Source organism: Acidovorax sp. GW101-11A03 (genome assembly GCF_059424825.1).
This window is the reverse complement of record NZ_JBWKZU010000033.1, coordinates 1-57,352: the sequence shown is the minus strand read 5'-3', so window position 1 is coordinate 57,352 and position 57,352 is coordinate 1. Positions and strand designations below refer to the sequence as shown.

The window sequence follows — 57,352 nt, the reverse complement described above, 5'->3', positions numbered from 1 at the left end:
CGCCCGGCTTCGAGCACGTCCCTGGCCCAGCGGGTGAATTCGGCCAGCGTCATGCGGCGACCCGCGCTGTCGCCCCAGCCGTCCAGCTCGGCCTGCTGGCCGTCTTGCAGGCGCAGGGCGGCCGACACGCGCATGCCCGCCGGGTCGGCCTGCAGGCCTTGCCACTGGCCGGCTTGCTCCAGCACGGCGCGCAGGGCGGGCAGCCACTGCGCCAGCGGGCGCACGGCGCGCAAGGATTCGCGCCAGGCCTCTACCGTAGCCACGGTGCGAGCCAACTGGGGCTGCGCGCTCAGATCCCGCGCGGCGGCGGCGGCCCAGTGCTGCACCACGCCCTTGCGCAGCCATTGCTCCAGCCGATTGACCTCGCCCGGCATCAGCGCAGGGGTGTGCTTGATCCAGTCCAGCACCGCGTTGGACGAGGCGTTCCATGCCGCAGCCTGCAGCGCGGCCATGACCCGTGAAGCGGCGCGTGTGGTCGAGAGAATCCAGCCGCTCTCGTCGCGCACCAGCACGCCGCTGCCGTCCAGGTGGGCCAGCACGCGGCGGATCAGCGCGCGGTCGGTAGCGGCCAGCGCCACGGGCACACGGCCATTGCGCACATGGGCCAGCACGCAGGCGGCGGCGCGGTGGGCTTCGTCTTCGGCATCGGTGGCGGCATGCAGAGCGCGCTTTGGCGGCGCGGGAGCTTCATCGACCAATGCTGGCAGCGCAACGCAAGCCCCCTGCTCGCCCCAATGGGCCAGCAGGGCCTGGGGCAGCGCGTCAGACTGAAAACCTTCGAGCACCACCAGCGCATCCACCGCCGCGCGCACACCGGGCTCGAACAGCACATCGGTGGCGTGGCGCGAGGCCAGCACCCATTCGAGCGCCAGACGCGCCACCAGGGCCTCGTAATGCAGGCTGCTGCCTTCATCGGCGGTGGCCATCAGTTTGCGGGCCTCGTCGCCCCAGGCGGCGCGCTGCGCTGGGGGCACTGCAGCCACGGCGGGGGCCAACTGGGCGGCGGCTTCTTGCAGGGGCGTGGCCAGCATCTCGCGCTGGGCGCCCTGCCCCACGCGGTCGAGCAACGCGCGGGCCGTGAGGGTGTCGCGCGCCACGTCGCCCGCAAAGTCGTCGGCCGAAGGCTCAAACACCTGCAGTTGGCGGGCCCAGTTGCGGGTGGTTTCAAAGCGCGGCGCAAAGCCTTGCGGAAACTGCAACGCCCAGTGGCGCTGGGCCCAGGGCATGAGCTGCGCGTAGGGCACCAGCACCAAGGTGCGTGCCAGGTGAGCGCCCTGGGCGCTGGCATGCGCGGCGACCTGGGCCAATGCGCGCTGCCACAGGCCCATGCTCCAGCCTGCGCACTGATCGCTTTTCGCTATGACAGTCATAGCGTCGCAAGCCCCGGCCATACCGGTGAATGGGGGATTGGTTTCTGTCACAATGCCCTGACTTTAAACGTACACCGGTTCCAACCCGCCCAAGATCAAGGAATTCCGCCATGGCCAGCGAACTCATCAAACATGTCTCTGACGCCAGCTTTGAAGCCGACGTGCTCCAACCCGGCTCCGCCGTGCTGGTGGACTACTGGGCCGAATGGTGCGGCCCCTGCAAGATGATTGCCCCCATCCTGGATGAAGTCGCAGGCACCTACCAGGGCAAGCTGCAGATTGCGAAGATGAATGTGGACGAGAACCGCGAGATCCCCGCCAAGTTCGGCATCCGCGGGATCCCCACCCTGATGCTGTTCAAGGACGGCCAACTGGCCGCCACCAAGGTCGGCGCGATGAGCAAGGCACAACTGACCGCCTTCATCGATCAGCAACTGGCCTGATCCCCCAAGCCCCGCTGGTGCGCTGCCTGCGGGGCATTTTTTTGGGTGCATATGGCATGCATGCAGTGCCAGAGTGGCGCTGCATGCAGCTGCTCATAGCACACCCCTGAAGCACCTGCTTTTTTTCCTGTCATAATTCCCCTCGATCACCGGCCTGCACGCATTGGCAGCCGGACCAAGATCCCCGGCGGGCCGGGCCTGCAAACAGCAGCCCTTCCGGCACCAGCCCCCTCCCCCAAGATTCTTACCAGCTCCGCCAAGGAGTCACTCCATGCACTTAAACGAACTCAAGGCACTGCACGTGTCTGAAGTCCTGAAGCAAGCCGAAGAACTCGAAATCGAAAACACGGGACGGATGCGCAAACAGGAGCTGATGTTTGCCATCATCAAGAAGCGCGCTAAGGCGGGCGAGCAGGTGTTTGCGGATGGCGTGCTGGAAATCCTGCCTGACGGATTTGGCTTCTTGCGCAGCCCCGATACCAGCTTCACGGCGAGCACGGACGACATCTACATCAGCCCCAGCCAGGTGCGCCGCTTCAACCTGCACACCGGCGACATGATCGAAGGCGAGGTGCGCACGCCCAAGGACGGCGAGCGCTACTTTGCCCTGACCAAGCTCGACTCGGTCAATGGCGGACCGCCCGAGCAGAACAAGCACAAGGTGATGTTCGAAAACCTGACGCCTCTGTTCCCCAAGGAGCAGATGCGCCTGGAACGCGAGATCAAGGGCGACGAGAACATCACCGGTCGCATCATCGACATCATTGCCCCCATCGGCCGGGGCCAGCGCGCACTGATCGTGGCGCCACCCAAGAGCGGCAAGACGGTGATGATGCAGCACATTGCCCACGCTATCACCGCCAACAACCCCGATGTGCACCTGATGGTGCTGCTGGTGGACGAGCGTCCGGAAGAAGTGACCGAAATGCAGCGCACGGTCAAGGGCGACATCATTGCATCGACCTTCGATGAGCCCGCCGCGCGCCATGTGCATGTGGCCGAAATGGTGATCGAGCGCGCCAAGCGCCTGGTCGAACTGAAGAAGGATGTGGTAATCCTGCTGGACTCCATCACCCGCCTGGCCCGCGCCTACAACAACGTCGTGCCATCGAGCGGCAAGGTGCTGTCGGGTGGCGTGGACGCTGCTGCACTGCAGCGCCCCAAGCGCTTCTTTGGCGCCGCGCGCAAGGTCGAGGAAGGCGGCTCGCTGACCATCATCGCCACTGCGCTGGTCGATACCGGCAGCCGCATGGACGAAGTGATCTTTGAAGAGTTCAAGGGCACGGGCAACTGCGAAATCCACTTGAACCGCCGCCTGTACGAGAAGCGTGTGTTCCCCGCCATCGAACTGAACAAGAGCGGCACACGCCGCGAAGAGTTGCTGCTGGCGCCCGAGATCCTGCAGAAGACCCGCATCCTGCGCCAGTTCATGTACAACATGGACGAGATCGAGTCCATGGAGCTGATGATCAAGAACATGAAGGCCACCAAGACCAATGTGGACTTCTTCGACATGATGCGAAGAGGCGGGTGACATCCCCCTGAGGCGCTTTGCGCCTTCCCCCGTCTCTCGAATTGCGCTGCAATTCGGGAAGGGGGACACCGCCAGCGGAGCGGGGCGGCCCTTGCGCGGCGGTTCTCGCATGGGCTGCCGTGGCAGTTTCGAACAAACGCTGGAAACCTGAAAATGGAGAAATCGCCGTCTATGCAATAATAGAGGGCTTTTTCTTGCGGAAAGTACATCGGACTGGCCGGTGCGGCTCCCGCAGTTGACTCAAAGGAAGATCATGAAAGAAGGCATTCACCCCAACTACCGCGAAGTTCTGTTCGTGGACCTGTCCAACGGCTTCAAGTTCGTGACCCGCTCGTGCGTGAACACGAAGGAAACCGAAACCTTCGAAGGCAAGGAATACCCGCTGTTCAAGCTGGACACCTCCTCTGAATCGCACCCCTTCTACACCGGCACGCAAAAGTCCGTGGACAACATGGGTGGCCGCGTGGAGCGCTTCCGCAACCGTTTCGGCAAGACCGCAGCGAAGTAATTCGCCTCCTGCGTTCCCGCCAAAAAGGCAGCCCGGGCAACCGGGCTGCCTTTTTCTTTGTTTTTGCCCTTATTCTCGGTGGCTCCTCGCATTGCTGCCCACTGACGCGTGACCCCACCGACCCCCGCCATCGTTACCCAGAACGCCGTGAGCCCGCTTCCACGCTGGGCGTTGCTGCTGCTGTGCATTGCCTATGTGGTGCCGGGCTTTGTGGGGCGTGACCCCTGGAAGAATGCCGACGTCACGGCGTTTGGCTACATGCTGGAGTTGGCCCAGGGCCGCACACCATGGCTCGCTCCCCTGCTGGGCGGCATGCCCCCCGAAACCGAGGGGCTGCTGCCCTACTGGCTGGGTGCCTTCGCCATGCAGATCGCGCCCTCTTGGCTGTCGGCCGAGATGGCCGTGCGCATCCCGTTTGCCGGGCTGCTGGCTCTCACATTCATAGCGACTTGGTACGGCGTGTACTACCTGGCCCGCAGCCCCGGCGCACAGCCCGTGGCGTTTGCGTTTGGCGGCGAGGCCCCTCCGCTCGACTATGCCCGTGCGATTGCAGATGGCGCACTGCTGGCCTTGATCGCCTGCCTGGGACTGGCCCAGCTGTCGCACGAAACCACCAGCTATCTGGTGCAGCTCAGCTGCACCGCACTGCTCTTTTTTGCGGTAGCCGCCATGCCCCATCGCACCGTGGCACCAGCCATTGCGCTGGTGGTAGGCCTGCTCGGGCTGACGCTGGCCGGGGCCCCTGCCCTGGCCGCGATGCTGGGCATTGGCAGCATGGCGCTGGTAGCGCTGGCCCCAGGCAGCAGCACCGACCGCCGGTGGCCCTGGGCGCTGGGCTTGCTGGCCGTCACGCTGCTGGCAGCCTGGGCGGCCTGGGCGCTGGACCTGTGGCGCTGGCGCATTGTGGGCGGCGGTACAGGCGCCAAGGAGTGGCAGAGCCTGGTGCGGCTACTGATATGGTTTGGCTGGCCCGCCTGGCCGCTGGCGCTGTGGACCCTGTGGCGCTGGCGCAAGCAGATCGTGAGCCGCCAGGGCCACCGGCATCTGCTGCTGCCGCTGTGGTTCTTGGTGGTTTCCGTTGCCGCCACCCTCAGCACCCAGCCTGCAGACCGCGCCCTGTTGCTGGGCCTGCCCGCCATGGCGGCGCTGGCAGCGTTTGCACTGCCCACCCTACGCCGCAGCGTGGGGGCCCTGATCGATTGGTTCACGCTGCTGTTCTTCACCGTGTCCGCACTGGCGATCTGGGTGATCTGGATCGCCATGCAGACCGGCGTGCCCGCCAAGCCCGCCGCCAATGTAGCCAAGCTGGCTCCAGGCTTCGAGCCCCAGTTTTCAACCCTGGCCCTGGTGGTGGCCCTGGCCGCCACCGTGGGCTGGTGTGGGCTTGTCTGGTGGCGCGCGTCCCGCAACCGCGCCCCGATCTGGAAAAGCCTGGTGCTGCCCGCTGGCGGTGCCGCCCTGGGCTGGGTGCTGCTGATGACGCTGTGGCTGCCGCTGCTGGACTATGCGCGCAGCTACACCCCGCAGGTGCGCAGTGTGTTGGCGGCAATGGGGCCGGAGCCCGGGTGCATCCAGACGGTGGGACTGAGCCGCGCCCAGGTGGCCGCGCTGCAGTACCACGGCCGGCTCTCGCTGCAGCGGGCGGGCCTGCAGGACGAATGCCAGTGGCTGCTGGCAGACATCGCATCCTGGCCCGCGTCTGAACGCATGGTCAACGCTGCCTTGTGGGAGCTCAAGGCCACCCTGCCCCGCCCGACGGACAAGAACGACCACCTGCTGCTGCTGCGCCGCAAAGGCCCGGCGCGCTGATGTCGGAACGCTCCACCATTACCCGGCATGCCCTGACGGTGCTGGCCGGGCAACTGGCTGTCATGGCGTTTGGCGTGACGGACACCATTGTGGCTGGCCGCTACAGCGAAGCCTCGCTCGCCGCGCTATCCGTGGGCTCGGCCATTTTCATCAGCGTCTATGTGGCGCTGATTGGCGTGCTGCAGGCGCTGCTGCCCGTGTGGGCCGAGCAGCGCGGTGCGCGCGAGACCGAGGGGGTGGGCCGCTCGCTGCGCCAGGCCCTGTATCTGTGTGGCGCTGCCTCGGTGGCGGGCATGGCCATCCTGCTCTCGCCGGGGCCCATCCTGCGCTGGACCGATGTGCCAGCCGCACTGCAACCCGACGTGGAAAACTACCTGGCCGTGCTGGCGCTCGCGCTGCCCCCGGCCCTGCTGTTCCGCATCTACAGCACGCTGAACCAGGCTCTGGGCAAGCCCCAGCTGGTGACCTGGCTGCAGGTGGGCTCGCTGTTCATCAAGCTGCCGCTGTCGGTGTGGTTCACGTTTGGTGGTGCGGGCCTGCCCGCGCAGGGCGTGGTGGGTTGCGCCTGGGCCACCCTGGTCGTCAACTGCAGCATGCTGGCCCTGGCCATCTGGCTGCTGCGCACGCAAGACCTCTACGAACCCCTGGACCTGTGGCGCCGCATGGAACCGCCCCACTGGCCCACCATTGCGGGCTTCGCGCGGCTGGGCATTCCTGCGGGCCTGGCGGTGATGGTCGAGGTGACCTCGTTCACGCTGATGGCTTTGTTCATCGCGCGCCAGGGCACTACGGCATCCGCAGCCCACCAGATTACCGCCAACCTGGCCGCCGTGCTCTACATGGTGCCGCTGTCATTGGCCATCGCCACCAGCGCGCGGGTAAGTTACTGGCTGGGTGCGGGCAACCCGGCGCAGGCGCGCAAGGTTGTTTTCATAGGTTTCAGGCTTTCTGCGCCTGCTGGTATTGCCTTTGCAGCTATGTTATTGATAGCAAAAGACCATATTGGAAGCGTGTACTCGGCCAACGCCAGCGTGGTGGCGATGACCGGGGGCGTGCTGGTGTGGGTTGCCGCCTACCATGTGGCCGATGCGCTGCAAACCCTGTGTGTTTTTGTGCTGCGCTGCTACCGCATCACCCTGGCCCCGCTGGCCGTGTACTGCACCCTGCTCTGGGGTGCGGGCCTGGGCGGAGGCTACTGGCTGGCCTACGCTGGCCACGGCCCCTGGGCGCAGGCCCCTTCGCCCATCCCGTTCTGGGCGGCCAGCGCTGCCGCCCTGGCGGTCACGGCCGCCCTGTTCATAGCCATGCTCTGGCGGGCCATCACCCCGGCAGAGCAAAACCACGCAGCCGGTTTGCAGGGAAGGTGACCGAAAACACCGAGCCCTTGCCCAGGGTGCTGGATATGTCGAGCGTGGCGCCGTGGCGCTGCAGCACATGCTTGACGATGGCCAGCCCCAGGCCCGTGCCGCCCGTTTCGCGCGAGCGGCTGCGGTCCACACGGTAAAAGCGCTCTGTCAGGCGCGGAATGTGCTCGGGCGCGATGCCGGGGCCGGTGTCCTGCACCGAAAACACAGCACAGCCGTCTTCCTTGCGCTCCCACACCACAGCGATGGAGCCGCCAGCGGGCGTGTAGCGCACGGCGTTGTTGACCAGGTTGGACAAGGCGCTTTGCAGCTCGGCGGGCACACCAGCAATCTCGCCCTCGCTGCGCAAGGCCTCGGCTGTCGGGAAGCGGATCTCATGCGTGCGCTGCTGGTTCTGCGTGAGCAGTGCCGACAGCGCCCGGCCCTCCTCCTCGCAGCGCTGCATCAGCGACTGCACGGGCGTCCATTCGGCCATGCCAGGCAGCGGGCTGCCCTCCAGGCGCGACAGGGTGAGCAGATCCTGCACCACGCTTTGCATGCGCTGGGCCTGCTGCGCCATCATGCCCAGGTAGCGGGCGCGCTCATCAGCACTCAGGGGCAGGGTCTGCAGGGTTTCGACAAAACCCGTGAGCACGGTGAGGGGGGTGCGGATCTCGTGCGACACATTGGCCACAAAGTCGCGCCGCATGGCGTCGGCCTGCTCCAGTGCCGTGACATCGCGCGAGAGCAGCAAGGTGCGCCCGTCACCATACGGGTGCAGGTGCACCGAGATGCGCACCGGGCGCGACGACGTGCTCAGGCGCCCCTCCAGCACCACGTCGCTGGAGAAATCCTTGGCTGCGAAGTAGGCCGTGAACTCGGGGTTGCGCAGCAGGTTGCCGATGGACTGCATTACATCGCGCTGGGCATCAAAACCAAACTGGCTCGCCGCCATCTGGTTGCACCACTCGATGCGGCCCTGCGCATCGAGCAGCACCACGCCATTGGGCGAAGCCTGCAGCGCGGCCAGGATCTCCTGTAACCGGTCCTGGCTGTCGCGGACCAGCGCCTCCTGCCGGCGCAGCAGGCGCCGGGCGCGGTCCGCCGCCTCGCCCCAGATGCCACGCATCACGGGCACATTCACCAGATCGCCGGTGCGCAGCCAACGCAGCACCCGCACGCCGCGCAGCAGATCCCACACAAACCAGGCCCAGCCCGCCAGCGCTGCGCCCAAGGCCGCCCCCCAGGGGCCACCCTCCCACCAGCCCAGCCCTCCGCCCGCAATCTGCCAGAGCAGGAAATACGTAATTCGCCACAGCATGCGCTCAGCAAAGCCTTTTCAAAAACACCAGGGGCGCAACGCGTGCGCCCCGTTTACATCACAAGGAGAACCGGCTCAGACGGTATGCAAGGCCCCGGCCCGTCCAGGGCACGGGCACGCCGGGTTCGTCCACGCCGTTTCAGGCCTGCTGCAATTGCACCTGTGGCTGTGCCGTGAGCCGGTAGCCCGCGCCCCGCACGGTTTCCACCATCACCGATGCGCCGCCCAGCGCCTCGCGCAGGCGCTTCACATGCACATCCACCGTGCGCTCTTCAATGAACACATGGTCACCCCATACCTTGTCCAGCAGTTGCGAACGGCTGTGCACACGCTCGGCGTGTTTCATCAGAAAGTGCAGCAGCTTGAATTCGGTGGGCCCCACCTTCAGGGGCTGCGCCTGGTAGGACACGCGGTAGGTCGCAGCATCGAGCACCAGTTCGCCAATCGTCACGCTGTCACTCACTTGTTCAGGAGCGCGGCGGCGCAGCACGGCGCGGATGCGGGCCAGCAGCTCCTGCGTGGAGAACGGCTTCGTGATGTAGTCGTCGGCACCGGCGTCCAAACCCGCCACCTTGTCCGGCTCGTCGCCACGGGCGGTCAGCATGAGGATGGGGATGGGCTTGGTGCGGCTGTCGGCGCGCCATTTGCGGGCCAGCGACAGGCCGCTCTGGCCGGGCAGCATCCAGTCGAGCAGGATGACATCCGGCAGCACGGCATCGAGCTCGCGCTGGGCGGAGTCGCCGTCTTCTGCCCAGAAAGGCTGGAATCCGTTGTGGCGCAGATTGACGGCGATCAGCTCGGCAATCGCGGGTTCGTCCTCGACGATGAGGACGCGTGGGAGCTTTCTCATGGTGTTGCCAAAGCCCTTTCTTCTTACAGCACGGCCGACTCGATCTCGTCGAGGGCAGTGTGGCGCACATCCTTGCCTTTGACCAGATAGATGATCAGCTCGGCCACATTCTTGGAATGGTCTCCGATGCGCTCGATAGCCTTGGCCAGGAACAGCAGGTCCAGGCTGGGCGAGATGGTGCGGGGGTCTTCCATCATGTAGGTGATGAGCTTGCGCACGAAGCCATCGAACTCCTTGTCGATGAGGTCGTCCTCCTTGAGGATGGCAACGGCAGCCTTCACATCCAGGCGCGCAAACGCATCCAGCGTCTTGCGCAGCAGACCCGAGGCCAACTCAGCCGCCGTGCGCAGGTCGCTCGACGGCAGCGAGCGCGGGGCACCGCTCTCGATGATGGAACGCACCATGCGGGCCATCTTGTTGGCCTCGTCACCCATGCGCTCCAGGTTGGCCGTGGCCTTGGAGAAGGCCAGCAGCAGGCGCAGGTCGCGCGCGGTGGGCTGGCGGCGGGCGATGATGGAAGACAGCTCCTGGTCGATCTCGACCTCCATCGCATTGATGCGGGTCTCCATCGAGGCCACGGTGTCCACGGCTTCCAGGCTGAACTGCGAAAGCGCGTAGACCGCCTGGCGGATCTGCGACTCCACGAGGCCGCCCATCTCCATGACGCGGGCAGAGACGCTGTTGAGTTCGCTGTCGAACTGCGAGGAAAGATGTTTATCGGGCATCTCGTTGTCTCCTTAGCCGAAACGGCCGGTGATGTAGTCTTCGGTTTCCTTGCGCTCGGGCTTGAAGAAGATCTGCTCGGTGGCGCCGAACTCGATCATTTCGCCGAGGTACATGTAGGCCGTGTAGTCGCTGCAGCGCGCGGCCTGCTGCATGTTGTGGGTCACGATGGCGATCGTGTAGTCGTGCTTGAGTTCGTCGATCAGCTCTTCGATCTTGGCGGTGGACAGCGGGTCCAGCGCCGAGGTGGGCTCGTCGAGCAACAGCACCGATGGCTTCACCGCCACGCTGCGCGCGATGCACAGGCGCTGCTGCTGGCCGCCGGACAGCGACAGGCCGCTCTGGTGCAGCTTGTCCTTCACTTCGGTCCACAGCGCGGCCTTGGACAGCGCCCATTCCACGCGGTCATCCATCTCGCTCTTGCTCAGGCTTTCATACAGCTTCACGCCAAACGCGATGTTGTCGTAGATGGACATGGGAAACGGCGTGGGCTTCTGGAACACCATGCCGATGCGGGCACGCAGCAGGTTGATGTCCTGCTTGGGGTCCAGGATGTCTTGACCGTAGAAGTTGATGGAGCCCTCAGCGCGCTGGCCGGGGTACAGGCTGTACATGCGGTTCAGCGTGCGCAGCAGCGTGGACTTGCCGCAGCCCGAGGGGCCGATGAAAGCGGTGACCTTGTGTTCTGCGATGTTGAGGCTCACGTTGCGCAGGCCCTGGAACTTGCCGTAGAAAAAGCTCAGGTTGCGCAGCTCCAGCGCGTTCTTGCTGGCAGTGGCGGTAGCAGTGGCGTTCATGTCAATTCCTGAAGATGGAGACTGTCTTGTCAGTGTCTGCAGTGAGGTCTGCGGGCCGGGTCAGACGCGGTTTTTCTCGCGCAGGAACACCCGCGCCACGATGTTGAGAATCAGCACCGAGAGCGTGATCAGCAGCGCGCCGCCCCAGGCCAGGCGCACCCAGTTTTCGTAGGGGCTCAGCGCAAACTGAAAGATCACCACGGGCAGGTTGGCCATGGGCGCATTCATGTTGGTGCTGAAGAACTGGTTGTTCAGCGCCGTGAACAGCAAAGGAGCTGTTTCTCCGCTGATGCGGGCCACGGCCAGCAGCAGGCCGGTCATCACGCCGCTGCGGGCAGCGCGCAGAGTGACCATGGTGGACACCTTCCAGCGCGGAGCGCCCAGGGCAAAGGCGGCTTCGCGCAGGCTGCCGGGCACCAGGCGCAGCATGTTTTCGGTCGTGCGAACGACCACGGGCACAGCGATCAGCGACAGCGCCAGGCTGCCTGCCCAGCCGGAGAAGTTGCCTACTGTGGCCACGGCAATCGCATAGACGAACAGGCCCAACACGATGGATGGTGCCGACAGCATGATGTCGGTCACGAACCGGGTCAGTTCCGCCACCTTGCTCTGCTCACTGTATTCGGCCAGGTACACGCCAGCCAACACGCCGATGGGGGTAGACACCAGCACGGTGAAGCCCACCATCAGCAGGCTGCCCACGATGGCATTGGCCAGACCGCCGCCTTCCGAGCCGGGCGCTGGCGTGGACTGGGTGAACATGTTCCAGTCCAGCGCAGCGAAGCCGTTGGTCAGCAGCACGCTCAGGATCCAGAGCAGCACAAACAGGCCCAGCACCATGGCACCCAGGGACAGGGTCAGACCGATGGCATTGGAGCGCTGGCGCTTTTTGTAGAGTTGTTGGTTGAATTCCATGGAGCTTGTCTCGATAGAGGGTTTCATGGGGGCTCAAAGGCCCTTGGCCTTCTCGGCGCGCAGCAGCATGATCTTGGCGGCCGACAACACCACAAAGGTGATCACGAAGAGCAGAAAGCCCAGGGCAAACAGCGTGGAGAGGTGGAAATCCGCCGCTTCGCCAAACTCGTTGGCCAGTGTCGAAGCGATGGAGGTACCTGGCGAAAACAGCGAGGTCGGCATGCGGTTGGCATTGCCAATCACAAAGGTCACCGCCATGGTCTCACCCAGCGCGCGCCCCAGGCCCAGCATCACGCCACCAATCACGCCCTTCTGCGTGTAGGGCAGCACCACGCGGCGCACCACCTCCCAGGTCGTGCAGCCCAGGCCATAGGCCGATTCGCGCAAGATGGGGGGCACGATCTCGAACACGTCGCGCATCACGGCTGCCACGAAGGGCAAAACCATGAAGGCGAGCACGATGCCCGCTGCCAGGATGCCGAAACCATTGGTGCTGCCACCAAACAGGAAACCCACCAGCGGCATGGAGCCGAGCAGTTTCTGCACAGGCATCTGGAAGTAGTCGGCAAACAGCGGGGCAAACACGAACAGGCCGAACATGCCGTAGATGATGGACGGCACGGCCGCCAGCAGCTCTACCGCTGTGCCCAGCGGGCGGCGCAGCCACACCGGGCAGGTTTCGGTCAGAAACAGGGCGATGCCGAAGGCCAGCGGCACCGCGATCAGCAGCGCAATGCCTGCGCTGGCCAGCGTGCCGACGATGGCAATGGCGGCACCGAATTCTTCATTGACGATGTCCCACTCCACGCGCCAGATGAATTGGACGCCAAACTTGTGAAAAGCTGGCCACGCGTATATGAAGAGCGAGACGATGATGCCGAGCAACGCAGCCAGCACCAGCAAAGAGAGGCTCTGGGTCAGCCGATGGAAAAAAATGTCCTGAAGTCGCTGCCGCTTGGCAATCGACACCATCGACTTAGTGGGGGCGCCCGTCACTTTGACAGACGCGGGTTGTGAACTCATGGTGGTTCCCACGCTCATGTTGACTCCCATCTGGCTTCTGGAGGCCCCACAAACCAGCGCCCATCGGCCAGCCAGGCCGACCGATGGGCGCTATTTTGGAGCAGACTGGTTACTTCTTGATTTGCGACCACACCTTGGAGCGGATCTCGGCGGTCAGGCTGTCGGGCAGGGGCACATAGTCCAGCTCTGCGGCCATGCCCTTGCCGTTCTTGAACGCCCAGTCAAAGAACTTCAGCACTTCGGCCGACTGGGCCTTGTCGGCGGGGTCCTTGTACATCAGGATGAAGGAGGCCGTGCTGACCGGCCAGCTGTTGGCGCCCTTGGCATTCACCATCGAAATACCCATGCCAGGCACGCTGAACCAGTCGGCGCTGGCGGCAGCGGCGGCAAACGTGGCGTCGTCCGGGCTCACATACTTGCCGTCGGCGTTCTGCAGTTGCAGAAAGTTCATGTTGTTCTTCTTGACGTAGGCGTATTCCACATAACCCACGGCACCCTTTACACGGGTCACGTTGGCTGCAACGCCTTCGTTGCCCTTGCCGCCCACCGACGATGCAGCAGGCCACTTGACGGCGGCGCCCTTGCCCACCGTGTCGGCCCACTCCTTGCTGACAGCAGACAGGTAGTCCGTCCAATTGAAGGTGGTGCCGGAACCATCTGCACGATGGACTACGGTGATGTTCTGGTCGGGCAGGGTCTTGCCGGGGTTCAATGCAGCCAGCTTGGCGTCATTCCACTTGGCGATCTTGCCCAGGAAAATTTCGGCCAGCACGGGGCCCGTCACGCGCAGCTCGCCGGGCTTGAAACCGTCCAGGTTGATCACGGGCACCGTGCCGCCGATGACGGCGGGAAACTGCACCATGCCATCCTTGTCGAGGTCTGCGCCAGACACCGGGGCATCCGTGGCACCAAAAACAACGGTCTTGGCACGGATCTGGCGAATGCCACCGGAAGAACCGATGGACTGGTAATTGAGACCTGTCCCTGTTTCCTTCTTGTAGGCTTCCGCCCACTTGGCATACATGGGGAATGGAAAGGTGGCACCCGCACCGGTGATATCCGCCGCGAAAGCACTGCCAACGGCCAGGGAGGCCAAGGCTAGAGCGACGGTTTTGAGAAATGTGCGTTTCATTATTCAGTACCTTTTGGCTAGGGTTGACAGGAACAGGCTGAACTCTAGGGCTCCAAGATGACAATTCAGTGACACAAATGGCCACCCTCAGGCCATTGCCACACAAGTGACGATGAACACCCGGTTGAAGTCACCCATTTGTCATAAATGAGGCACACACTCCAGTGTTCTAAAAAATCCCCCTGCTCCGGCTGACAGGGGATTTGCTGCCCCAGCCCCTCAGAAGCTCGCGGTACGATGCCGCACGACGCTTTCACCAGAATCCCATGCAGAACGGCACACGCCTCGCCGCGGTAGACCTCGGCTCCAACAGCTTTCGCCTTGAAATCGGGCGCTATGAGTTCGGTCACATACAACGGGTGGAATACCTCAAGGAGACCGTGCGCCAGGGCAACGGACTGGATGAGAACCGGAACTTGACACAAGACGCCATGGAGCGGGGCTGGGCCTGTCTGGCGAGATTTGGCGAGCGGCTAGCAGGTTTCCCCCGGGCCCAGGTCCGGGCCGTGGCCACCCAAACCCTGCGGGAAGCCCGCAACCGCGAGGAATTCCTGTCGCGCGGCAGCGAGGTACTGGGCTACCCCATCGACGTGGTGTCCGGCCCCGAAGAAGCCCGCCTGATCTATCAGGGCGTGGCGCGGCTTCTGCCTCAATCGGATGAACGGCGGCTGGTGGTGGATATCGGAGGGCGCTCCACCGAATTCATCCTCGGCCAGCAGTTCACCCCACATGCCGTCGCCTCGTTTCGCGTGGGAAGTGTTGCCTGGTCCCAGCGCTACTTTGCCCATGGCGAGTTCACGACCCAGGCCTTCCTGGCGGCAGAAATTGCGGCCAAGGCGGTGCTGGACGAGGCCCTGGCGACCTTCCGGCCCGACGCCTGGGAGGTCGCCTATGGGTCTTCGGGCACCGCAGGCGCCGTGGGGGATGTGCTGGCTGCCGCAGGTGGGCCCGAAGGCCTGATTACGCGCGACGGCTTGAACTGGCTTCATGACCGCATCTTGCGCGCACAAAGCGCCGACCGCCTGCGCATGGAAGGGCTGAAAGAAGAGCGGCGCGCCGTGATCGGGGGCGGCATCAGTGTGCTGCGCGCCATCTTTGACCTTCTGGAGATCAACGAAATGCAGGTGGCGCAAGGCGCGTTGCGCCAAGGCGCGCTCTACGACCTGCTCGACCGCGAACAACCCGAGACCGATCTTCGAACCACCACCGTGAACGGGCTCATGCACCGCTTTGGCGTGGACCTGGAACATGCGGAGCGGGTGGCACGCACGGCGTGCGCGCTGTTCGACCAGGCAGCCCCGCAGGGCAGTGAGCGCGCATCGCGCAAACTGGACTGGGCAGCCCGCCTGCACGAGATCGGCTGCCTCATCTCGCACAGCGACGCGCACCGCCACGGCGCCTACATCCTCGACAACACCGATGCCGCTGGCTTTGCCGTGCCTGAGTTGCACCGGCTCGGCGTGCTCGTGCAAGGTCAGCGTGGCAAGGTCCGCAAGCTCGGCGTGGACCTGGATGACCCCATCTTCGTGCTTCAACTACTCTGTCTGCGGCTTGCTGTGGCCCTGTGCCACGCGCGCCGCGCCCCAGACACCGCCGGCCTGACGCTGCAGTGCAATGGGCAACGCCTCTTTATCCGCACACGGGTCGGCTGGGCCGCTGCGTACCCGCAGTCCGCACACCTTCTGCGTGAAGAGGCACAGGCCTGGCAAAAAACGCCTTGGGAGCTACTCATTGACCTACCGTAGCAATCGGCAATAAACTATATAAACTGTTTATATCGTTTATTGATTTATTGCCATGACCAACGCGACCTCTACATCCGGTACTACGACCTCTCCGGCAGCCCCCGCCCCTTCGGCACAACCTGCCAAGGCCATCAAGCCCGCCAAAGCAGCCAAACCTGCAGCCAGCGCCGCAACCGAGCCTGCCAAAAAAGCCGAAACCAAGAAGGCGCCTGTCACTAAAAAAACTGTAGCACCCAAGGCACCCAAAGCTGCTGCGACAGTCGTTGCCAAGGACGTCAAGGCCAAGAAGCCCAAACTGGTGCGCGACAGCTTCACCATCCCCAAGGATGAGTATGCAGTGATCGAAACGCTCAAGCAGCGCGCTGCCACCCTGGCGCAGCCAGTCAAGAAGAGCGAATTGCTGCGCGCAGGCCTCAAGGTATTGGCAGGCCTGTCTGACACTGCGCTGCGCGGCGCGCTGCAGGCCGTGCCCTCCATCAAGACGGGGCGCCCCAAGGCAGAGGCCCCAGCCCCCGCCGCCGCACCGGCGACAAAGGCCAACACAAAATCCCGCAAGTAAGACAACGACGGTCGTACAGCCGGCGGACGAGCGAGCGAGAGCGAATAAGCGCTCCGCCCGCCGCTTCCTCTTCTCGCCGCGCGAGCTAGAGGAATTCCGGTGATTGCACCGTCAGCAGCACCGTCTGGCTCTGGTCCAGCCGCTGGCGCTGACGCAGCCACCACACGGCGCCTTTTCGGACTGCACATTCAGAGGCCTGCAGCTCCAGCAACTGAGCAATGGTCTGCCCGAGCACAGGCTGGTGCCCGACAATCAGCACCGCGCCCTTGGCGCGAGGCCACTGGGCCAGCTCCAGCAGATCCTCGACACTTCCGCCGGGAAGCAGCTCCGCCCGCATCTTGAACTTGCGCCCCAGCGCGTTGGCGGTCTGCTCGGTCCGCCGTGCGGGGCTTGCCAGCACGCGCAACCCCTCCGGCAGTTGCCGATCCAGCCATGCCGCCATGCGCGCCGCCTGTTTTTCCCCCCGGGAAGTCAGCACCCGCGCCAGATCATCGCCGCCGTCCAGAGCCTCTTCGGCTTCAGCGTGACGCCACAGAATCAGATCCATCATTCCGCCCTTTGCTCGACCCGGGAAATGGCCGTGGCGGGCCCATAGCGCACCATCAAGGCATTCTGTGCACCCAGTCCATCCGCCGGTCGCGGGGCACGGTCATAGGTGCCACGCGCGTTGAGGGTCCAGGCGTCGCGGTCATCATGCAGATAAGCAACCAGGCATTCGTCCACGATCTGCTGGCGCAAGCCAGGGTCCGTGACGGGCCAGGCCAGCTCCACACGGCGCATCATGTTGCGGTTCATCCAGTCGGCACTGGATAGATACAGGTCTTCCTCCACGCCCGCACGGAAATAGAAGACACGCGTGTGTTCGAGAAAACGACCAATCACGGAGCGCACACGGATGTTGTCCGTGACGCCCGGCACCTGGGCGGCCAGCATGCAGGCACCGCGCACAATGAGGTCAATGCGCGCTCCGCGTTGCCCCGCGAGGATCAGTGCGCGAATCAATGTCTCATCCGTGAGTGCATTCATCTTGGCGACGATCCGCGCGTCCTCGCCCCGGCTTGCTGCCTGCCCGACCTGCTCGATCTTGTCGATCATGCGGCGGTGCAGATGAAAAGGCGCCAGCATGAGCTTGCGCAGCTTGGGCGGGCGATTCTGGCTGGCCAGGTGGTTGAACACCCCGTCCATGTCGGCGGTGGTTTCCTCGTCGGCTGTCAAGTAGCTCAGATCGGTGTAGAGCCGGGCCGTGCGCACGTTGTAGTTGCCGGTGGAGAGATGCCCATAGCGCCGCAGCTGCCGCCCCTCCCTGCGCGTGACCAGCAGCATCTTCGCGTGGGTCTTGAGCCCCACCACGCCGTAAACCACCTGCGCGCCAATCGACTCCAACGCTTCAGCCCAGTTGATGTTGGCCTCTTCGTCAAAACGCGCTTTCAGTTCCACGACCGCCATGACTTCCTTGCCCCGGCGCACCGCCTCGGACAACAGGTCCATGAGCTCCGAATCGGCGCCTGTGCGGTAGATGGTCTGCTTGATGACCAACACCTGCGGATCGTTCACGGCCTCGCGCAAGAAGGCCAGCAGGCCATCGAAGCTCTCAAAGGGCTGGTGGATCAACACGTCCCGCTGGCGCAACTGATCCATGATGGACACACCCGGCTGCAACTGGCGCGGCCACGACGAACTCCAGGCCGGGAACAGCAACGCAGGGTCGTTGACGAGGTCCACCAGTTGCGTCAGCCGCACCAGGTTCACAGGCCCATGCACGCGGTACAGCGCCGCAGCCGGAAGGCCGAACTGCGCCAGCAGAAAATCCGAAAGAAATTTCGAGCACCCCGCCGACACCTCCAGCCGCACAGCCTGCCCGTAGTGGCGGTGCTGCAACCCTTGGCGAAGCGCGGTGCGCAGGTTGCGCACGTCCTCCTCATCCAGTGCCAGATCGGAGTGGCGCGTAACCCGGAACTGTGAGAACTCGGTGACTTCCCGGCCTGGGAAAAGGTCTTCCAGGTGCGCGCGGATGATGCTTGAAAGGCTGACGAACAGTGCCTCGCTGGGCGCCACCTTCGCCGGAATGCGGATCAGGCGTGGCAGCGCGCGCGGCACCTTCACGATGGCAATTTCGTTTTCGCGCCCGAAAGCGTCGTGTCCCTTGAGACGAACGATGAAGTTCAAGGATTTGTTGGCCACCTGCGGAAAGGGGTGCGCTGGGTCCAGCCCCACAGGAATCAACAAAGGACGCACTTCGCGCACAAAGTAGTCATGCACCCAGCGCCTCTGCTCGGGTGATCTGTCACCATGGCCAACGATACGAATGCCATGCTGAGCAAAAGCGGGCACCAGGGCGTCGTTGTACAGGGTGTACTGCCGCTCCACCAGATCGTGGACCTTGATAGAGAGCGCCTCAAAGGAGCCTACGGTGTAGAGCCCCTTGGTTTCGCCCTTTTTGGCAGCGGTGATGTGGGGTGCGGCGCGCACCTCGAAAAACTCGTCCAGATTGGACGACACAATGCACAAATAGCGCAGGCGCTCCAGCAACGGCACGTCCGCGCGCACTGCCCAGTCGAAGACCCGCTCATTGAACGCCAGAATGCTGTGGTCACGGTCGAGGAACATGGCGGGCGGCGCCCCGTCATGTGGCACCTCTGGCGCGCGCCCCTCGCCGGGCAGCGGCGCCCGCAATGCGTCTGCCACAGTATCTAAACGCTCACGCTGCGCGGACACAGCATCATTTGGAAGCAAAGGCAACATGGATACGCAAACGCAACAAATGCAGGATGGCCCCAGTATTTAACGACCAGATGACAGTGATGTGACAGATTTTGTGACAGTCGCACAACCCGTCACAGGCGCACTGCGGGCAGGTACAAGGTATTGCTGGAACAACTGCGCGGCCTGGGTCCAGGTGAAGTCCATGGCACGGCTGCGCGCCTCGGAGCGTGGAATCGCCAGTGCCTGCTGACTGGCCGTCAGCAAGTTGTCATGCAGCACGCCACCACGGGGAACACGCCCCAGGTGAGCCCCCAGCACTTCCATGGGACCGTCCACCGGAAAGGCCGCCACGGGGGTCCCGCAAGCCATGGCCTCCAGCATCACGAGTCCAAAAGTTTCCGAGCGACTCGGAAAAACAAAAACATCGGCCGCTGCATACACCTGCGCCAGAGCCGCACGATCCAGAATACCGAGCCAGCGCACCTGCGGGTACTTTGCCTTGAACCGCGCCTCCAGCGGCCCGACGCCACATACCACCTTGGTGCCTGGCATGTCCAACTGCAAAAAAGCCTCAATGTTCTTTTCGTAGGAGATTCGCCCCACATACAAGGACACAGGGTGGGCCAAAGCCCCGGTCAGCGGGCTGGGACAGGCCGCGCCTTGGAATGGGAAAGCCTGGGTGTCCACGCCATGCGTCCACGGGCGCAGATTGCGAAAGCCCCGCTGCTCCAGCATCTGCAACACCCCATGCGTGGGCACCATCACGCCGCACGAAGGCCGGTGGAAATGCCGGAACAGCGCATACCCCCACGACAGCGGAACCCGCAGCGCCGCATGGAGAATCTCCGGAAACTTGGTATGAAACGCAGTCGTGAACGCCAGCCCGCGCCGCAGGCAATGGCTGCGCCCGGCCCAGCCGAGCGGCCCCTCGGTAGCCAGGTGGATGGCATCGGGCTGCATGTCGTCCAGCATCTTGGCCACCAAGCGACCTGGACGCACCGCCAGATCAATGCCCGCATAGCCAGGGCAAGACCGCGTGGTGAACAGCCCCGGATGCACCACCTGCACTTCGTGCCCCACCCCTTCCAGCTCCCGCACCAGTTCCAGCAAAGTCGTGACCACCCCATTGACCTGTGGCAACCACGCGTCTGTCAGCAGAGCAATTTTCATGCGGAGGCTCCGGCTTTGACAGAGGATGTTGAGCTGTGCGCGGGCACAGCGGGCCACTGCAGCAGTTCAAGCCGACCGTCCAAATGCTCTACCAGTGCGGTGTGGCTTTCCACCCAATCACCGTCGTTGCAGTACAGCGTGCCACCGATCTCCCGCATCTCGGCCCGGTGGATGTGGCCGCATACCACACCATCGTGACCACGGCGGCGCGCCTCTGTGGCCACAGCAACTTCAAAATCCGTCACGTAATTGAGGGCCTTCTTCACCTTGCCTTTGAGGTAGGCCGACAACGACCAGTAAGGCAGCCCCAAGCGCGCACGCAAAGTGTTGAGATGACGATTGAGCTTGAGCGTGAACTCGTACAGGTTGTCACCCAGGTATGCGAGCCACTTGGCGCACTGGATGACACCGTCAAAGTGGTCTCCATGCGTAACCCAGAGGCTGCGTCCATCGGCCGTGGTGTGCACCGCATCCGCCACGACCTCGATGCCGCCAAACGAGTGACCTACAAACGCCCGCGCAAATTCATCATGGTTGCCCGGCACAAACACCACCCGGCACCCCTTGCGTGCCCGACGCAGCAGCTTCTGCACCACATCGTTGTGGGTCTGCGGCCAGAACCACTTACGCCGCAACTGCCAACCGTCCACGATGTCACCCACAAGATAAAGATGATCGCTGGGGTGGTGCTTGAGAAAGTCCAACAGAGCCACGGCCTGGCACCCTGGTGTACCGAGGTGCAAATCGGAAATGAACACGGCGCGGTACCGGTGCGGCCCGCTGGCAGACAAGAGGGTGTCGGGCTCGGTTTCATCCGGCCCCAAGGGCTCATGCAGCCAAGGACCGAGTGCGTCGAACGCGGCGCGCATCAGGCCCCCAGGAAGTGCTTGCGATAGCGGGGATGCAGGTCTGCCAGTCGCATCAGCATGGGCAGGTCTGCGGTGTTGAAATCGGGGTCCCAGGCGGGAGCACCCAGCACGCGCGCCCCCAGGCGCAGATAGCCCTTGATCAGCGCTGGAGGCTCCACGGCGATGGAGCTGTCCAGGTGCTCCACCGGCAAGGGAAGACGCGGGAGCACATGGTATTCAATCGCGGCAAGATGGGTCTTGCGCACCTGCTGCCAGATGCTCGCGGCGGCATCACCACTGACCACGCCGTTGTGCAGCATCGGAATGCTCGCGCAGCCAATCATGGTGTCGAGCTGGTTGCGCACCATGAAATCCGCCAGGGCGCTCCACAAGGCCATGATCACCCCCCCATGGCGGTGGTCGGGATGCACGCAGCTGCGGCCCAGCTCCACCATGCGGGGACGCAGGGTGCGCAAGCGCGTCAGGTCAAATTCGGTATCGCTGTAGGTACCGCCCACCCGCCTGGCCTGTGCGGGCGTGAGCACTCGGTAAGTCCCAATGACTTGCTGGCTCTGGGCATCGCGCACCAAAAGGTGTTCGCAGTAGTCGTCGAACAGATCAACGTCGTGGCCTGCGATGGGGGTCGTCAATCGAGCGCCCATCTCAGCAGCAAAAACGTCGAACCGGAGTCGCTGCGCCGCGCGCACCTCATCCAGATGCCTTGCCCACGTCACCTCAATGGCTCCTCGCTCCTGGCCAGGCTTCGCAGCCCCCGACACAGCTGCAGGGCGATGCGAAGCGCCGGCACCAAGGGCATCGGCAGCGGGCGACAAGGTCAGACGGGACAATTCATTCATGGTGCAGCGTCTCTTTCTTTGAGGACGGGCCGGCTGGAGCCGCCAGCCACTCAGGGAATCCTTTTCCCTGGCCGCGAGTGTGGAATTGGTGCATGACGCCACCGTGTCGACAGCATGTCAGCAACATGACAAAGAGGCCCTTTGCGACGGGTGCCACGCAATCCCTGGGCCTGCATAATCGGTTCAGGAAGCTGCAACATGTCCGCACAGCCCCCGCCCTCATCCCGCCGCGCTCTGACGGCCTTCCTGGCCGTGTTTGCGCTGGCCGCACTCTGTGCGGGCGCGCTGATCTGGACCCTGGAGCAACAGGACAGAGCCCAGCAGCGCACCCAGGCCGCAGACATGGCGGGTGACCATGTGCAGGCGCTGCAACGCGCGATCGAACTGGCGCTGTCGGCCAACAACGCACTCGTAGCGCTGGTCCGGCAAGGGCGGGGCAATGTCACCCAATTTGAGGAAGTGGGCACGCAGATGCTGCCGTTCTACCCCGGCATTGCGGCCATGGGCCTCTCGCCCGGAGGAGTGGTGAAGCAGGTTGTCCCTCGCCAAGGAAATGAAAGCCTGATCGGGTTTGACCAGCTCAACGACCCCAAGCAAAGCGCAGAATCGATACGCGCGCGCGATACGGGTCTGCTCACGCTGGCCGGCCCCATCGAGCTTGTGCAGGGGGGCCTTGGGGTGGTGGGCCGCCAGCCGGTGTACCTGGACGGCGAACAGGGGCAGCGCAGCTTCTGGGGCTTCACCTATGTCACCATTCGCCTGCCCGAGGTACTGGCAGCCACCCGGCTGCCCCAACTCACCGAACGCGGCTACCACTACCGTCTTTGGCGGGTGCGGCCCGACACTGGCGAAGAACAGACCATTGCGGCATCGACTCCGCCCCCCGGAGCCGATGCAGTGGGCCGCGCACTGACTCTGCCCAACGGGCAATGGACGCTGAGCCTAGCGCCTGCCAAGGGCTGGGATACACCAGCCGTACTGGCGCTGCGTTGTGCCCTGGGCCTGCTGTTTGCGCTGCTCATGGCTTTCCTGGCCCGCCTCCTTGTAGCCCTGAAAGCGCATGAGCGCGGGCTGGCCTTTCAAGTGGCCCAGCGCACCTCCGAAATCCAGGCCACTCAGCAGCAGTTGCGGGCCACCATCGACGCCATTCCCGACCCCCTGTTCGAACTTGACATCGATGGCCGCTACTACAGCGTACACAGCCCGCGTACCGAGCTGCTTGTAGCCCCCGCCGAGCAATTGATTGGGCGCAATGTGACCGATGTGCTCCCTGCCCTGGCAGCACTGTCGGTGATGGATGTGTTGAAAGAAGCCCAGGCGCAGGGCTGGTCTGCCGGACGGCAAATTGTGCTGGACCTGCCTGGTCTTGGTGCCACCTGGTTCGAACTGTCGGCTGCGCGCAAATCTGGTTCGCCTGGCGCCATACCCCGCTTCATCCTTTTGTCGCGCGACATCACGGAACGCAAACGCTCGCAAGAACAGCTGCTGCTGACCGCCCAGGTGTTCGACCAGAGCAGCGAAGCCATCGTGGTTGCAGACGCCTCCCACACCATTGTGCGCATCAACCGGGCCTTCACGCGCATCACGGGTTACCAGGAATCCGAAGCTGTTGGGCAGTCCGTGCGCCTGCTCACCGTGGCCGAGTTCGCCCAGGACTTCGATGCCGATGCCGTTTACGCCCGCCTCACCCAAGAGGGGCACTGGGAAGGCGAGGCCTGGGGCCGCCGCAAAGACGGCTCCACCTACCCCCAATGGCTGTCCGTGAGCAGCGTGCGCGATGGCAATGGCTGCGCCACCCATTCGATCACGCTGTTCCGGGACATCACGGTGCAGCGCGAGGCGCAAGACCGCATTCAGCGCCTTGCACACTTTGACCCTCTGACCGACCTGCCCAACCGAGCCTTGCTGGCCGAAAGGGCCCAGCGCCACATCGCTGACGAGCAGGCCAAAGGTGGCACCCTGGCGATGCTGTTCCTGGACCTGGACCACTTCAAGAATGTGAACGACTCGCTTGGCCACCGGGTTGGCGACATCCTGCTTGTGGCCGTGGCACGCCGCCTGCAGTCCCTGCTGAACCCGCAGGACACTGTCTCGCGGCTGGGGGGCGATGAGTTCCTGCTGCTGCTGCCCTCGGCCTCTGCAGCCCATGCCGCCGAAGTGGCCACCCGGTTGCTGACGGCTGTGGCCCAGCCTTTCCAGATCGATCCCTACGAACTCACCACCACCTTGTCCGTAGGCATCGCCATGTATCCCGCCGACGGCGACTCCTTTGACACGCTGTACCAGCGCGCGGATGCCGCCATGTACCGTGCCAAACAAAATGGGCGCAACCGATATGGGTTCTTCACGGCCGATCTGGAGGCCAGAACCGCCCGCGCACTGCAGATCGAAAATGCCCTGCGCCGCGCCTTAGAGCGCAAGCAGTTCGAACTGCACTACCAGCCGCAAGTGTCCCTCACCACACGCCAGGTGGTGGGCGCCGAAGCACTGCTGCGTTGGCGCCATCCGGAGCTGGGCATGGTGTCACCGGCAGAGTTCATCCCTGTGGCGGAGAGCAGCGGCATGATCGTGTCGATTGGCGAGTGGGTAATCCACACCGCCGTGCACGACGCCAAGCGGTGGCTGGACATGCAACTGCCCTTGCGGGCGATATCGGTCAACCTCTCTGCCGTGCAGTTCCGCCATCCGCAACTGCCAGAAATGGTGACGCGCTGCCTGCAACAGGCCGGTTTGCCCGCCCGTCGGCTGGAGCTGGAGCTGACCGAGGGAGCGGCGGTGGATGACCCTGCCGCAGCGCTGGCCATGATGGACCAGTTGCACGACCGCGGCGTGCGCTTGTCGATGGACGACTTTGGCACTGGCTACTCCTCGCTGAGCTACCTCAAACGCTTCCAGATCTACAAGTTGAAAATCGATCAGTCGTTCGTACGCGATCTCGATGACGATGCCAACGACCGTGCCATCGTGAGCGCCATCATCCGCATGGCGCAGGCGCTGGGCATGCAGACCACGGCCGAGGGGGTGGAAACCGATGGCCAACTCGAATTCCTGCGAGAACAAGGCTGCGATGAAGCCCAGGGCTACCTCTTCAGCCGCCCCCTGCCCGCCGATGAGTTCGAGGCCTACCTGCGCCAACACCTGCGCGGCTAGGCTGCACCAACCAGCATGCTCCCCCCTGCGACATACCCGCAGTAGGGTTGTAAGCTGGCACTGCTACACTTTGGCACAAATTTTTTGAGGCCACCGTCTGGCCCTGCCGCCCGTACTGGTCTCTATGTCCCCGCTGTACAGCGCTCCGGAATTGCAGCGTCCTGGAGTAGCTACTGATCCGCCACTGCATCGCACCCTGCGTGAACAACAAATCCTGCTCGACAGCGCAGGGGTGGGTATCGTTTTCCTGCGCCAACGCAGCGTGGTCCGCTGCAACCAGCGATATGCGGAGATTTTTGGCTACCCCAGCCCCGCGCGCCTGGTCGGGCTCAACACTGAAGCCTTCTACCCCGACCGCGAAGCATTCCGCGAGTTGGGTCGCGCGGCCTACCCGGTATTGGCGCAGGGACAGTCCTTCCGCGTGGAACGCCAGCTGCGCCGCCGTGACGGCACCCTTTTTTGGGGCAGCCTCACGGGCAGGCTCATCAATCCGCATGACACCTCCGAAGGCTCCATCTGGATCCTCGACGACATCGACGAACAAAAACGCGCCCAGGCCGCCCTCAACGCGGCTGAACGCGAAAAGCAACTGCTGTTCGACAGTGCCATGGTGGGCATTGTGTTTCTGCGTGACAGGCGCCTGACCCGGTGCAATGATCACTTCGAGCAAATGCTGGGGTTCCAGCCCGGCGAACTCATGGGCAGTTCGTCGCGCCGCTGGTACGCCAGCGACGAGGCCTGGGAGGAGGTGGGACGCCGCTGCTATCCAGGCCTGGCATCCGGTCAATCCTATGAAGGCGAGGTGGAACTCTGCCGCAAGGACGGCACGCCAGTGATCTGCGAGGTTCGCAGCAAGTCCATCGATCCCGCCGACCCCTCTCAGGGCTCCATCTGGATCACGATGGACATCACCGAGCGCAAACAGGCCCAGGCAGCGCTGGCCCGCGCCCACGAGGAACTGGAACAGCAGGTGCAGGACCGCACGCGAGAGCTGCGCGAAACGGTAGACAACCTGCACCGCGAGATCAACGACCGCAAGGCCGACCAGGAGCGCATCTACTGGCTGGCCCACTACGATGCGCTCACCGGCCTGCCCAACCGCGCACTGCTGGCCGAGCGTGCCCAGCAGGCCATTCAGGTGGCCCAGGAGCACAACACGCCACTGGCCGTGATCTTCCTGGACCTGGACCATTTCAAGCACGTGAACGACTCGCTGGGGCACCGCGTGGGCGATGCCCTGCTGGTCGAGATTGCCAAACGGCTGCGTGCTGTGGTGCGCGAAAAGGACACCGTGGCACGCCTCGGCGGGGACGAGTTCATCCTGCTGCTGCCAGGCGCCAATGCCCATGGGGCAGCCCGGGTGGCAGGCAAGCTGCAAGAGGCATCACGCCAGCACTATCAGATTGACCACCACGAGCTGACCATGGCGCCATCCATGGGTGTGGCCTTGTTCCCGCAGGATGGGAGCGATTTCGACACGCTCACCCAGTCTGCCGACGTGGCGATGTACCGCGCCAAGCTGGATGGCCGCAACACATTCCGCTTCTTCACTCCTGAAATGCAGGCCCAGTCGGTACGCGCATTGCAGCTGGAAAACGCCCTTCGCCGTGCGCTGGAGCGCGACCAGTTCCGACTGCACTACCAGCCCCAGATGAGCCTAGCCACGGGCAATGTCCGCAGTGTGGAGGCCTTGCTGCGCTGGCAACACCCACAACTCGGGCAGGTCTCGCCCGCAGAGTTCATCCCCATCGCCGAAGACAGCGGGCAGATCCTGCAGATTGGGGAATGGGTGCTGCGCACAGCACTCGCACAGCTCAAGGCCTGGCGGTCTTGCGGCTTCCCGGGGCTGACGATGGCGGTGAACCTCTCCGCCATCCAGTTCCGCCAGCCCCAGTTGCCTGAACTCGTCAGCCGCATGCTGGCAGAGTTTGACCTTCCGCCCGACTCGCTGGAGCTGGAACTGACCGAGGGGGTGGCCGTGGACGACCCACATGCCGCCGTAGCGACCATGGACCAGTTGCATGCAAGAGGGGTGCGCATGTCCATGGATGACTTTGGCACCGGCTACTCGTCACTGAGCCAGCTCAAGCGGTTCCAGATATTCAAGCTCAAGATCGACCAGTCGTTCGTGCGCGACCTGGGCAACGACAGCAACGACCGCGCCATCGTGAGCGCCATCATCCGGATGGCGCAGGCGCTGGGCATCCGCACCACGGCCGAGGGCGTCGAGACGGAAGGTCAGTTGGCCTTCCTCCATGCTCAGGGATGCGATGAGGCCCAAGGCTACCACTTCAGCACGCCACTGCCTGCAGCGGACCTGGAGGTGTTCATGCGCCAGCACCTGCATCAGGCCTCCGCAGCGAACGCCCTGGCCTGAGCCCGCGCCCCCTGCAGGCAGGGCGATGGCTCCGCCGCCCGTTCAGTCCAGCAACAGCTTCTGAAAAAATTGCGCCGATCCCATCCGAGGGTCCAGCGCGTAGGCAGCAAAACCTTCACGCTCATAGGCTTGGATTGCCGCCCGGTTGCCAGACAGGACCTCCAGTGTGAGCTTGCAGGCACCGCGCCCCCGGGCCAGGGTTTCGACCTCTTGCAACATGCGCTGCGCAATTCGATGGCCACGCCACGCCGGCACCACAACCACATCGTGCACATTGACCAGGGGCCTGCAGGCAAAGGTGGAGAACCCTTCGAAGCAGTTGACTAGCCCCACGGCCACCCCGGCATGGGGCGCGGAGGTGCTCCCCTCCTCCTCGGCCCAGGCCATGACGCTGAACGCCTGGGGCTGCCGCTGGCGCAGCGCCTGGACCAGCCCTTGCTTGACCTCAGCCTCCAAGGGCTTGCCACCGCCCGCCACGTCCCGCGCGTAGCCGTCCAGCAAATCCACAAGTGCGGCTGCATCGCGGGGGTTGGCGTAGTCCACGGCGCGCACGGTGATGCAGGGCACGGAGTCTATGGCCGGCGTCATAACCCGCTCCTGAGGATTGGCATGGGGAAGAACGGCCCCACCGGGGTCTGTGCAAAAGCAGACAACCGCTTAGCCTGCACGGGCCGCATCAGCCAGCCGCTGCGCGCAGGAGCTCGCCATCTCAGCATCCCGGGCCTCCACCATCACGCGCAGCAAAGGCTCCGTGCCACTGGCACGGATGAGCACCCGGCCCGAAGCCCCCAGATCGCGCTCCACAGCATGTGTCGTATCCGCCAGCAAGCGGTTCGACTTCCAGTCCTGGCCTGGGGCCAGGCGGACATTGAGCAGCACCTGGGGATACAGCGTGACCCCGGCCAGCAATTGGGCCAGCGTCTGGCCACTGCGCACACAGGCCTGCAACACCTGCAAGGCGCTCACCAGGCCATCGCCCGTGGTGTGCCGGTCCAGCGCCAGCAGGTGGCCAGAGCCTTCGCCCCCAAGCACCCAGCGATGGCGTGCCAGTTCTTCGAGGACATAGCGGTCCCCCACCTTGGCACGCACGAACTTCACCCCACGGGACTGCAAAGCCACCTCCACCGCCATGTTGGTCATCAAGGTGCCTACCACGCCGGGCACATGCTCGTCGCGGCCCATGCGATCGGAGGCCATCAGATACAGCAACTCGTCGCCGTTGTACAGGCGCCCCGTGGCATCCACAACCTGCAGTCGGTCCGCATCGCCGTCCAGCGCTATCCCGTAGTCGGCCCGGTTGGCACGCACTGCGCGCACCAGGGCGTCCGGGTGCGTGGCACCCACCTCATGGTTGATGTTCAGGCCGTCCGGGGCACATCCGATCGACAGGACTTCGGCCCCCAGTTCGTGAAACACCTTGGGAGCCACTTGATAGGCCGCCCCATGGGCAGCGTCCACCACGATTTTCAGCCCCTTGAGGGTTAGATCCTGCGGGAAGGTGCTCTTGCAGAATTCGATGTAGCGCCCTGCGGCATCGTCCAGCCGCCGCGCCTTGCCCAAGCTGGCCGAGTCGGCCCACACCGGTGGCTGGGCCAGGGCCTCTTCGACAGCGAGCTCCCAGGCGTCGGACAGTTTGGTGCCCTGCGCACTGAAAAACTTGATGCCGTTGTCGGGGTACGGGTTGTGGCTCGCACTGATGACCACGCCCAGGCTGGCCCGCTGTGCACGGGTCAGGTAGGCCACACCGGGTGTTGGCAAAGGCCCGAGCAGCACCACATCCACGCCTGCGGAATTGAAGCCGGACTCCAGTGCGCTCTCCAGCATGTAGCCAGAAATTCGGGTGTCCTTGCCGATCAACACCGTCGGGCGCTCTTCCTTCTGCCGCAAGACACGCCCCACTGCGTGAGCCAGGCGCAACACAAAATCCGGCGTAATGGGTGGCTGCCCCACCGTGCCACGGATGCCATCGGTTCCAAAGTACTGGCGCGTCATGTTGCTGCGTCTCCTCGTGTTGATCTAGTTGTTGGTGGGACAGCACGCCATCCCACCTGTTTGGTTAGTGTGAATAGGCTCCAAGACCGCCCTCATGAATGCCCCGCGCGCTGCCCCTTCAGCCCGTCCGCTGCATGGCCGACCACACTGCCAGCGCAGCAACCGTCTCTCGCACATCGTGCACGCGCACCACCGAAGCTCCCCGGTCTACTGCGAGCACCGCAGCAGCCACACTGGGCACCATGCGCTGGTCTACATCCAGCCCCGCGACGGCACCCAACGACGACTTGCGCGACCAGCCCGCCAACAGCGGATAACCGGCCCCCAGCAGGTCATGCTGTCGAGCAAGCAAGGCGAAGTTCTGCTCCACCGTTTTGCCGAAGCCGATGCCCGGGTCCAGGAGAATTTGATCCTTTTTAACCCCCTGGGCCTGCAGATTATGCGCATGCAGCTCTAAAAATGATAGCACTTGCGGCACCACATCTCCCGTCATGGGAGTCGCTTGCATGGTCCGGGGGTCTCGGTGCATGTGCATCAGGCACACACCACATTGAGGGTGGGTAGCCACCACGGCCACCGCCCCCGGTTGCCGCAAGGCCCAGATGTCGTTGACGATATCGGCCCCCAGGTCCAGCACAGCCCGCATGACGGCAGGTTTGTACGTGTCCACCGAAATTGGAACGCCCAGCGCCACCGCCTCGCGCACCAGCGGCACCACACGGGCCAGCTCTTCGTCCAGAGGCACGGCCGGGCTGCCGGGGCGGGTGGACTCGCCCCCGATGTCCAGGATATCGGCTCCGTCCTTGAGCAATTGCTCGCAATGCCGCAACGCTGCGATGGTAGAGGCATGGCGCCCACCATCGGAGAAGGAGTCCGGGGTCACATTGACGATGCCCATGACCTTGGGCCGCTCCAGATCGATGGAAAAGCGGGAGGTTTGCCAGATCATGAATCACTACAAGAGAGCCTGTGGAGCCAGTGGATACGGCGCGTATGGGCCGAACCTGAAAGCGCAGGAGAAGAAAGGCAGCAGCCTCAAACACAACGAAAAACGGGGCACAAGGCCCCGTGGGAACGGCTGAACTGGCAAACCGTCAAGCCGCTGTGGGCGCGGTATCTGCCGCCACTGCAGGGGTGCCGCCGCTGGAGTTGTCACCACCCGAGGGCGGGGTGCGAGGCGTCCAGTCCTTGGGAGGACGGGGTTCCTTGCCCGCCATGATGTCGTCCAGTTGCTCGGCATCAATGGTTTCCCATTCGAGCAAGGCCTTGGCCATGGCGTGCATCTTGTCGCTGTTCTCCTCGATCAGGCGACGCGCCAGGTTGTACTGTTCGTCGATGATGCGACGCACTTCGCTATCGACCTTTTCCATGGTCTGCTCGCTCATGTTCGTCGTCTTGGTGACTGAACGGCCCAGAAAGACCTCCCCCTCGTTTTCGGCATAGACCATGGGCCCCAGGGCCGCAGTCATGCCGTAACGGGTCACCATGTCGCGTGCGATGTGCGTGGCGCGCTCAAAGTCATTGCTCGCACCGGTGGTCATCTGGTTCATGAACACTTCTTCGGCGATGCGGCCACCGAACAGCATGCTGATCTGGTTGAGCATGTATTCGCGGTCATAGCTGTAACGGTCCTGCTCGGGCAGGCTCATCGTCACGCCCAAGGCACGGCCACGGGGGATGATCGTGACCTTGTGCACCGGATCGCACTTGGGCAGCAGCTTGCCAATCAGGGCGTGGCCCGCCTCGTGGTAGGCCGTGTTGCGGCGCTCTTCCTCGGGCATGACCATGCTCTTGCGCTCGGGGCCCATGAGGATCTTGTCCTTGGCCTTCTCAAAGTCCTGCATCTCCACGGTGCGGGCGTTGCGGCGGGCCGCCATCAACGCAGCCTCGTTGCACAGGTTGGCCAGATCGGCGCCGCTCATGCCGGGCGTGCCACGGGCAATGATCGCAGGGGCTACATCCTGACCGACCGGAATCTTGCGCATGTGCACATTCAGGATCTGTTCGCGGCCACGGATGTCTGGCAGCGTCACATACACCTGGCGGTCAAAACGACCGGGGCGTAGAAGAGCCGCGTCCAGGATGTCAGGGCGGTTGGTGGCAGCCACCACGATCACGCCTAGGTTGGTCTCGAAGCCGTCCATCTCAACCAGCATCTGGTTCAGCGTCTGCTCGCGCTCATCGTTGCCGCCACCCAGGCCAGCGCCACGCTGGCGGCCCACGGCGTCGATTTCATCGATGAAGATGATGCAAGGGGCGTTCTTCTTGGCGTTGTCGAACATGTCTCGCACACGGGCAGCGCCCACGCCAACGAACATTTCCACAAAGTCCGAGCCCGAGATGCTGAAGAAAGGCACCTTGGCTTCGCCCGCAATGGACTTGGCCAGCAGGGTCTTGCCGGTACCAGGAGGGCCGACCAGCAGCAGGCCACGCGGAATACGGCCGCCGAGCTTCTGGAACTTCTGTGGGTCCTTCAGGAAGTCCACGACTTCCTTGACTTCTTCCTTGGCTTCGTCGCAACCTGCCACATCCGCGAACGTGACCTGGTTGTTGTTCTCGTCGAGCATGCGCGCCTTGCTCTTGCCGAAGCTGAACGCCCCGCCCTTGCCGCCGCCCTGCATCTGGCGCATGAAGTACACCCACACGCCAATCAGCAGCAGCATGGGGCCCCAGCTGACCAACAGGGTCATGAGAAGTGAGCCTTCTTCACGGGGCTTCACGTCGAATTTGACGTTGTGGTTGAGCAGGTCGCCCACCAGCCCCCGGTCCAGCACCGAGGCATTCGTGCGGATCTTGCGCTCATCGGTGGTGATCGCCACGATTTCACCGCCGCTCAACCCCTCGGGAATGGTCGCGCTCTTGATGCGGTTGTTCCGGACTTCGTCAAGAAATTCGGAATAGCCGATGTGTCCGGCACTGGCGCCAGTGCGGGTGTCAAACTGTTTGAACACCGTGAACAGCACCATGGCGATGACCAGCCATACGGCAATTTTTGAAAACCACTGATTGTTCAAGCGGGGCTCCAGTTGCGGGGAACAGAAAACGGACACACTGCCGTCACGGCGTATGTGCGGTGCATTTTAGGTCTTTCAAGCCGCCGGGCCACCCATATTCCCACTGACGGCCATGGGATCAGCGCGGGCTTTGCTGCCAAATTTCACGAATTCTTGACCGGTGGCAAGCCAATTCAGGCCGCCTTCTTGAGCCCCATGCCCACGAGAAAGGTCTCTGACGATTTGTCGCGCGAAGCCTTGGGTTTGAGCGGTTTGACCACTTTGAAGGTGTGCTTGAACAAGGTCACCAGGTCGTTGTATCCGCTTCCGTGGAAAAGCTTGACCACCAGCGCCCCATCCGGTTTCAAATGGTTGCAGGCAAAATCCACCGCCAGCTCCACCAGGTGGGCAATACGGGCCGCATCGGCCGACCCGATGCCAGAAAGGTTGGGCGCCATGTCGGACACTACCACATCCACCACCCGGCCATCGAGCGCCTGCTCCAGGCGCTCCAGCACATCGGGCTCACGAAAATCGCCATTGAGGTACGTTACACCCTCGATGGGCTCCATGGGCAGAATGTCCAGCGCGATGATCGCGCCATTGAGCTGCCCCGCAGCCGCACCGGCGGGGGACAAGCGCCGACGCAGGTATTGGCTCCATGCACCCGGGGTAGAACCCAGGTCCACCACGGTGTAACCCGGCTTGATGAGGCCCAACTGCTCGTCAATTTCCTTGAGCTTGTAGGCAGCACGCGCGCGGTATCCCTCTTTCTGCGCCAATTTGACGTAGGTGTCGTTGACGTGGTCGTTCAGCCACGCCTTGTTGACCTTCTTGCTCTGGGTTTTGACTTTCATTACTTTTTTCTTTCAGCCTCGATAATACGGCCCATGCCCCAAATTCAACTGACTCCCGCCGAGCGCCGGGAACAACGCGCCAATGCCCACCACCTGGACCCCGTGGTCCTGATCGGCGGCGATGGCCTGACTCCCGCCGTCAAGAAAGAGGTGGATGCTGCCCTCAATGCCCATGGGCTCATCAAGGTCCGCGTCTTCGGCGACGACCGCGCAGCGCGCGAACTGATGTACCAGGAGCTTGCCGCAGAACTCAACGCCGCCCCGGTGCAGCACATTGGCAAACTGCTGGTGCTCTGGCGCCCCATCCCCGCCAAGGCCAAGGTGGTGGACGAAGACCGTATGCCCGGCCCGCGCGACGTCAAGGTGCTCAAGTTCAGCAAACGGGGCGGCCAACGCCCTGAAATCAAGCAACTGCGTGTGCTGGGCAACCAGCGCCTGACCTCGGGTGGCCAGATCAAGCGCGCCAAGCCCAAGCAAAAATCCATCAAAAAGCGCCAGGCAGACTGATGAACCGCGCGGTAGCACCTGCAGCCCCGGTCGGCGCGGCGCCTGTCCGCCACATCCTCTGCATGAAATGGGGCACGAAATACGGCCCCGAGTATGTCAACCGGCTTTACGCCATGGTCCGTCGGCACCTGAGCGGCGACTTTCGCTTTGTCTGCCTGACGGATGACAACACCGGCATACGCAGCGAGGTGCAATGCCTGCCCATACCTCCACTTGATCTGCCGCCCGGCATTCCCGAGAGGGGGTGGACCAAGCTAGCCACCTTCAGCCAGGACTTGCATGGCCTCAAAGGCACAGCCCTGTTCCTCGATGTGGACGTGGTGATCACCGGATCGCTGGATGACTTCTTCACCCAGCCCGGCGAATTCCTGATCATCCACGATTACAAGCGCCCCTGGCGCATCACCGGCAATTCGTCCGTGTACCGCTTTGAGCTGGGCGCGCACCCCGATGTGCTGGAGCACTTTCGGGGGCATTTTGCAGAGATTCGTGCGCAGTTCCGTAACGAACAGGCCTACTTGTCGGACTTCCTACACCGCCAGGGCAAGCTCGCTTACTGGCCTGCGGAGTGGTGCCCGAGCTTCAAGTATCACGGCATCCCGGCCTGGCCCACCAATTACTGGAGGGCGCCCTTTGTGCCCCCCGGGGCTCGGATCGTGATTTTTCACGGTGAATGCAACCCGCCCGATGCGTTGGCCGGTCGGCGCAACCGGCGCTTTCGCTACATCCGGCCCGCAACCTGGGTTGCGGAGCACTGGTACGAGTAGGCCCACCGAAAGCTGCTGTTGCGGCCTTGTCAGTAGCAGCTCGGCCACTCCCGAGTTAGCAGCGCTACGGCGCACCGGCGATCTTGGACCGCTATCCTAACCCGCTCCAGCCAGCCCACTCAGACTTTGTCTGGATTCACCTCAGGCTGGATCAAAACCGCGTCCTGGCGCAGGGTGTGCCAAAACACCGCCAGCGCACAGCCCCACTGCAGCATGTACATCACCGTCCCCACGCTGTGCCACAGACGCAGGTCTTGCCGGGCCACGATGCGAGGAGCCACACCGTACTGATTGACCAATGCCAGCAGCAGGCCACCCAGTACAAAAAGCATAGCACCCTGCGCCCACGGGTATTGCGCTACAGCGTTCCTGGGCCGGGAAATCAGCAACAGCACCAGGCAACATGACACGGCCACCCAGGTCTGCGCAGCAAACAGCCGGGCCGCCATGTTGCCAGCGATGCTGGGGGACGGCAGGTATGCAAACAACAGAGGCACTACCAGAAAGCCGATGGTGGTCAAACTGCCCCACCAGAGGGCAGCCACCAGGGCTGGAAGACGGTGGCGCATGCGCTGCACGGCGGCGTTCACAGGTAGCTCACGGCCACCACTTCGTAGCGGCGGATGCCGCCGGGCGCCTGCACTTCGGCGGTGTCGCCCTCTTCCTTGCCGATCAGCGCCCGCGCGATGGGGCTGGAGATATTGATCAGGCCCTGCTTCAGATCGGCCTCATCCTCACCCACGATCTGGTACTTCACGGTATCGCCAGAGTCCTCATCCTCCAGCTCGACCGTAGCGCCAAAAACCACCTTGCCGCCGCCATCCACACCGCTGGGGTCGATGACTTGCGCCACAGAGAGCTTGCCCTCGATCTCCTGAATGCGGCCTTCGATAAAGCCCTGGCGATCCTTGGCCGCGTCGTAGTCGGCGTTTTCACTCAGATCGCCTTGCGCACGTGCTTCAGCGATGGCCGTGATCACGGCGGGCCGCTCCACGGTCTTGAGACGGTGCAGCTCTTCCTTGAGCTTTTCAGCGCCGCGTTTGGTAATCGGAATAGTGGCCATTTTGTTGAGACTCCACAAATCAAAACGGTGAAAGCGCAAAGCACTTCCACCGGTCAGCCGCCATGTCACACCCCGGACGGGCCGGGCAGTGTGAAACGGCAATCTACAAAAGGAAACCGCCGCACGTTGCCGCGCGGCGGTGTCTGTTCAGGGGCAGATTATGCCGCTTTTACCGGGCAGCAAGCCACCCCCGGGCCACGATCAAGCAGCCAACTGGGCGTGCAGTTCCTGCACCGAGTACACGTCGAGCTTGTCGAGGTACTTCATGCCCTCCACGGCCGCCTCAGCACCGAAGATGGTCGTGAAAGTCGTCACACGGGCGAGCAAGGACGAGGTGCGGATCGCCCGCGAATCGGCAATCGCATTGCGACGCTCTTCCACGGTGTTGATCACCATCACGATCTCGTTGTTCTTGATCATGTCCACGATGTGCGGGCGGCCTTCGGTGACCTTGTTGACCACCACCACCGGAACACCCGCCTCGGCAATCGCTGCAGCAGTGCCCTTGGTCGCCACCAGGTCGAAGCCCAACGCCACCAGCTGACGCGCGATGTCTACTGCGCGGGGCTTGTCGTTGTTCTTGACGGTCAGGAACACCTTGCCCGACGTTGGCAGCTTGGTGCCCGCGCCCAGCTGGCTCTTCACAAAGGCTTCGCCAAAGGTCTTGCCCACGCCCATCACCTCACCGGTGGACTTCATCTCTGGGCCGAGGATGGTGTCCACACCAGGGAACTTGACGAACGGGAACACAGCTTCCTTCACGCTGAAGTAAGGCGGCGTCACTTCCTTGGTGATGCCCTGCGAAGCCAGCGTTTGGCCCGCCATGCAGCGTGCGGCGACCTTGGCCAGCTGGATGCCGGTGGCCTTGGAGACAAACGGCACCGTGCGCGAGGCGCGGGGGTTTACTTCCAGCACGTAGATCACGTCCTTGCCATCCACTTCCTGAATGGCGAACTGAACGTTCATCAGGCCCACCACGTTCAGGCCTTCTGCCATGGCGGCAGACTGGCGCTTGAGCTCGTCCACCGTGGCTTGCTTGAGATAGTACGGGGGCAGCGAACAGGCCGAGTCGCCCGAGTGCACACCGGCTTGCTCGATGTGCTCCATCACGCCACCGATGAAGGTCTTGCCTTCGGGGTCGCGCAGACAGTCCACATCGCACTCGATCGCGTCGTTCAGGAAGCGGTCCAGCAGCACGGGCGAGTCATTACTCACCTTCACGGCCTCGCGCATGTAGCGCTCCAGGTCGCGCTGCTCGTGCACGATTTCCATCGCACGGCCGCCCAGCACGTAGCTGGGACGCACCACCAGGGGGTAACCCAGCGTGGCTGCCTTTTCCAGGGCTTCCGCTTCGGTACGCGCCGTAGCATTGGGCGGCTGGCGCAGGCCCAGGTCGCCCAGCAGCTTCTGGAAGCGCTCGCGGTCTTCGGCCGCGTCGATCATGTCGGGGCTGGTGCCGATGATCGGCACGCCTTCTGCTTCGAGGCCCAGCGCGAGCTTGAGCGGCGTCTGACCACCGTACTGCACGATCACGCCGTGTGGCTTTTCCTTGTCCACGATTTCGAGCACGTCTTCCAGCGTCAGCGGCTCGAAGTACAGGCGGTCAGAGGTGTCGTAGTCGGTCGAAACCGTTTCAGGGTTGCAATTGACCATGATGGTTTCGTAGCCATCTTCGCGCATGGCCAGGGCGGCGTGTACGCAGCAGTAGTCGAACTCGATGCCCTGGCCAATGCGGTTCGGGCCACCACCCAGCACCATGATCTTCTTCTTGTCGGTGGGCTCGGCCTCGCACTCTTCCTCGTAGGTCGAGTACATGTAGGCGGTGTTGGTCGCAAACTCGGCGGCACAGGTGTCCACACGCTTGTACACGGGGCGCACCTTCAGGGCACGGCGTGCCTCGCGCACCGATTTTTCGGTGGTCTTGAGCAGCTTGGCCAGGCGGCGATCGGAGAAGCCCTTCTTCTTGAGCGTGCGCAGCGTGTCCGCATCCAGGGCGGCCAATGCGCCTTCACCCTTGTCGGCGGCCAGTTGGTCGAGTTCGAGTTCGATCTTCACGATCTCTTCGATCTGCACCAGGAACCACTTGTCGATCTTGGTGAGGTCGTACACCTCGTCCACCGACAGGCCCATGGCAAACGCATCGCCCACATACCAGATGCGCTCGGGGCCGGGCTCGCCCAATTCCTTTTCGAGCACTTCGCGGTCCTGGGTCTTCTCGTTCATGCCGTCCACGCCCACTTCCAGGCCACGCAGGGCTTTCTGGAAGGACTCCTGGAAGGTGCGGCCCATGGCCATCACCTCGCCCACCGACTTCATCTGTGTGGTCAGGCGGCTGTCGGCCGTGGGGAACTTCTCGAACGCGAAACGCGGGATCTTGGTGACCACGTAGTCGATCGAAGGCTCGAACGACGCGGGCGTGGCACCACCCGTGATTTCGTTGCGCAGCTCATCCAGCGTGTAACCCACGGCCAGTTTGGCGGCCACCTTGGCAATCGGGAAGCCCGTGGCCTTGGACGCGAGCGCAGACGAACGCGACACGCGCGGGTTCATCTCGATGACGATCATGCGGCCGTCCTTCGGGTTCACCGAGAACTGCACGTTGGAGCCGCCCGTGTCCACGCCGATCTCGCGCAGCACCGCGAGTGACGCGTTGCGCATGATCTGGTATTCCTTGTCGGTCAGGGTCTGCGCGGGGGCCACGGTGATGGAGTCACCGGTGTGCACGCCCATCGGGTCCAGATTCTCGATGGAGCAGATGATGATGCAGTTGTCCGCTTTGTCGCGGACCACTTCCATCTCGTATTCCTTCCAGCCGAGCAGCGATTCTTCGATCAGCAGCTCGTTGGTGGGCGAGGCTTCCAGGCCGCGCTTGCAGATGGTCTCGAACTCTTCGGGGTTGTAGGCAATGCCACCGCCCGTGCCACCCAGCGTGAAGCTGGGGCGGATCACCGTGGGGAAACCCACGTTCTTCTGCACTGCCCAGGCCTCGTCCATGCTGTGGGCAATGCCCGAGCGCGCGGAGCCCAGACCGATCTTGGTCATGGCGTCCTTGAACTTGAGGCGGTCTTCGGCCTTGTCGATGGCTTCGGGCGTGGCGCCGATCAGCTCGACCTTGTACTTGTCGAGCACGCCATTGCGCCACAGGTCCAGCGCGCAGTTCAGCGCGGTCTGGCCGCCCATGGTGGGCAGGATGGCATCAGGGCGTTCCTTGGCGATGATCTTCTCGACCGTCTGCCAGGTGATGGGCTCGATGTAGGTGACGTCGGCCGTGGCCGGGTCGGTCATGATCGTCGCAGGGTTGCTGTTGATCAGGATGACCTTGTAGCCTTCTTCGCGCAGGGCCTTGCAGGCCTGTACGCCGGAATAGTCGAACTCGCAGGCCTGGCCGATGATGATCGGGCCAGCGCCGATGATGAGGATCGATTTGAGGTCTGTGCGCTTTGGCATTATTTCTTCTCCATCAGCGCGGTGAAGCGGTCAAACAGGTAGGCGATGTCGTGCGGGCCGGGCGATGCTTCGGGGTGGCCCTGGAAGCAGAACGCGGGCTTGTCGGTGCGGGCCAGGCCTTGCAGCGTGCCGTCGAACAGACTGATGTGCGTGGCGCGCAGCGTGGCAGGCAGCGAGGCCATATCCACCGCAAAACCGTGGTTCTGGCTGGTGATGCTCACACGGCCGTTGTCCAGGTCCTTCACGGGGTGGTTGGCGCCATGGTGGCTGTTGTCCATCTTGAACGTGGTGGCGCCGCTGGCCAGGGCCATGATCTGGTGGCCCAGGCAGATGCCGAAAGTGGGCACGCCCGCGTCGATGATCTGGCGCGTGGCTTCGATGGCGTAGTCGCAGGGCGCAGGATCGCCAGGTCCGTTGGACAGGAAGACCCCGTCAGGATTCATGGCCAGCACGTCGGCGGCAGGCGTTTGTGCGGGCACCACGGTGACCTTGCAGCCACGTTCGGCCAGCATGCGCAGGATGTTCTTCTTCACACCGAAGTCGTATGCCACCACATGAAAGCGGGGCTGCGCGAGAACGCCGTAGCCGGAGCCCAGTTGCCACTCGGTCTGCGTCCACTCATAACGCGATGCCGTGGTAACCACCTTGGCCAGATCCAGCCCGGCCATGTTGGGGGCGGCCTTGGCTTTGGCAATGGCTTCATCGATGAGGCCCTGCGTCACCACCTGCCCTGCGGCCAGGCCCACGATGGCGCCATTCTGGGCACCCTGGGTGCGCAGCAGGCGGGTCAGCTTGCGGGTGTCGATGTTGGCAATGGCCACCGTCTTTTCGCGCACGAGGTACTGCGAAAGCGTTTCCGTGGATCGGAAGTTGCTGGCCAGAAGGGGCAGGTCTTTGATGATCAGGCCTGCGGCATGGACCTTGTCGGCTTCGATGTCTTCCGCATTGACGCCGTAGTTGCCGATGTGCGGATACGTGAGCGTCACGATCTGCTGGCAGTAGCTGGGGTCGGTGAGGATTTCCTGGTAGCCGGTGATGGCGGTGTTGAACACCACTTCGCCGACCGTGGTGCCGGTGGCACCAATCGAGTTGCCGATAAAGACCGTGCCGTCTGCGAGCGCCAGGATGGCGGGCGGGAAACTTCCCTGTAGAGACAAAAGCACTGGGTTCTCCGGATGGTTACGGTCGCCCGGCGCCTGCAGGCCACCCGCACACACAAGGTGCGATAGTGCCAGTGGCTGCTCTCAGATGGGTTGTTGCTTTGGGTGCGGTCGGGCGACGCTGTTGCGAGAAAAGCTCCCGATTATACCCTTGCCCCGGCACTTCACATCAAATGCACGTCTTGCATAACCTTGTTACGTAAGCAAACGCTTCCGGTGTTACGGGCCACGCTGCCCCACCTAGACTGCGCCGCTGATCTGCAACCACCCAAGGATATGTCTCAATGCACCCCCTCCTCCCCCGCTCTCTGACATTGGCCTTTGTCGGCAGCCTTGCCGCCATGGCATCCCACGCCATCGAACTGGCCAAATATCCCCAGGTGTTTGTGGCCCCGCAGGGGGTGGAAGTGGTGCTGGCACCCACCGCCGACGGCAAGCAGGCACTCGTGCGCGTGAGTGGCATCAATGACCCCATCGACCAGGTGGTGTTCCTGAGCACTCGAGAACCCCAGGGCTCCGCACGCGAGGTCTACACCACCCGCATCGATGGCCGCAGCTACGGCTTGCTGCACAAACAAAGCCACACCTACCGTGGCGGAGATCACTACGTGGTGTACCTGCCGGGCAAACGGGATGGCGTCGCCCTGGCCTTCAGCGACGACAAGAGCAAGGCGTTCAAGCTGGCCGACCTGCAAGCCAGCTACGAGCGCCAACTCAAACAGGGCACACAGGAGAAACTGGCCCGCTTCGACCGCAACAAGCGGCTGGCAGGCGCCCAGGCAGAACTCGCCAAGATGGACCTGGACGCCAGCGCATCTTGTGGCACTCCCGTAAAGACCACGGTGGACTGGGCCAGCATCGATGACGAAAAGCTGCAGAGCCTCAGCATCCCCAGTTTTTGCGGTGTGGTGGCCTCGGAGATCGACAGCCTCTGCCGCAATACCCCACAGTTCAAACCAACGGCAGCAGGCCTGGGCCAGGTGCAGTGCCACTTCGGCCCCCGGCTCAAGATCCGGGTGGAAAACCAGCAGGTGGTGTTCAGCACCGAGAAGGACGCCCCCAACCAGGAGGAATTTGTCCGCCAGTTTCTGCGCAACCAATAAGCCGCACGCACGAGGGACTCACGGGGGCCTGTGCCAGAGGCCCGCCCCGCCCATGGGATTGGCACATGCGCGCTGAATTGGGGCGGTGCCTGCGCTTGCCGGAGTTCAGCGGCCCGCGCCGCTGGCGTGCAGGCAGATGGCTGCGGCGGCGGCCACATTCAGCGATTCCTCGCCCCCGGGCTGGGCAATGCGGATGCGCAAGGCGGCCCGCTCCTCCAGAGCGGCAGAAACACCCTGGCCCTCATGCCCCATGACCCAAGCGCAGGGCCAGGGCAAGGCAGCGCGGTGCAGATAGTCGCCCGCGTGCGAACTGGTCACCACCAAGGGCACCTGGAGCGCCTGGACATCCTCCAGCCCCACCCCTTCGATCAGGTCCAGCGCAAAATGCGCGCCCATCCCGGCACGCAAGACCTTGGGCGACCACAGCGCAGCACTGCCCTTGATGGCTACCACCTGCCGAAACCCGAACGCCGAGGCACTGCGCAGGATGGAGCCCACGTTGCCCGCATCCTGCACCCGGTCCAGCACCACGGTCGCAGCATCGGCTCGCAGGGCAGCTGGGGCCGGCAGGTCCAGGATGAACCCCATGCGCGCTGGAGATTCCAGCCCACTGATATCGACAAACAGCGCATCGGCCAAAACTATTGTTTTGATAGCGCCCTGGGCATACTCAACGCGCGCAGAAGGCCAAAAAGACTCAGAAAAGACCGCGACCGACGCGCGCAGCCCGCGCGCCAGCGCCGCTCGGCAGAGATGGTCCCCCTCCAGCCACACGCGGCCTTGCTTGCGGTAGGCCGTGGTGTCCTGGGCCAGGCGGCGCAGGTCCTTGACGAAGGCGTTGTCGCGGGAGTGGATGGCAATCACAGACGAAGAGGTCATCGGTAGTCTCGTGCAGCCCGATCAGGTCGGCAGGTTTTGGGCCACCGGGGCGAACGAACGCCGGTGGTGCACACAAGCGCCATGCTCGCGCAGGGCGGCCATGTGCACAGCCGTGCCGTAGCCCTTGTGCCCAGCAAAACCGTATTGGGGAAATTCTTCGTGCACCTGCAAGCACCAGCGGTCGCGATGCACCTTGGCCAGAATGGACGCCGCCGAGATGGAGGGCACCAGCGCATCGCCCTTGACGATGGCCTCGGCCGGCACATCGAGCACGGGCAGCCGGTTGCCATCCACCAGCACCATCACCGGCTTGAGGCGCAGCCCCATCACGGCCCGGCGCATGGCCAGCATCGTGGCCTGAAGGATATTGAGGCGGTCGATCTCTTCCACGCTGGCCTCGGCAATACAGAAACAGAGCGCCTTGGCACGAATCTCGTCATAGAGCTTTTCACGCCGCGCCGGGGTGAGCTTCTTGGAGTCGGCCAGGCCTGCAATCGGATGCAGGTCATCGAGGATGACGGCAGCAGCCACCACGGGCCCGGCCAGAGGACCCCGGCCCGCCTCGTCCACGCCAGCCGCCAGGCCGGGTGGATGCCAGGGCAGGCAGGCCTGCTCAGGCAACGGGGGAGAGGATTTTCTGGATCGCATCGGCAGCCAATTGGGGGGTATTGCGTTGCAGGCTTTGGTGCAACGCTGCAAAGCGCTGCTCCAGCGCCGTGATTTTTGCGGGGTTGTTGTGCCGGGCATCCAGCCATTCCAGCGTGGCCGTGCAGAGCGCCTGCGGTGTGGCAGCATCCTGGATCAGCTCGGGCACCACAAACTCACGGCACAGAATGTTGGGCAGGCCCACCCAGGGCTGCAGCTGCTTGCGGCGCATCAGCCACCAGCTCAGCGGGTGCATGTGGTACCCAATCACCATGGGGCGCTTGAACAGTGCGGCTTCGAGTGTGGCGGTGCCACTGGCAATCAGCGTGGCGTCACAGGCCGCGAGCACCGTGTGGGACTGTCCGGTGATGATCTGCACGGCATCCCCCAAGCCACAGGCCTGGGCCGCCTGCTCGATGCGGCCGCGCAACGCCGGGACAGCAGGAACTATCAATTTGATGGCTGGTCGCGCCTGGCGGACAAGCGCAGCCGCCTCAAAAAATGGGCGGGCGATGTACTGGATTTCTGAAGACCGGCTGCCGGGAAGAATGGCCAGGACTTCGTCGCGGTCCTGAAGGCCCAGCTGCGCCCGGGCTGCTGCGCGGTCAGGCACCATGGGGATCACCCCGGCCAGCGGATGGCCCACGTAGGTGGCGGCAATGCCATGCTGCGCGAGCAACTCCGGCTCGAACGGGAAAATGCACAGCACATGGTCGGCACTGCGGCGGATTTTCTCCACCCGCTCGGCGCGCCAGGCCCAGATCGACGGGCATACGAAGTGCACCGTCTTGACGCCAGCGGCCCGCAGGTCGGCCTCCAGCCCCAGGTTGAAATCGGGCGCGTCCACGCCGATGAACACGTCGGGGCGGTCCTTGAGCAGGCGCTCGCGCAGTTGTTTGCGGATGCCCAGCAGCTCGCGCAGGCGGCGCAGCACTTCCATGCTGTAGCCATGCACGGCCAGCTTTTCGCTGGGCCACCAGGCACTGAAGCCCCGGCGTGCCATCTGCGGGCCGCCGATGCCGCAGGATTGCAACCCCGGCCAATGGGCCTGCATGCCGTCGATCAAAAGACCGGCGAGCAAGTCGCCCGACGTCTCGCCCGCCACCATGGCGATGCGGGGGGAAACACTCATCGCAGCCCCTCAGCGCGCGATGCCGCGCGTGGACGCATCCAGGAACGCCAGCACCAGCGCGACATCGGCAGCCGCCTCCGGATGGGCGGCGGGCAACTCGGCCATGGCGGCGCGCGCGGCGTCCAGTGTCAGCCCTTGGCGGTACAACGCGCGGTGCATCTGCTTGATGCCTGCCACGCGTGCAGCCGAGAACCCCCGGCGGCGCAAGCCTTCCAGGTTGAGCCCCCGTACGGACAGCGGGTTGCCATCCACCATCATGAAAGGCGGCACGTCCTGCGACACCGCGCTGGAGAATCCGATCATGGCGTGCGCCCCGATCTTCACAAACTGGTGGATACCGGTGAGCCCGCCCACCGTGACCCAGTCGCCAATCAGCACATGGCCGGCCAACGTGGTGTTGTTGGCCATGGTCGTGTGGTTGCCCACATGGCAGTCGTGCGCGATGTGGGTGTAGGCCATGATCCAGTTGTCGTCACCGATGCTGGTCTTACCGCCCGCCCCCGGAACACCCCGGTTGAAGGTACAGAACTCGCGTACCGTGTTGCGGTCGCCGATGACCAGCTCGGTGTCTTCGCCCTTGTACTTTTTGTCCTGCGGCTCGGCCCCCAGGGATGCAAACTGGAAGATTCGGTTGTCCTGGCCGATGGTGGTGCGGCCCTGGATCACGCAGTGAGAGCCCACGGAACTGCCTGCACCGATCACGACCTGCGAACCAATCACCGCATAGGGCCCCACCGTGACGGAAGGATCGATGCGGGCACCCGCCTCAACGATGGCAGTGGGATGAATGTTGCTCACGATCCAATGGCCAGAGTCGGTCAGCCCACGCTGCGCATGGTGCACATGAGTTCGGCCTCGCAGGCCACCTCATCGCCCACACTCGCCACACCCTTGAACTTCCAGATACCGCCGCGCACGCGGTCAATGGTGATGGTCAGGACCAGTTGGTCGCCCGGCTCCACGGGACGCTTGAAGCGCGCGCCATCGATGCCGACAAAGTAGTAGATATTGTTTTCGTCGGGCACCTTGCCCATGGCATCAAAAGCCAGCAGCCCGGCGGCTTGCGCCAGGGCTTCGAGGATCAGCACGCCGGGCATCACGGGGCGTCCCGGGAAATGCCCACCAAAGTACGGCTCGTTGAAGGTGACGTTCTTGATCGCCTTGATGCGGGTGTTGCTCTCAAGCTCGATCACCTTGTCCACCAGCAGAAAGGGGTAGCGGTGCGGCAGTTGCTTGAGAATTGCGTGGATATCCATCATCGAGTTGTTCTTCCGTTCATGCTGCTTTGAGGGCCTGCTCCAGCGCCTTGATGCGCTCGCGCAGGCTGTGCAGTTGTTTGAGTGTTGCAGCGTTCTTTTCCCACCGCGCATTGTCGTCGATGGGAAACATGCCCGTGTACTGGCCAGGCTGGGTCAGTGACCGGGTAACGACCGTGGCCGCCGAGATATGCACGTTGTCGGCCAGTTCCAGGTGCCCCAGCACAATCGCGCCGCCGCCCACCGTGCAATGCGCACCAATGGTGGCGCTGCCCGCAATGCCCACGCACCCGGCCATCGCGGCATGCTTGCCGATGCGCACGTTGTGGCCCACCTGGATCAGGTTGTCGAGCTTGACGCCGTCTTCAATCACGGTGTCTTGCAGCGCGCCCCGATCGATGCAGGTATTGGCGCCGATTTCCACATCGTCGCCAATGCGGACTGCACCCAGTTGCTCGATCTTGACCCATTGCCCGTTTTCAGGCGCAAAACCAAAACCGTCGGCACCGATCACCACACCGGAGTGCACAATGCAGCGCGCGCCGATATGGCAATCCTCACCCACGGTGACCCGCGACTTGAGCACGGTGTCGGCTCCCACATGCGCACCGCGCTCGACCACACACAGCGGGCCGATGGTGGCTGTGGGGTGCACCTGGGCCGCGGGATCCACCACGGCACTGGGATGCACGCCAGCGGGCCGTGCGGGCGCATTGCGCTGCCGCCACAGCTGGGTGGCACGCGCAAAGTAGACATAGGGGTTGTCTGCCACGATGCAGGCGCCCCGCGCCAGAGCAAATTCGCGCAAGGCAGGCGCCACAATGACACAGGCCGCCCGGGAGGCGGCCAGTTGCTGTTGGTAGCGGGGGTTGCTCAGGAAACTGAGGTCCCCGGGGCCTGCAACCTCCAGTGGCGCGATGCGGGCAATGGCGGTGTCACGCGCCCCCCCCTCCAACGAACCACCGAGCACATCCACAATGTGCCCGAGCAGCAAGCCGCTCACGCGCCACCTGCCCAGCGCTGTGGCTGATTACTTGGCGCCAGCAGCGGCATTCAACGCCTTGATCACCTTGTCGGTGATGTCATGCTTGGGGTTGATGTAGACGGCCTCTTGCAGGATCACGTCGTACTTTTCAGCCTCTGCCACTTGCTTGACGACCTTGTTGGCGCGCTCCAGCACCTGGGACAACTCTTCGTTCTTGCGGGCGCTCAGGTCCTCCTGGAACTCACGGCGCTTGCGCTGGAAGTCGCGGTCCTGGTCCACCAGCTGGCGCTGGCGCGTGGTGCGCTGGCTCTCGGCCATGGTGGGGGCTTCGCGCTCAAACTTGTCGGTGGCGGTTTTCAGGGTGTTGCCCAGGTCCACCAGTTCTTTCTCGCGGCGGGAGAACTCCTGCTCCAGCTTGGCCTGCGCAGCCTTGGCGGTGCTGGCTTCACGGAAGATGCGATCGGTATTGACAAAACCGGCTTTGAATTCCTGCGCCTGCGCAGGGGCTGCGACGGCAACAACGCCAAGCAGCAGGGCCACAGAGAGATGGCGAGAAAAGGATTTCATTAGAAAGACGTTCCGATCTGGAATTGCAATTTTTGGATTTTATCGCCAGCGAACTTGCGCACCGGCTGCGCAAACGCCAAACGCAGCGGACCGAGCGGGGAAATCCAGCTCAGCCCCAGGCCTACGGAGGCACGCATGTCGCTGAAAGTGACTTTTTCATGCTCTCCGTACACGTTCCCCACGTCCACAAAAGTGAACACACGCAAGGTCCGGTCGTTCCCTGCCCCGGGGAAAGGAGCAATCAGCTCCGCATTCAGGGTCACCTTCTTGGGCCCGCCCAGAGAGGCCCCTGTCACGTCGCGCGGGCCGAGCGTGCCCTGGTCGAAGCCACGCACGGAACCCAGGCCGCCCGAATAGAAGTTCTTGAACACCGGGAAGGGGCGGCCGTTCATGCCCTTGCCAATGCCCGCCTCACCATTGAAGGCCACCGTGAAGCGCTTGTTGAGCGGTATGTACTGCTGGTACTGGTAGTTGGCACGCACATAACGCGCATCGCCGGCTACGGACCACTCGGAATTCAGGCGCTGGTAACGGCCCGAGTTGGGGGCCAGAGCGCTGTCCCGGTCATCACGCGACCAGCCCACTGTCAATGGGATAGAGGTGCTGGTATAGCCAAACTTGTCGGCGTAATACAGGTAGGTCGCAGGGATGTTGGTTCCGGGCTTGATCTGGGTCTGCTCCAGACCGCCACCGAAAAACACGGTATCGGTTTCACTGAACGGTACCCCAAAACGCACCGAGGTTCCCGTCGTGACCAGCTGGTAGTTGCCGCCCTGGTCCTCATAGGGTTTGTCGGTGCGGTAGTACACGTCCAGCGTGCGCGAGATGCCGTCGGCCGTGAAGTAGGGATTGGTGGTGCTGAACACCAGCGTACGGCGGTATTTGCTGGTGTTGACATCGATCCCCAGGTAGTTGCCGGAGCCGAAGATGTTCTCCTGCTTGATACCAAACGAAAGCGAGGCCTTTTCAGCACTGGAGAATCCGACCCCCATCTGCAGCGAACCCGTGGGTTTCTCGGCCACGTTGATCACCAGATCCACCTGGTCGGGCGCGCCCGGCACCTCCTGGGTCTCGACATTGACTTCTGTGAAGAAGCCCAGGCGGTCCACGCGGTCGCGCGACAGGCGAATCTTGTCGCCGTCGTACCACGAAGCTTCGTACTGGCGGAACTCGCGGCGGATCACTTCGTCCCGCGTGCGGTTGTTGCCGCTCACGTTGATGCGGCGCACATAGGCGCGGCGCGATGGCTCGGCCTGCAGAACCAGCACAGCGCGGTTGTTTTCGCGGTCGATTTCCGGCACGGCCTCGACCCGGGCAAATGCAAAACCGAATCGCGCAAAGTACTCGGAGAATGCCTTGGTGGTCTCTGTCACCTGGTCGGCGTTGTAGGGCTCGCCGGGGCGGATCGTCACCAGGGACTTGAACTCATCCTCACGGTCGAGGTAGTTGCCCTCCAGCTTCACCCCCGACACCACAAACCGTTCGCCCTCGGTGACGTTGACGGTGATGGAGATGTCTTGCTTGTCTGGCGAAATCGCCACCTGCGTGGAATCCACGCGGAACTCCAGGTAGCCGCGCTGCAGGTAGTACGAGCGCAGCGTCTCCAGGTCAGCATTGAGCTTGGCGCGGGAGTAGCGGTCAGACTTGGTGTACCAGCTGAGCCAGCCGCCCGTGTCCTGGTCGAACAGCCCCTTGAGGGTGGATTCGCTGAAGGCCTTGTTGCCTACGATGCGCACTTCCTTGATGCGTGCGGGCTCACCCTCCACCACCGTGAAGGTCAGATTCACACGGTTGCGCTCGATGGGCGTCACGGTGGTCACCACCTCGGCACCGTACAGGCTCTTGTTGATGTACTGGCGCTTGAGTTCCTGCTCGGCCCGATCGGTCAGGGCCTTGTCATAAGGACGACCTTCCGCGAGGCCCACATCACGCATGGCCTTCTTCAAGGCGTCCTTGTCGAACTCGCGGGCGCCCGCAAAGTCCACATCGGCGATGGAGGGGCGCTCTTCCACCACCACCACCAGCACGTTGCCGCTGGCCTCCAAGCGCACGTCCTTGAACAGGCCCAGGCCAAACAGCGCGCGAATGGCAGCAGCGCCCTTCTCATCGTTATAGTCATCGCCCACCCGCAGGGGCATGGAGGCAAACACGGTGCCGGGCTCTACACGCTGCAGGCCTTCCACACGGATGTCCTGCACCTTGAAAGGCTCCAGAGCCCATGCCGCATTGGCGGCAAAAACCATGGCGGCAACGGCCGATGCGGTACGCACGCCCAGGCGATTGATGTGTTTTTTCATGAATGAAGCTGGAGCCGCCATTGCAGGGCAATCGCGGCAAAAGGTTAGCCAAAGAGCCGGGTGATATCGTTGAACAGGGCTATGGACATCATGAGAAGCAGGACCGCAACGCCTCCACGCTGCAGACGCTCCATCCATGCGTCCGACACTCCCCTGCCCGTGACACCCTCCCAAAGATAATACATCAGGTGCCCACCGTCCAAGACAGGCAGCGGCAGCAGGTTGAGCACGCCCAGACTCACGCTGATGAGGGCAAGAAACACGAGGTACTGGGTCAACCCCATGCTGGCCGAACGCCCGGCGTAGTCAGCAATCGTCAAGGGGCCGCTCAGATTCTTGAGAGAAGCCTCGCCGATCACCATGCGCCCCATCATGCGCAAGGTCAGCACCGACACATCCCAGGTCTTGACCATCCCAGCCCAGACGCCCTCGAACAAGCCGTAATCCACGGTCACAAACTCGGGGGGGGCGCCCACAAAGGCACCAATGCGCCCCACCGTGGCGCCCTGCTCCTGCTTGGCTTCGGGCAACACATCCAGTGTGAGCAACTGCCCCGCGCGGTCAATGCGCCAGGCCTGCGACAGGGGCTCATTGCCGCGCAGCGACTGGCGGATCAACTCGCGCAACTGCTGGCCATCCACCACGTCGGCGGCCCCCAGCTTGAGCACCACATCACCCTCGCGCAAGCCGGCGCGGGCCGCTGCGCCATCGGGCATGACCTCGCCCAGGACCGGGCGCGTCCACGGCCCCAGAATCCCGATCTTGCGGAACAGCTGTGCATCGGCTTCGCGGCTGTCGATGCCCAACATGTCCAGCAGAATCTCTCGGTGCGCGGCGCCCGCCTGCGGCTTCACATCCAGACGCACCGTCTGCCCTTCCAGCGCGCCACGCGTGAGCAGCCAACGCAGATCCTCGAACGAGCGGACGGGCTCCATCTCGTCGGCGCCCAGCGCCGCACGTTCCACCAGTTCACCACCCCTCAAGCCCGCTTTGTGCGCGACCGACCCGGCCACGGGACTCGCCAGCACGGCGCGGGGCTCTTCCACGCCATTCCAGTTCACGATGGAATACAGCAGCACAGCCAGCAACAGGTTGGCCAGGGGGCCGGCCGCCACAATGGCAGCCCGCGAGCGCAAAGGCTGGGTGTTGAACGCCAGGTGGCGCTCTTCGGGCGGCACAGGCGCCTCGCGCTCGTCCAGCATCCGCACATAGCCGCCGAGCGGAAAAGCGCCAACCACAAACTCCGTGGGAGACCCCTTGGGTTGCCAGCGCAGCAGGGGGTGGCCAAAACCCACGGAGAAGCGCAGCACCTTCACCCCACAGGCCACGGCCACCCGGTAGTGGCCGTATTCATGCACCGCAATCAGAAGACCGAGGGCCACGACAAAAGCAACAAGGGTCAGCAGCATGGCGAAATGGTTCCGTGGGTCGGGAGGGCTCAGGCCGCCAATCGGCCTGCGGCATGCTCTGCAGCGCTGCGGGCCTGGGTGTCCAGATCCAGCAGGGCTTCGAGCGAATCCGGCTTGGAGGGCGTCACGGCCTCCAAAGTTGCAAGGTTGACCGCATGAATGTGGTCAAACCGCAGGCGCCCGGACAAAAAAGCCCCCACGGCCACTTCATTGGCGGCGTTCAGCACGGCGGTCGTGCCCTCGGCCGCCTTCAGCGCCTGCCACGAAAGATGCAGGCCCGGGAAACGGATGGCGTCGGCCTCTTCGAACGCCAGCGCGCTCAGCGTCGAGAAATCCAGCCTGCTGGCACCGCTGGCAATGCGCTCAGGCCAGGCCAGGCCACAGGCGATGGGCACGCGCATGTCCGGCGTGCCCAGCTGCGCGAGGATGGATGCGTCCTTAAACTGCACCATCGAATGGATGATCTGCTGCGGATGAATCACCACCTTGATCTGGTCCGGATGCAGGTCAAACAGCCACCGCGCCTCGATCACCTCCAGCGCCTTGTTCATCATGGTCGCCGAATCGACCGATATCTTGCGGCCCATCGAAAAGTTGGGGTGCGCGCAGGCCTGGGCCGGAGTGATCTCGGCCAGGGTCGCAGGGTCACGCTGGCGGAAAGGCCCGCCGGATGCCGTGAGCAGGATGCTATCCACCCGGTCGGGCCAGGTGGACGGATCCTCGGGCAGGCACTGGAAGATGGCGGAATGCTCGCTGTCGATGGGCAGCAGCGTGGCGCCGCCCTGGCGCACCGTCTGCATGAACAAGCCACCGCCCACCACCAGCGCCTCCTTGTTGGCCAGCAACAATCGCTTGCCCGCACGGGCCGCAGCCAGACAAGGCGCCAGACCGGCAGCCCCGACGATGGCGGCCATGACGGCATCCACATCAGGATGTGATGCTATATTTTCAATAGCATCAACCTCAAACAGGACGCGCGTAGGCAGGCTGTTTTCCTTGATTTTTTCAGCCAGCAGCTGCGCATGGGGCGCACTGGCCATCACCGCATAACGAGGCCGGAACTGCGCGCACTGGGCCAGCAGCACATCCACTTGGGTGGCCGCACTCAGTGCAAACACCTCAAAACGATCCGGGTGGCGCGCCACCACATCGAGGGTGCTGGTGCCGATGGAGCCGGTAGAGCCGAGGACGGTGATTTTCTGTTTCATCATGGGGTCGTGAGGCGCGTGAGCATCATGGCCAGGGGCAAGGTTGGCAGCAGGGCGTCCACGCGGTCGAGAACACCACCGTGCCCTGGCAGCAGGCCACTGCTGTCCTTGACCCCGGCGCTGCGCTTGATGAGCGATTCCACCAGGTCGCCGGACACGCTCATGGCCACCATGAACAAGGCCGCAACCACCAGCAGCCACCAGCCCTGCTGCGCCATGCGGCTATAGAAGCTGGGCACCAGGGCCTGCCAGTGAGCGTCGGCTGCCACCCAGGCGAAGGCCATGACCACCACACCCGCCAGCCCGCCCCACACGCCTTCCCAGCTTTTGCCCGGGCTGATGGAGGGGGCCAGCTTGCCCTTGGTGAAGCGCAGGCCAAACGCACGGCCCGCAAAATAGGCAAAGATGTCGGCCACCCACACCAGCAGCAGCACCGACAGCAAAAAGTTGATCCCGACGTTGCGCGCCTGCACCACCGCCAGCCAGGCCAGCCACAGGGCCAGCACCCCGGCAACAAGGCGCACACCGGCTGGAATGCGGGGCCAGCCCGGCACGCCGGCCTTGAGCAGCCATGCAGCCGCCAGCACCCAGAGCCCGCCCCCTGCGACCCACAGCGCCGTCAGCGGGCGATCCACCCAGCCCAGCGCCCAGGACCCCGCGCACAATGCCGTGCAGACAGCCCCCACAGCCACTGAGCCTGCCTGGCCCAGACCGCTCAGGCGGCCCCACTCCCACGCACCAGCGGCCATGAGCACCAGCACCACCACAGCAAAGGGTGCGGTGGAGGGATAAAAAAGTGCTGGCAGCAGGATGGCCAGCAGGACAAGGGCGGTGATGACACGCTGTTTGAGCATGGGGCCTTTCAGAAGAACCTGCTGGGGTTCTCAGCCCGGCATCGGATCGGGATGCGCGGACAGGATCTGTTCGGAAGTTTTGCCAAAACGGCGCTCGCGGCTGCCGAAGGCGGCAATCGCCTCGTCCAGCGCCGACTCATCGAAGTCCGGCCACAGCCGGTCACTGAACACAAACTCGGCGTAGGCAGATTGCCACAGCAGGAAGTTGCTGATCCGCATTTCGCCGCCGGTGCGGATCACCAGGTCCGGGTCGGGCACATGGGACATGCCCATCGCCCCGTGCAGGCTGGCCTCGGTGATGGGCTCGCCGCGCGCCGCCAGTGACGCTGCCGCCTGGGCAATGTCCCAGCGACCGCCGTAGTTGAAGCACACATTGAGCACCAGGCGCGTGTTTTCGGCCGTGGCGGCTTCTGCCTGCGCCAGCCCCTCGCGGACTTTCTGCGAGAGACCCGCACGCTCACCCACAAAGTACAGACGCACGCCGTCTTTCTTGAGCTGCGGCACTTCACGGCCCAGCGCCAAAGCGAGCAGTTCCATGAGGCCCGACACCTCGTCGGCAGGGCGATTCCAGTTCTCTGAAGAGAACGCAAAAACGGTCAACACGCCCACGCCGCGCTCAGCGCAGGCGCGCACACAGCGGCGCAGCGAGTCAACCCCTTGCTTGTGGCCCGCCAGGCGCGGCAGAAAGCGGCGCTTGGCCCAGCGGCCGTTGCCATCCATGACGATGGCAATGTGGTGTGGCACCACCGGAGAAACAGACATGGGAACGATCAAGCCCTGGGGGCTTAAACCGCCATGATTTCCTGCTCTTTGGCGGCCACCAGCGCATCGATTTCGGCGATGTGCTTGTCGGTGAACTTCTGCACGTCGGTTTCGGCGCGCTTCTGGTCGTCTTCGGATGCCAGCTTGTCCTTGACCAGCTTCTTGACGGATTCGTTCGCGTCGCGGCGCAGGTTGCGCACGGCAATCTTGGCGCTCTCGCCCTCGTTGCGCGCGAGCTTGGTCATTTCCTTGCGGCGCTCTTCGCTCATGGGGGGCATGGGCACGCGGATCAGGTCGCCCATGGAGGCCGGGTTCAGACCCAGGTCGCTCTCGCGGATGGCCTTTTCGATCTTGGCGCCCATGCCCTTTTCCCAGGGCTGCACGCTGATGGTGCGCGAATCGATGAGAGCCACATTGGCCACCTGGGAGAGGGGCACCAGGGAGCCGTAATACTCCACCTGCACCGTGTCGAGCAGTGCCGGGTTGGCGCGGCCCGTGCGGATCTTCTGCAGGTTGTTCTTGAAGGCCGTGATGGACTGGTCCATCTTGGTCTCTGCGGTTTTCTTGATGTCGGCAATCGTCATGTTTTCTCCTGCGGCCAGCCTGCATCCGGTGCAGACCCATCCATCGTGATCAAGCGTAAACCAGCGTACCTTCGTCTTCGCCCATCACCACGCGCTTCAGGGCGCCGTGCTTGATGATGGAAAACACCTTCACCGGCAGCTTCTGGTCGCGGCACAGGGCAAAGGCGGTCGCATCCATGATGCCCAGATTGCGGGACATGGCCTCGTCAAAGCTGAGCTTTGTATAGCGCGTGGCCGTGGGGTCCTTCTGGGGGTCGGCAGTATATACGCCGTCCACCTTGGTGGCCTTGAGCACCAGCTCGGCGCCGATCTCGGCACCGCGCAAGGCTGCTGCCGTGTCCGTGGTGAAGAAAGGGTTGCCCGTGCCAGCGGCAAACACAACCACCTTGCCCTCTTCGAGGTACTGCAAGGCCTTGGGGCGCACATAGGGCTCAACCACCTGCTCGATGGCGATGGCGGACATCACACGGGCCACCAGGCCTTGCTTGTCCATGGCATCGGCCAGGGCCAGCGCGTTCATCACGGTGGCCAGCATGCCCATGTAGTCGGCGGTGGCCCGGTCCATGCCGACCGAGCCGCCCGCGACACCACGGAAAATATTGCCCCCACCGATCACCACCGCCACCTGCACACCCAGACGGGTGACTTCGGCGATCTCCTCCACCATGCGAACGATGGTGGCGCGGTTGATGCCAAAGGCGTCATCCCCCATCAGCGCCTCACCAGACAGCTTGAGCAGGATGCGCTTGTGGGCTGGTGCAGCGTGGGACATGGGTGATTTCTCCAAAGGCAGGTACGGCGGTAAAAAAAAGTGGGGGACGGGGCTGCGGTGCAGCCGATCAGGCAGCAGCGGCCTTGGCGGCAGCCACCTGGGCAGCCACTTCGGCAGCGAAGTCGTCAGCCTTCTTCTCGATGCCTTCGCCCACCACGTAGAGGGTGAAGCCCTTCACGTTGGTGTTGGCAGCCTTGAGCATCTGGGCCACGGTTTGCTTGCCGTCGGCAGCCTTCACGAAGACCTGGTCGGCCAACGAGACTTCCTTCAGGTACTTCTGCACGGCGCCGTCAATGCGCTTGGCCGTGATTTCGGCGCTCTGCGCAGGCTTGCCAGCAGCCACGAGTTCCTTGTTGGCTTCGTCGGCCTTGCCTTCGGCCACCGAGCGCTCCTTGGCGATCAGGTCGGCAGGCACGTCGGCGCTGGTCAGGGCCACGGGCTTCATGGCAGCCACGTGCATCGCGACGTCCTTGGCGGCGGTGGCGTCACCGTCGAACTCGACGACCACACCGATGCGCGAACCGTGCAGGTAGGCAGCCAGGTTCGAGCCGCTGAAGCGCTTGAAGCGGCGGAACGACATGTTCTCGCCGATCTTGCCGATCAGACCCTTGCGCACGTCTTCCAGCGTGGGGCCGAAGCTGTCCTGCTCGTAGGCCAGGGCGCCCAGGGCGTCGATGTCGGCAGGGTTGTGCTCAGCGACCAGCTTGGCAGCGGCATTGGCCATGGCGATGAAGCTGTCGTTCTTGGAAACGAAGTCGGTTTCGCTGTTGACTTCGATCAGGGCCCCCACGTTGCCGTTGATGAAGCTGGCGACCACGCCTTCAGCCGTCACGCGCGAGGCGGCCTTGCCAGCCTTCGTGCCGAGCTTGACGCGCAGCAGCTCTTCGGCCTTGGCCATGTCGCCATCGGCTTCGGTCAGCGCCTTCTTGCATTCCATCATGGGAGCATCGGTCTTGCCACGCAGTTCAGCCACCATGCTTGCGGTAATTGCAGCCATCTTTATTCCTTCAGTATTCAGTTCAATGGGTTCAGATTCGGGCTAAAAAAAAGGGGGCTCACCAGGGGCCCCGCTTTTGTTCGCGACGGATCGCGCAGCCGGGCGCTCAGGCAGCGGCTTCTTGCACTTCCACGAATTCGTCGGTGCTCTCGCCAGCGGCAGCCTTCACGACTTCGTTCACGGCGTTGGCACGGCCTTCGATGATCGCGTCAGCGATGCCACGGGCGTACAGCGTCACAGCCTTGGCCGAGTCGTCGTTGCCGGGGATCACATAGTCGATGCCTTCGGGCGAGTGGTTGGTATCAACCACACCAATCAGCGGGATGCCCAGCTTCTTGGCTTCGGCCACGGCGATCTTGTGGAAGCCCACGTCGATGATGAAGATGGCGTCGGGCAGAGCAGCCATGTCCTGGATGCCGCCGATGTCCTTTTCGAGCTTTTCGATTTCGCGGGAGAACGTCAGTTGCTCCTTCTTGCTCAGGCTGTCGAGGCCAGCTTCTTGCTGGGCCTTCATGTCCTTCAGGCGCTTGATCGAGGTCTTCACGGTCTTGAAGTTCGTCAGCATGCCGCCCAGCCAGCGCTGGTCCACGAAAGGCACGCCAGCGCGTTGCGCTTCGGTGGCCAGGATTTCACGGGCTTGGCGCTTCGTGCCGACCATCAGGATCGTGCCGCGGTTGGCAGCCAGTTGCTTGGCGAACTTTTGGGCTTCCTGGAACAGTGGCAGCGACTTTTCCAGGTTGATGATGTGAATCTTGTTGCGATGGCCGAAGATGTAGGGGGCCATCTTGGGGTTCCAGAAGCGGGTTTGGTGACCGAAGTGGACACCGGCTTCCAGCATTTCGCGCATGGTAACGGACATAAAAATACTCCAAAGGTTAGGTCTAAAATCAGCCCCAATATTTGCGACGCCGTGTTCTTCACGGATGCCGCAACACCTTGACAGGGCTGCTTTGCGATTGGCTTTGTGACAGCCGCCACACCTGCGATACATGCACCGCCTGTGTCGCTGCTCCCAGCAAAACCCAAAGATTCTAGCACACCATGCTGCCTGACCTGATCACCACCCGCGACCGACTGCGGGAGGGCGCCACCACTGCGCCCGCCGAGCTGGAACGTTGCATCGGCGCCGCCCAGGCCCCCGCCAACACCAACAGCTTTGTACGAACAATGTTCGACGAGGCACGCACCACGGCGGTGCAGCCCGGCCTGGCCCAGTTGTCCCTGGCGGGACTGGCGGTGTCTGTCAAGGACCTGTTCGACATCGCAGGCCAGGCCACGCCCGCAGGCTCCATGGTTCTGGCCGATGCACCGGCCGCTACCCAGGACTGCCCTGCGGTGGCCCGCCTGCGCGCAGCCGGGGCCAGCCTGATCGGCCGCACGAACATGGTCGAGTTCGCCTTTTCGGGTGTGGGCGTGAACCCGCACCATGGCACGCCCGCCGCCTGGGATGCCCGCTCCGGCGCGCTGCCCGGCGCAGCGCGTGTGCCGGGCGGCTCGTCCTCTGGCGCGGGGGTATCCGTGGCCACCGGGGCGGCGTTCATCGGGCTGGGGTCGGACACCGGGGGCTCCATCCGCATTCCCGCAGCGCTCAACGGCATCGTAGGCTTCAAGAACACGGCCCGGCTGGTTCCTACTGCAGGCGCCGTGCCGCTGTCCACCACCCTGGACACTGCCTGCGCCATGACGCGTACCGTGCGCGATGCCATCGTGGCGCACGAGGTGCTAGCCGCCCGCCGCGTAACGCGCAGTCTGGCACCGCTGTCGCAATACCGGCTGGCCGTGCCATCCACCCTCTTCCTCGACGGGCTGGACGCCACCGTGGCCAGCGCCTTTGAACGCAGTGTGGAAGCCTTGCGCCAGGCGGGCGCGCAGATCGACACCGTCGCCCTGCCCGCTGTGCTGGAGCAGCCAGCCTATGGTTTTGCCGCCCCCCGAAGCC

General features: G+C 63.7%; 51 protein-coding genes (1 of these 51 cut by a window edge). 13 read left to right on the top strand and 38 right to left on the bottom strand.

The genetic code is table 11. The annotated features are described in order from the left end of the window. Positions 1 to 1,370 carry the 5' portion of a PD-(D/E)XK nuclease family protein gene (locus AC07Z7_RS14960; RefSeq protein ID WP_494766707.1) on the bottom strand. 1,228 nt of this gene lie to the left of the window's left edge, so the window shows 1,370 of its 2,598 coding nt (coding positions 1-1,370); the start codon lies at positions 1,368 to 1,370; the stop codon falls past the left edge of the window. A gap of 110 nt (positions 1,371 to 1,480) precedes the next feature. Here AC07Z7_RS14960 and trxA point away from each other — a divergent pair, with 110 nt between their 5' ends. The 5 genes from trxA (at position 1,481) to AC07Z7_RS14935 (ending at position 7,031) form a co-directional block, all read left to right on the top strand. Beyond that, positions 1,481 to 1,813, top strand: a complete 333-nt coding sequence (gene trxA, locus AC07Z7_RS14955) for a thioredoxin TrxA (RefSeq protein WP_008906761.1) — start codon at positions 1,481 to 1,483, stop codon at positions 1,811 to 1,813. 271 nt (positions 1,814 to 2,084) lie between these two features. Beyond that, entirely contained in the window at positions 2,085 to 3,347 is a 1,263-nt protein-coding gene (gene rho, locus AC07Z7_RS14950; protein WP_094287913.1) for a transcription termination factor Rho, read from the top strand. Between the two features lie 253 nt (positions 3,348 to 3,600). Beyond that, positions 3,601 to 3,855, top strand: a complete 255-nt coding sequence (locus AC07Z7_RS14945) for a type B 50S ribosomal protein L31 (RefSeq protein WP_044396829.1) — start codon at positions 3,601 to 3,603, stop codon at positions 3,853 to 3,855. A 108-nt stretch (positions 3,856 to 3,963) separates the two neighbouring features. After that, positions 3,964 to 5,664, top strand: coding sequence for a hypothetical protein (locus AC07Z7_RS14940; protein WP_494766706.1), 1,701 nt, complete (start codon positions 3,964 to 3,966; stop codon positions 5,662 to 5,664). Next, positions 5,664 to 7,031, top strand: coding sequence for an MATE family efflux transporter (locus tag AC07Z7_RS14935; RefSeq protein WP_494766705.1), 1,368 nt, complete (start codon positions 5,664 to 5,666; stop codon positions 7,029 to 7,031). Before AC07Z7_RS14940 ends, AC07Z7_RS14935 begins: the two co-directional genes overlap by 1 nt. Here AC07Z7_RS14935 and phoR read toward each other — a convergent pair. From phoR to pstS, 7 genes are all read right to left on the bottom strand, one after another. Next, a complete protein-coding gene (gene phoR, locus AC07Z7_RS14930; protein ID WP_494766704.1) occupies positions 6,985 to 8,328 on the bottom strand; it encodes a phosphate regulon sensor histidine kinase PhoR in 1,344 nt (447 codons plus the stop codon). The genes AC07Z7_RS14935 and phoR overlap by 47 nt on opposite strands. Positions 8,329 to 8,467: 139 nt before the next feature. After that, positions 8,468 to 9,178 carry a phosphate regulon transcriptional regulator PhoB gene (gene phoB, locus AC07Z7_RS14925; protein ID WP_063459542.1) on the bottom strand — a complete coding sequence of 237 codons (711 nt, stop codon included), beginning with the start codon at positions 9,176 to 9,178 and terminating at the stop codon, positions 8,468 to 8,470. 23 nt (positions 9,179 to 9,201) lie between these two features. Beyond that, complete coding sequence (gene phoU, locus AC07Z7_RS14920; RefSeq protein WP_094287905.1) at positions 9,202 to 9,903, bottom strand: phosphate signaling complex protein PhoU; 702 nt, start codon at positions 9,901 to 9,903, stop codon at positions 9,202 to 9,204. A 12-nt stretch (positions 9,904 to 9,915) separates the two neighbouring features. After that, a complete protein-coding gene (gene pstB, locus AC07Z7_RS14915; protein WP_094287903.1) occupies positions 9,916 to 10,698 on the bottom strand; it encodes a phosphate ABC transporter ATP-binding protein PstB in 783 nt (260 codons plus the stop codon). 60 nt (positions 10,699 to 10,758) lie between these two features. Then, positions 10,759 to 11,613 (bottom strand): phosphate ABC transporter permease PstA, encoded by an 855-nt coding sequence (gene pstA, locus AC07Z7_RS14910; protein WP_094287902.1) that lies wholly within the window; start codon positions 11,611 to 11,613, stop codon positions 10,759 to 10,761. 33 nt (positions 11,614 to 11,646) lie between these two features. Next, positions 11,647 to 12,666 carry a phosphate ABC transporter permease subunit PstC gene (pstC, locus tag AC07Z7_RS14905; RefSeq protein WP_063459538.1) on the bottom strand — a complete coding sequence of 340 codons (1,020 nt, stop codon included), beginning with the start codon at positions 12,664 to 12,666 and terminating at the stop codon, positions 11,647 to 11,649. A gap of 79 nt (positions 12,667 to 12,745) precedes the next feature. Then, positions 12,746 to 13,768 (bottom strand): phosphate ABC transporter substrate-binding protein PstS, encoded by a 1,023-nt coding sequence (gene pstS / locus AC07Z7_RS14900; RefSeq protein ID WP_494766703.1) that lies wholly within the window; start codon positions 13,766 to 13,768, stop codon positions 12,746 to 12,748. Between the two features lie 266 nt (positions 13,769 to 14,034). Here pstS and AC07Z7_RS14895 point away from each other — a divergent pair, with 266 nt between their 5' ends. Together AC07Z7_RS14895 and AC07Z7_RS14890 are read left to right on the top strand one after the other, a co-directional pair. Further along, a complete protein-coding gene (locus AC07Z7_RS14895; RefSeq protein WP_494766702.1) occupies positions 14,035 to 15,513 on the top strand; it encodes a Ppx/GppA phosphatase family protein in 1,479 nt (492 codons plus the stop codon). A gap of 52 nt (positions 15,514 to 15,565) precedes the next feature. Beyond that, positions 15,566 to 16,072 carry a hypothetical protein gene (locus tag AC07Z7_RS14890; protein WP_252658274.1) on the top strand — a complete coding sequence of 169 codons (507 nt, stop codon included), beginning with the start codon at positions 15,566 to 15,568 and terminating at the stop codon, positions 16,070 to 16,072. Between the two features lie 85 nt (positions 16,073 to 16,157). On the opposite strand, the gene AC07Z7_RS14885 is transcribed toward AC07Z7_RS14890, so the two are convergent. Genes AC07Z7_RS14885 through AC07Z7_RS14865 form a run of 5 tightly spaced genes read right to left on the bottom strand, consistent with a single transcriptional unit; the run spans position 16,158 to position 21,650 of the window. Further along, the gene (locus tag AC07Z7_RS14885) at positions 16,158 to 16,622 is read right to left on the bottom strand and encodes a SixA phosphatase family protein (protein WP_094287890.1); all 465 of its coding nucleotides are present in this window, start codon (positions 16,620 to 16,622) and stop codon (positions 16,158 to 16,160) included. Continuing rightward, on the bottom strand, positions 16,619 to 18,814 hold the full coding sequence (ppk1, locus tag AC07Z7_RS14880) for a polyphosphate kinase 1 (protein ID WP_289814345.1): 2,196 nt from the start codon (positions 18,812 to 18,814) through the stop codon (positions 16,619 to 16,621). Before ppk1 ends, AC07Z7_RS14885 begins: the two co-directional genes overlap by 4 nt. Positions 18,815 to 18,853: 39 nt before the next feature. Then, complete coding sequence (locus AC07Z7_RS14875; RefSeq protein ID WP_252658410.1) at positions 18,854 to 19,945, bottom strand: glycosyltransferase family 4 protein; 1,092 nt, start codon at positions 19,943 to 19,945, stop codon at positions 18,854 to 18,856. Further along, complete coding sequence (locus AC07Z7_RS14870; protein WP_252658275.1) at positions 19,942 to 20,814, bottom strand: UDP-2,3-diacylglucosamine diphosphatase; 873 nt, start codon at positions 20,812 to 20,814, stop codon at positions 19,942 to 19,944. Before AC07Z7_RS14870 ends, AC07Z7_RS14875 begins: the two co-directional genes overlap by 4 nt. Then, positions 20,814 to 21,650, bottom strand: coding sequence for a GNAT family N-acetyltransferase (locus tag AC07Z7_RS14865; protein ID WP_094287884.1), 837 nt, complete (start codon positions 21,648 to 21,650; stop codon positions 20,814 to 20,816). Before AC07Z7_RS14865 ends, AC07Z7_RS14870 begins: the two co-directional genes overlap by 1 nt. Before the next feature lie 198 nt (positions 21,651 to 21,848). On the opposite strand from AC07Z7_RS14865, the gene AC07Z7_RS14860 reads away from it, so the two are divergent. Next, the gene (locus AC07Z7_RS14860) at positions 21,849 to 24,800 is read left to right on the top strand and encodes a bifunctional diguanylate cyclase/phosphodiesterase (protein WP_494766701.1); all 2,952 of its coding nucleotides are present in this window, start codon (positions 21,849 to 21,851) and stop codon (positions 24,798 to 24,800) included. A 124-nt stretch (positions 24,801 to 24,924) separates the two neighbouring features. After that, positions 24,925 to 27,177 carry a bifunctional diguanylate cyclase/phosphodiesterase gene (locus AC07Z7_RS14855; protein ID WP_094287880.1) on the top strand — a complete coding sequence of 751 codons (2,253 nt, stop codon included), beginning with the start codon at positions 24,925 to 24,927 and terminating at the stop codon, positions 27,175 to 27,177. 42 nt (positions 27,178 to 27,219) lie between these two features. On the opposite strand, the gene AC07Z7_RS14850 is transcribed toward AC07Z7_RS14855, so the two are convergent. The 5 genes from AC07Z7_RS14850 to AC07Z7_RS14830 form a co-directional block, all read right to left on the bottom strand. Continuing rightward, positions 27,220 to 27,765: a GNAT family N-acetyltransferase gene (locus AC07Z7_RS14850; RefSeq protein ID WP_494766700.1), complete on the bottom strand. Its 546-nt coding sequence runs from the start codon at positions 27,763 to 27,765 to the stop codon at positions 27,220 to 27,222. A gap of 69 nt (positions 27,766 to 27,834) precedes the next feature. Next, a complete protein-coding gene (glmM, locus tag AC07Z7_RS14845; RefSeq protein WP_494766699.1) occupies positions 27,835 to 29,169 on the bottom strand; it encodes a phosphoglucosamine mutase in 1,335 nt (444 codons plus the stop codon). A gap of 118 nt (positions 29,170 to 29,287) precedes the next feature. Next, positions 29,288 to 30,118 (bottom strand): dihydropteroate synthase, encoded by an 831-nt coding sequence (folP, locus tag AC07Z7_RS14840; protein WP_494766698.1) that lies wholly within the window; start codon positions 30,116 to 30,118, stop codon positions 29,288 to 29,290. A 145-nt stretch (positions 30,119 to 30,263) separates the two neighbouring features. After that, on the bottom strand, positions 30,264 to 32,183 hold the full coding sequence (gene ftsH / locus AC07Z7_RS14835) for an ATP-dependent zinc metalloprotease FtsH (RefSeq protein ID WP_094287872.1): 1,920 nt from the start codon (positions 32,181 to 32,183) through the stop codon (positions 30,264 to 30,266). A gap of 173 nt (positions 32,184 to 32,356) precedes the next feature. Then, positions 32,357 to 33,019, bottom strand: coding sequence for an RlmE family RNA methyltransferase (locus AC07Z7_RS14830; RefSeq protein ID WP_494766697.1), 663 nt, complete (start codon positions 33,017 to 33,019; stop codon positions 32,357 to 32,359). 33 nt (positions 33,020 to 33,052) lie between these two features. Here AC07Z7_RS14830 and AC07Z7_RS14825 point away from each other — a divergent pair, with 33 nt between their 5' ends. Together AC07Z7_RS14825 and AC07Z7_RS14820 are read left to right on the top strand one after the other, a co-directional pair. After that, the gene (locus AC07Z7_RS14825) at positions 33,053 to 33,526 is read left to right on the top strand and encodes a YhbY family RNA-binding protein (RefSeq protein WP_494766696.1); all 474 of its coding nucleotides are present in this window, start codon (positions 33,053 to 33,055) and stop codon (positions 33,524 to 33,526) included. Next, positions 33,526 to 34,293, top strand: coding sequence for a glycosyltransferase (locus AC07Z7_RS14820; protein WP_440114353.1), 768 nt, complete (start codon positions 33,526 to 33,528; stop codon positions 34,291 to 34,293). The genes AC07Z7_RS14825 and AC07Z7_RS14820 overlap by 1 nt, the downstream gene beginning before the upstream one ends. 119 nt (positions 34,294 to 34,412) lie before the next feature. On the opposite strand, the gene AC07Z7_RS14815 is transcribed toward AC07Z7_RS14820, so the two are convergent. The 4 genes from AC07Z7_RS14815 to carA form a co-directional block, all read right to left on the bottom strand. Continuing rightward, complete coding sequence (locus AC07Z7_RS14815; RefSeq protein ID WP_494766709.1) at positions 34,413 to 34,862, bottom strand: DUF4149 domain-containing protein; 450 nt, start codon at positions 34,860 to 34,862, stop codon at positions 34,413 to 34,415. Between the two features lie 17 nt (positions 34,863 to 34,879). Continuing rightward, positions 34,880 to 35,356, bottom strand: coding sequence for a transcription elongation factor GreA (gene greA / locus AC07Z7_RS14810; protein WP_094287859.1), 477 nt, complete (start codon positions 35,354 to 35,356; stop codon positions 34,880 to 34,882). 201 nt (positions 35,357 to 35,557) lie between these two features. Next, entirely contained in the window at positions 35,558 to 38,803 is a 3,246-nt protein-coding gene (gene carB, locus AC07Z7_RS14805) for a carbamoyl-phosphate synthase large subunit (RefSeq protein ID WP_094287857.1), read from the bottom strand. Continuing rightward, on the bottom strand, positions 38,803 to 39,966 hold the full coding sequence (gene carA / locus AC07Z7_RS14800) for a glutamine-hydrolyzing carbamoyl-phosphate synthase small subunit (protein WP_094287855.1): 1,164 nt from the start codon (positions 39,964 to 39,966) through the stop codon (positions 38,803 to 38,805). The genes carB and carA overlap by 1 nt, the downstream gene beginning before the upstream one ends. Before the next feature lie 281 nt (positions 39,967 to 40,247). Between carA and AC07Z7_RS14795 the strand changes: the two genes are divergently transcribed. Beyond that, positions 40,248 to 41,066: a hypothetical protein gene (locus AC07Z7_RS14795; RefSeq protein WP_494766695.1), complete on the top strand. Its 819-nt coding sequence runs from the start codon at positions 40,248 to 40,250 to the stop codon at positions 41,064 to 41,066. 105 nt (positions 41,067 to 41,171) lie between these two features. Here AC07Z7_RS14795 and AC07Z7_RS14790 read toward each other — a convergent pair whose 3' ends face one another. From AC07Z7_RS14790 to rpsB, 16 genes are all read right to left on the bottom strand, one after another. Next, the gene (locus tag AC07Z7_RS14790) at positions 41,172 to 41,945 is read right to left on the bottom strand and encodes a TrmH family RNA methyltransferase (protein WP_494766694.1); all 774 of its coding nucleotides are present in this window, start codon (positions 41,943 to 41,945) and stop codon (positions 41,172 to 41,174) included. A 21-nt stretch (positions 41,946 to 41,966) separates the two neighbouring features. Beyond that, positions 41,967 to 42,593: a ribonuclease HII gene (gene rnhB, locus AC07Z7_RS14785; protein ID WP_494766693.1), complete on the bottom strand. Its 627-nt coding sequence runs from the start codon at positions 42,591 to 42,593 to the stop codon at positions 41,967 to 41,969. Continuing rightward, positions 42,559 to 43,722, bottom strand: coding sequence for a lipid-A-disaccharide synthase (lpxB, locus tag AC07Z7_RS14780; RefSeq protein WP_494766692.1), 1,164 nt, complete (start codon positions 43,720 to 43,722; stop codon positions 42,559 to 42,561). Before lpxB ends, rnhB begins: the two co-directional genes overlap by 35 nt. A 9-nt stretch (positions 43,723 to 43,731) precedes the next feature. Then, positions 43,732 to 44,520 (bottom strand): acyl-ACP--UDP-N-acetylglucosamine O-acyltransferase, encoded by a 789-nt coding sequence (lpxA, locus tag AC07Z7_RS14775; protein WP_094288124.1) that lies wholly within the window; start codon positions 44,518 to 44,520, stop codon positions 43,732 to 43,734. A 20-nt stretch (positions 44,521 to 44,540) separates the two neighbouring features. Continuing rightward, entirely contained in the window at positions 44,541 to 44,981 is a 441-nt protein-coding gene (fabZ, locus tag AC07Z7_RS14770) for a 3-hydroxyacyl-ACP dehydratase FabZ (protein ID WP_094287840.1), read from the bottom strand. A 16-nt stretch (positions 44,982 to 44,997) separates the two neighbouring features. Then, positions 44,998 to 45,981 (bottom strand): UDP-3-O-(3-hydroxymyristoyl)glucosamine N-acyltransferase, encoded by a 984-nt coding sequence (gene lpxD, locus AC07Z7_RS14765; protein WP_494766691.1) that lies wholly within the window; start codon positions 45,979 to 45,981, stop codon positions 44,998 to 45,000. Positions 45,982 to 46,008: 27 nt separating this feature from the next. Continuing rightward, positions 46,009 to 46,530: an OmpH/Skp family outer membrane protein gene (locus AC07Z7_RS14760; RefSeq protein WP_063459514.1), complete on the bottom strand. Its 522-nt coding sequence runs from the start codon at positions 46,528 to 46,530 to the stop codon at positions 46,009 to 46,011. Beyond that, on the bottom strand, positions 46,530 to 48,827 hold the full coding sequence (bamA, locus tag AC07Z7_RS14755) for an outer membrane protein assembly factor BamA (protein ID WP_494766690.1): 2,298 nt from the start codon (positions 48,825 to 48,827) through the stop codon (positions 46,530 to 46,532). The genes AC07Z7_RS14760 and bamA overlap by 1 nt, the downstream gene beginning before the upstream one ends. Positions 48,828 to 48,871: 44 nt before the next feature. Next, positions 48,872 to 50,236, bottom strand: a complete 1,365-nt coding sequence (gene rseP / locus AC07Z7_RS14750; RefSeq protein ID WP_494766689.1) for an RIP metalloprotease RseP — start codon at positions 50,234 to 50,236, stop codon at positions 48,872 to 48,874. 29 nt (positions 50,237 to 50,265) lie between these two features. Further along, on the bottom strand, positions 50,266 to 51,444 hold the full coding sequence (gene ispC, locus AC07Z7_RS14745; RefSeq protein ID WP_252658411.1) for a 1-deoxy-D-xylulose-5-phosphate reductoisomerase: 1,179 nt from the start codon (positions 51,442 to 51,444) through the stop codon (positions 50,266 to 50,268). Then, a complete protein-coding gene (locus AC07Z7_RS14740; RefSeq protein ID WP_494766688.1) occupies positions 51,444 to 52,298 on the bottom strand; it encodes a phosphatidate cytidylyltransferase in 855 nt (284 codons plus the stop codon). The genes ispC and AC07Z7_RS14740 overlap by 1 nt, the downstream gene beginning before the upstream one ends. A 30-nt stretch (positions 52,299 to 52,328) precedes the next feature. Further along, entirely contained in the window at positions 52,329 to 53,060 is a 732-nt protein-coding gene (gene uppS, locus AC07Z7_RS14735) for a polyprenyl diphosphate synthase (RefSeq protein ID WP_252658288.1), read from the bottom strand. A 23-nt stretch (positions 53,061 to 53,083) separates the two neighbouring features. Further along, complete coding sequence (gene frr / locus AC07Z7_RS14730) at positions 53,084 to 53,644, bottom strand: ribosome recycling factor (RefSeq protein ID WP_094287828.1); 561 nt, start codon at positions 53,642 to 53,644, stop codon at positions 53,084 to 53,086. A 49-nt stretch (positions 53,645 to 53,693) separates the two neighbouring features. Next, the gene (gene pyrH / locus AC07Z7_RS14725; RefSeq protein ID WP_026436856.1) at positions 53,694 to 54,416 is read right to left on the bottom strand and encodes a UMP kinase; all 723 of its coding nucleotides are present in this window, start codon (positions 54,414 to 54,416) and stop codon (positions 53,694 to 53,696) included. A gap of 67 nt (positions 54,417 to 54,483) precedes the next feature. Beyond that, positions 54,484 to 55,413: a translation elongation factor Ts gene (gene tsf, locus AC07Z7_RS14720; RefSeq protein WP_252658289.1), complete on the bottom strand. Its 930-nt coding sequence runs from the start codon at positions 55,411 to 55,413 to the stop codon at positions 54,484 to 54,486. A 106-nt stretch (positions 55,414 to 55,519) separates the two neighbouring features. Continuing rightward, the gene (rpsB, locus tag AC07Z7_RS14715) at positions 55,520 to 56,272 is read right to left on the bottom strand and encodes a 30S ribosomal protein S2 (RefSeq protein WP_094287824.1); all 753 of its coding nucleotides are present in this window, start codon (positions 56,270 to 56,272) and stop codon (positions 55,520 to 55,522) included. A 182-nt stretch (positions 56,273 to 56,454) separates the two neighbouring features. Between rpsB and AC07Z7_RS14710 the strand changes: the two genes are divergently transcribed. Next, on the top strand, positions 56,455 to 57,352 hold an 898-nt coding region (locus AC07Z7_RS14710), incomplete at its 3' end, for an amidase family protein (protein ID WP_494766687.1).

Coding starts and splice junctions, on each gene's coding strand:
- trxA (WP_008906761.1), top strand. CDS start 1,481: ATGGCCAGCGAACTCATCAAACATGTCTCTGACGCCAGCTTTGAAGCC.
- rho (WP_094287913.1), top strand. CDS start 2,085: ATGCACTTAAACGAACTCAAGGCACTGCACGTGTCTGAAGTCCTGAAG.
- AC07Z7_RS14945 (WP_044396829.1), top strand. CDS start 3,601: ATGAAAGAAGGCATTCACCCCAACTACCGCGAAGTTCTGTTCGTGGAC.
- AC07Z7_RS14935 (WP_494766705.1), top strand. CDS start 5,664: ATGTCGGAACGCTCCACCATTACCCGGCATGCCCTGACGGTGCTGGCC.
- phoR (WP_494766704.1), bottom strand. CDS start 8,328: ATGCTGTGGCGAATTACGTATTTCCTGCTCTGGCAGATTGCGGGCGGA.
- phoB (WP_063459542.1), bottom strand. CDS start 9,178: ATGAGAAAGCTCCCACGCGTCCTCATCGTCGAGGACGAACCCGCGATT.
- phoU (WP_094287905.1), bottom strand. CDS start 9,903: ATGCCCGATAAACATCTTTCCTCGCAGTTCGACAGCGAACTCAACAGC.
- pstB (WP_094287903.1), bottom strand. CDS start 10,698: ATGAACGCCACTGCTACCGCCACTGCCAGCAAGAACGCGCTGGAGCTG.
- pstA (WP_094287902.1), bottom strand. CDS start 11,613: ATGGAATTCAACCAACAACTCTACAAAAAGCGCCAGCGCTCCAATGCC.
- pstC (WP_063459538.1), bottom strand. CDS start 12,666: ATGGGAGTCAACATGAGCGTGGGAACCACCATGAGTTCACAACCCGCG.
- pstS (WP_494766703.1), bottom strand. CDS start 13,768: ATGAAACGCACATTTCTCAAAACCGTCGCTCTAGCCTTGGCCTCCCTG.
- AC07Z7_RS14895 (WP_494766702.1), top strand. CDS start 14,035: ATGCAGAACGGCACACGCCTCGCCGCGGTAGACCTCGGCTCCAACAGC.
- AC07Z7_RS14890 (WP_252658274.1), top strand. CDS start 15,566: ATGACCAACGCGACCTCTACATCCGGTACTACGACCTCTCCGGCAGCC.
- AC07Z7_RS14885 (WP_094287890.1), bottom strand. CDS start 16,622: ATGATGGATCTGATTCTGTGGCGTCACGCTGAAGCCGAAGAGGCTCTG.
- ppk1 (WP_289814345.1), bottom strand. CDS start 18,814: ATGTTGCCTTTGCTTCCAAATGATGCTGTGTCCGCGCAGCGTGAGCGT.
- AC07Z7_RS14875 (WP_252658410.1), bottom strand. CDS start 19,945: ATGAAAATTGCTCTGCTGACAGACGCGTGGTTGCCACAGGTCAATGGG.
- AC07Z7_RS14870 (WP_252658275.1), bottom strand. CDS start 20,814: ATGCGCGCCGCGTTCGACGCACTCGGTCCTTGGCTGCATGAGCCCTTG.
- AC07Z7_RS14865 (WP_094287884.1), bottom strand. CDS start 21,650: ATGAATGAATTGTCCCGTCTGACCTTGTCGCCCGCTGCCGATGCCCTT.
- AC07Z7_RS14860 (WP_494766701.1), top strand. CDS start 21,849: ATGTCCGCACAGCCCCCGCCCTCATCCCGCCGCGCTCTGACGGCCTTC.
- AC07Z7_RS14855 (WP_094287880.1), top strand. CDS start 24,925: ATGTCCCCGCTGTACAGCGCTCCGGAATTGCAGCGTCCTGGAGTAGCT.
- AC07Z7_RS14850 (WP_494766700.1), bottom strand. CDS start 27,765: ATGACGCCGGCCATAGACTCCGTGCCCTGCATCACCGTGCGCGCCGTG.
- glmM (WP_494766699.1), bottom strand. CDS start 29,169: ATGACGCGCCAGTACTTTGGAACCGATGGCATCCGTGGCACGGTGGGG.
- folP (WP_494766698.1), bottom strand. CDS start 30,118: ATGATCTGGCAAACCTCCCGCTTTTCCATCGATCTGGAGCGGCCCAAG.
- AC07Z7_RS14830 (WP_494766697.1), bottom strand. CDS start 33,019: ATGAAAGTCAAAACCCAGAGCAAGAAGGTCAACAAGGCGTGGCTGAAC.
- AC07Z7_RS14825 (WP_494766696.1), top strand. CDS start 33,053: ATGCCCCAAATTCAACTGACTCCCGCCGAGCGCCGGGAACAACGCGCC.
- AC07Z7_RS14820 (WP_440114353.1), top strand. CDS start 33,526: ATGAACCGCGCGGTAGCACCTGCAGCCCCGGTCGGCGCGGCGCCTGTC.
- AC07Z7_RS14815 (WP_494766709.1), bottom strand. CDS start 34,862: ATGCGCCACCGTCTTCCAGCCCTGGTGGCTGCCCTCTGGTGGGGCAGT.
- greA (WP_094287859.1), bottom strand. CDS start 35,356: ATGGCCACTATTCCGATTACCAAACGCGGCGCTGAAAAGCTCAAGGAA.
- carB (WP_094287857.1), bottom strand. CDS start 38,803: ATGCCAAAGCGCACAGACCTCAAATCGATCCTCATCATCGGCGCTGGC.
- AC07Z7_RS14795 (WP_494766695.1), top strand. CDS start 40,248: ATGCACCCCCTCCTCCCCCGCTCTCTGACATTGGCCTTTGTCGGCAGC.
- AC07Z7_RS14790 (WP_494766694.1), bottom strand. CDS start 41,945: ATGACCTCTTCGTCTGTGATTGCCATCCACTCCCGCGACAACGCCTTC.
- rnhB (WP_494766693.1), bottom strand. CDS start 42,593: ATGCGATCCAGAAAATCCTCTCCCCCGTTGCCTGAGCAGGCCTGCCTG.
- lpxB (WP_494766692.1), bottom strand. CDS start 43,722: ATGAGTGTTTCCCCCCGCATCGCCATGGTGGCGGGCGAGACGTCGGGC.
- fabZ (WP_094287840.1), bottom strand. CDS start 44,981: ATGATGGATATCCACGCAATTCTCAAGCAACTGCCGCACCGCTACCCC.
- AC07Z7_RS14760 (WP_063459514.1), bottom strand. CDS start 46,530: ATGAAATCCTTTTCTCGCCATCTCTCTGTGGCCCTGCTGCTTGGCGTT.
- bamA (WP_494766690.1), bottom strand. CDS start 48,827: ATGAAAAAACACATCAATCGCCTGGGCGTGCGTACCGCATCGGCCGTT.
- rseP (WP_494766689.1), bottom strand. CDS start 50,236: ATGCTGCTGACCCTTGTTGCTTTTGTCGTGGCCCTCGGTCTTCTGATT.
- ispC (WP_252658411.1), bottom strand. CDS start 51,444: ATGAAACAGAAAATCACCGTCCTCGGCTCTACCGGCTCCATCGGCACC.
- AC07Z7_RS14740 (WP_494766688.1), bottom strand. CDS start 52,298: ATGCTCAAACAGCGTGTCATCACCGCCCTTGTCCTGCTGGCCATCCTG.
- uppS (WP_252658288.1), bottom strand. CDS start 53,060: ATGTCTGTTTCTCCGGTGGTGCCACACCACATTGCCATCGTCATGGAT.
- frr (WP_094287828.1), bottom strand. CDS start 53,644: ATGACGATTGCCGACATCAAGAAAACCGCAGAGACCAAGATGGACCAG.
- pyrH (WP_026436856.1), bottom strand. CDS start 54,416: ATGTCCCACGCTGCACCAGCCCACAAGCGCATCCTGCTCAAGCTGTCT.
- tsf (WP_252658289.1), bottom strand. CDS start 55,413: ATGGCTGCAATTACCGCAAGCATGGTGGCTGAACTGCGTGGCAAGACC.
- rpsB (WP_094287824.1), bottom strand. CDS start 56,272: ATGTCCGTTACCATGCGCGAAATGCTGGAAGCCGGTGTCCACTTCGGT.